General features: G+C 72.2%; 37 protein-coding genes and 1 tRNA gene (2 of these 38 only partly in view). 15 read left to right on the plus strand and 23 right to left on the minus strand.

What is annotated here, in order from left to right:
- On the plus strand, positions 1 to 852 hold the 3' portion of the coding sequence (locus tag AB0B50_RS31870; RefSeq protein WP_362339260.1) for an APC family permease. Its footprint begins 594 nt before the window's first position; 852 of the gene's 1446 nt are visible here — the last part of the coding sequence; its start codon lies beyond the left edge, outside the window; its stop codon occupies positions 850 to 852.
- A gap of 176 nt (positions 853 to 1028) precedes the next feature.
- Here the strand turns inward: AB0B50_RS31870 and AB0B50_RS31875 are convergent, their stop codons facing one another.
- Positions 1029 to 2252: a pyridoxal-phosphate dependent enzyme gene (locus tag AB0B50_RS31875; RefSeq protein WP_362339261.1), complete on the minus strand. Its 1224-nt coding sequence runs from the start codon at positions 2250 to 2252 to the stop codon at positions 1029 to 1031.
- A gap of 15 nt (positions 2253 to 2267) precedes the next feature.
- A complete protein-coding gene (locus AB0B50_RS31880; RefSeq protein WP_362339262.1) occupies positions 2268 to 2723 on the minus strand; it encodes a GNAT family N-acetyltransferase in 456 nt (151 codons plus the stop codon).
- A 110-nt stretch (positions 2724 to 2833) separates the two neighbouring features.
- Here AB0B50_RS31880 and AB0B50_RS31885 point away from each other — a divergent pair, with 110 nt between their 5' ends.
- The 3 genes from AB0B50_RS31885 to AB0B50_RS31895 all read left to right on the plus strand — a co-directional run bounded on the left by AB0B50_RS31885 (position 2834) and on the right by AB0B50_RS31895 (position 8142).
- Complete coding sequence (locus AB0B50_RS31885; protein WP_362339263.1) at positions 2834 to 5491, plus strand: alpha/beta fold hydrolase; 2658 nt, start codon at positions 2834 to 2836, stop codon at positions 5489 to 5491.
- Positions 5488 to 6351: an ABC transporter permease gene (locus AB0B50_RS31890; protein WP_362339264.1), complete on the plus strand. Its 864-nt coding sequence runs from the start codon at positions 5488 to 5490 to the stop codon at positions 6349 to 6351. Before AB0B50_RS31885 ends, AB0B50_RS31890 begins: the two co-directional genes overlap by 4 nt.
- 150 nt (positions 6352 to 6501) lie before the next feature.
- Positions 6502 to 8142, plus strand: a complete 1641-nt coding sequence (locus AB0B50_RS31895; RefSeq protein WP_362339265.1) for a von Willebrand factor type A domain-containing protein — start codon at positions 6502 to 6504, stop codon at positions 8140 to 8142.
- Positions 8143 to 8180: 38 nt separating this feature from the next.
- Here the strand turns inward: AB0B50_RS31895 and AB0B50_RS31900 are convergent, their stop codons facing one another.
- The 3 genes from AB0B50_RS31900 to AB0B50_RS31910 form a co-directional block, all read right to left on the minus strand.
- A complete protein-coding gene (locus AB0B50_RS31900) occupies positions 8181 to 9887 on the minus strand; it encodes a hypothetical protein (protein WP_362339266.1) in 1707 nt (568 codons plus the stop codon).
- Positions 9888 to 10032: 145 nt separating this feature from the next.
- Complete coding sequence (locus AB0B50_RS31905; protein ID WP_362339267.1) at positions 10033 to 11274, minus strand: acyl-CoA dehydrogenase family protein; 1242 nt, start codon at positions 11272 to 11274, stop codon at positions 10033 to 10035.
- Between the two features lie 10 nt (positions 11275 to 11284).
- Positions 11285 to 11797, minus strand: coding sequence for an SCP2 sterol-binding domain-containing protein (locus AB0B50_RS31910; RefSeq protein WP_362339268.1), 513 nt, complete (start codon positions 11795 to 11797; stop codon positions 11285 to 11287).
- Positions 11798 to 11866: 69 nt separating this feature from the next.
- Between AB0B50_RS31910 and AB0B50_RS31915 the strand changes: the two genes are divergently transcribed.
- The 3 genes from AB0B50_RS31915 (at position 11867) to AB0B50_RS31925 (ending at position 16343) form a co-directional block, all read left to right on the plus strand.
- Positions 11867 to 12508, plus strand: coding sequence for a TetR/AcrR family transcriptional regulator (locus AB0B50_RS31915; protein ID WP_362339269.1), 642 nt, complete (start codon positions 11867 to 11869; stop codon positions 12506 to 12508).
- Positions 12509 to 12634: 126 nt separating this feature from the next.
- Positions 12635 to 14557 carry a long-chain fatty acid--CoA ligase gene (locus AB0B50_RS31920; RefSeq protein ID WP_362339270.1) on the plus strand — a complete coding sequence of 641 codons (1923 nt, stop codon included), beginning with the start codon at positions 12635 to 12637 and terminating at the stop codon, positions 14555 to 14557.
- Entirely contained in the window at positions 14550 to 16343 is a 1794-nt protein-coding gene (locus AB0B50_RS31925) for a GMC family oxidoreductase (RefSeq protein WP_362339271.1), read from the plus strand. The genes AB0B50_RS31920 and AB0B50_RS31925 overlap by 8 nt, the downstream gene beginning before the upstream one ends.
- 18 nt (positions 16344 to 16361) lie before the next feature.
- On the opposite strand, the gene AB0B50_RS31930 is transcribed toward AB0B50_RS31925, so the two are convergent.
- The 6 genes from AB0B50_RS31930 to AB0B50_RS31955 form a co-directional block, all read right to left on the minus strand.
- Entirely contained in the window at positions 16362 to 19466 is a 3105-nt protein-coding gene (locus AB0B50_RS31930; RefSeq protein WP_362339272.1) for an HsdR family type I site-specific deoxyribonuclease, read from the minus strand.
- Complete coding sequence (locus tag AB0B50_RS31935) at positions 19463 to 20656, minus strand: restriction endonuclease subunit S (RefSeq protein WP_362339273.1); 1194 nt, start codon at positions 20654 to 20656, stop codon at positions 19463 to 19465. The genes AB0B50_RS31930 and AB0B50_RS31935 overlap by 4 nt, the downstream gene beginning before the upstream one ends.
- Entirely contained in the window at positions 20656 to 23097 is a 2442-nt protein-coding gene (locus tag AB0B50_RS31940) for a class I SAM-dependent DNA methyltransferase (RefSeq protein WP_362339274.1), read from the minus strand. The genes AB0B50_RS31935 and AB0B50_RS31940 overlap by 1 nt, the downstream gene beginning before the upstream one ends.
- Positions 23098 to 23221: 124 nt before the next feature.
- Positions 23222 to 25663: a tetratricopeptide repeat protein gene (locus AB0B50_RS31945; protein ID WP_362339275.1), complete on the minus strand. Its 2442-nt coding sequence runs from the start codon at positions 25661 to 25663 to the stop codon at positions 23222 to 23224.
- Between the two features lie 150 nt (positions 25664 to 25813).
- Positions 25814 to 27631, minus strand: coding sequence for a hypothetical protein (locus tag AB0B50_RS31950; protein ID WP_362339276.1), 1818 nt, complete (start codon positions 27629 to 27631; stop codon positions 25814 to 25816).
- Between the two features lie 262 nt (positions 27632 to 27893).
- Positions 27894 to 27966 (minus strand) — tRNA-Arg (locus AB0B50_RS31955).
- Between the two features lie 308 nt (positions 27967 to 28274).
- Here AB0B50_RS31955 and AB0B50_RS31960 point away from each other — a divergent pair.
- From AB0B50_RS31960 to AB0B50_RS31990, 7 genes are all read left to right on the plus strand, one after another.
- Complete coding sequence (locus AB0B50_RS31960) at positions 28275 to 29957, plus strand: dynamin family protein (RefSeq protein ID WP_362339277.1); 1683 nt, start codon at positions 28275 to 28277, stop codon at positions 29955 to 29957.
- Between the two features lie 5 nt (positions 29958 to 29962).
- A complete protein-coding gene (locus tag AB0B50_RS31965; RefSeq protein WP_362339278.1) occupies positions 29963 to 31792 on the plus strand; it encodes a GTPase in 1830 nt (609 codons plus the stop codon).
- Between the two features lie 150 nt (positions 31793 to 31942).
- Positions 31943 to 32362, plus strand: coding sequence for a single-stranded DNA-binding protein (locus AB0B50_RS31970; protein WP_362339279.1), 420 nt, complete (start codon positions 31943 to 31945; stop codon positions 32360 to 32362).
- A 325-nt stretch (positions 32363 to 32687) separates the two neighbouring features.
- Positions 32688 to 34085: a Cys-Gln thioester bond-forming surface protein gene (locus AB0B50_RS31975; RefSeq protein WP_362339280.1), complete on the plus strand. Its 1398-nt coding sequence runs from the start codon at positions 32688 to 32690 to the stop codon at positions 34083 to 34085.
- Between the two features lie 326 nt (positions 34086 to 34411).
- On the plus strand, positions 34412 to 36076 hold the full coding sequence (gene ettA / locus AB0B50_RS31980) for an energy-dependent translational throttle protein EttA (RefSeq protein ID WP_362339281.1): 1665 nt from the start codon (positions 34412 to 34414) through the stop codon (positions 36074 to 36076).
- A 7-nt stretch (positions 36077 to 36083) separates the two neighbouring features.
- Positions 36084 to 36518, plus strand: a complete 435-nt coding sequence (locus AB0B50_RS31985) for a thioesterase family protein (protein ID WP_362339282.1) — start codon at positions 36084 to 36086, stop codon at positions 36516 to 36518.
- A complete protein-coding gene (locus tag AB0B50_RS31990; RefSeq protein ID WP_362339283.1) occupies positions 36515 to 37204 on the plus strand; it encodes a hypothetical protein in 690 nt (229 codons plus the stop codon). Before AB0B50_RS31985 ends, AB0B50_RS31990 begins: the two co-directional genes overlap by 4 nt.
- A gap of 113 nt (positions 37205 to 37317) precedes the next feature.
- Here the strand turns inward: AB0B50_RS31990 and AB0B50_RS31995 are convergent, their stop codons facing one another.
- The 4 genes from AB0B50_RS31995 to AB0B50_RS32010 form a co-directional block, all read right to left on the minus strand.
- Complete coding sequence (locus tag AB0B50_RS31995) at positions 37318 to 38301, minus strand: ABC transporter ATP-binding protein (RefSeq protein ID WP_362339284.1); 984 nt, start codon at positions 38299 to 38301, stop codon at positions 37318 to 37320.
- Complete coding sequence (locus AB0B50_RS32000) at positions 38298 to 41153, minus strand: ABC transporter permease (protein WP_362339285.1); 2856 nt, start codon at positions 41151 to 41153, stop codon at positions 38298 to 38300. Before AB0B50_RS32000 ends, AB0B50_RS31995 begins: the two co-directional genes overlap by 4 nt.
- A gap of 1 nt (position 41154) precedes the next feature.
- Positions 41155 to 44043, minus strand: coding sequence for an FtsX-like permease family protein (locus AB0B50_RS32005; protein ID WP_362339286.1), 2889 nt, complete (start codon positions 44041 to 44043; stop codon positions 41155 to 41157).
- Positions 44044 to 44164: 121 nt separating this feature from the next.
- The gene (locus AB0B50_RS32010; RefSeq protein ID WP_362339287.1) at positions 44165 to 44578 is read right to left on the minus strand and encodes a globin; all 414 of its coding nucleotides are present in this window, start codon (positions 44576 to 44578) and stop codon (positions 44165 to 44167) included.
- Positions 44579 to 44776: 198 nt separating this feature from the next.
- Between AB0B50_RS32010 and AB0B50_RS32015 the strand changes: the two genes are divergently transcribed.
- Positions 44777 to 45736, plus strand: coding sequence for a methyltransferase domain-containing protein (locus AB0B50_RS32015; RefSeq protein WP_362339288.1), 960 nt, complete (start codon positions 44777 to 44779; stop codon positions 45734 to 45736).
- Between the two features lie 28 nt (positions 45737 to 45764).
- Here the strand turns inward: AB0B50_RS32015 and AB0B50_RS32020 are convergent, their stop codons facing one another.
- From AB0B50_RS32020 to AB0B50_RS32055, 8 genes are all read right to left on the minus strand, one after another.
- The gene (locus AB0B50_RS32020) at positions 45765 to 47120 is read right to left on the minus strand and encodes an FHA domain-containing protein (protein WP_362339289.1); all 1356 of its coding nucleotides are present in this window, start codon (positions 47118 to 47120) and stop codon (positions 45765 to 45767) included.
- 112 nt (positions 47121 to 47232) lie between these two features.
- Complete coding sequence (locus tag AB0B50_RS32025) at positions 47233 to 48591, minus strand: VWA domain-containing protein (protein WP_362339290.1); 1359 nt, start codon at positions 48589 to 48591, stop codon at positions 47233 to 47235.
- 159 nt (positions 48592 to 48750) lie between these two features.
- The gene (locus AB0B50_RS32030; protein ID WP_362339291.1) at positions 48751 to 50154 is read right to left on the minus strand and encodes a protein phosphatase 2C domain-containing protein; all 1404 of its coding nucleotides are present in this window, start codon (positions 50152 to 50154) and stop codon (positions 48751 to 48753) included.
- A gap of 2 nt (positions 50155 to 50156) precedes the next feature.
- A complete protein-coding gene (locus tag AB0B50_RS32035; protein ID WP_362339292.1) occupies positions 50157 to 52862 on the minus strand; it encodes a tetratricopeptide repeat protein in 2706 nt (901 codons plus the stop codon).
- Positions 52859 to 54178, minus strand: coding sequence for a hypothetical protein (locus tag AB0B50_RS32040; RefSeq protein WP_362339293.1), 1320 nt, complete (start codon positions 54176 to 54178; stop codon positions 52859 to 52861). Before AB0B50_RS32040 ends, AB0B50_RS32035 begins: the two co-directional genes overlap by 4 nt.
- Before the next feature lie 88 nt (positions 54179 to 54266).
- Positions 54267 to 55268 (minus strand): glutamate ABC transporter substrate-binding protein, encoded by a 1002-nt coding sequence (locus tag AB0B50_RS32045; RefSeq protein ID WP_362339294.1) that lies wholly within the window; start codon positions 55266 to 55268, stop codon positions 54267 to 54269.
- A gap of 32 nt (positions 55269 to 55300) precedes the next feature.
- The gene (locus AB0B50_RS32050) at positions 55301 to 56719 is read right to left on the minus strand and encodes a hypothetical protein (RefSeq protein ID WP_362339295.1); all 1419 of its coding nucleotides are present in this window, start codon (positions 56717 to 56719) and stop codon (positions 55301 to 55303) included.
- 336 nt (positions 56720 to 57055) lie between these two features.
- Positions 57056 to 57671, minus strand: the 3' portion of a protein-coding gene (locus AB0B50_RS32055) for a BadF/BadG/BcrA/BcrD ATPase family protein (RefSeq protein ID WP_362339296.1). Its footprint extends 380 nt past the window's final position; 616 of the gene's 996 nt are visible here — the last part of the coding sequence; the start codon falls outside the window, past its right edge — the gene reads right to left on this strand; it ends in the stop codon at positions 57056 to 57058.

The following is a 57671-nucleotide window of genomic DNA, read 5'->3' on the forward strand; positions in this document are numbered from 1 at the left end:
GCGGGCAGCCTGGTGGACCTGACGGTGGCGTCGGGGTCCGGCTCGGGGGCCGGTGGCTCCGGCGGGGTCGACACCGTCACGGCCATGCTGATCGTCTCCGGTCTCGCCATCGCCCTCTTCGTCACGCAGGGCTTCTCCACGGCGGTCTACCTCTCCGAGGAGATGGAGAACCCGCGCCGCAACGTCGCGCGCACCGTCCTCGCCACCCTCGGCATCTCCTCCGTGATCATCCTGGTGCCGGTGGTCGCCATCACCATGGGCGCCGAGAGCCTGACGGCGCTGACCGAAGGCGACATCAGCGCGATGGTGACGGCCTGGTCCAGCTCGGCGGTCGGTACGTTCGTCAGCCTCTGCGTGGCCCTCGCGATCATCAACGCGGGCATCGTCATGGTCATCCAGAACTCCCGCGTCCTGTTCGCCTCCGCGCGGGACAGGGCGTGGCCCTCGCCGGTGAACAAGGCGCTGTCGAAGCTGGGCGCCTCCGGGGCGCCGTGGGTGGCGACGCTGCTGGTGGGCGTGCCGGGTGCGCTGCTGTGCTTCGTCAACCTGGACACGCTGTACGGGGTGACCGGGGTCTCCGTGACCGGCATGTACCTGCTGGTGGCCGTGGCCGCGCTGATGGCGCGGCGGGGGTCGCACGGGACGGGCACGGCCTGGCGGATGCCGCTGTGGCCTGCGGTGCCGGTGGTTCTGATCGCGGTGCTCGCGTACGTGCTGAGTCAGCAGGAGCTTTCGTACCTCGGGTGGACCGGGGGGATCGTGGCGGTGGCGACGCTGTACTGGGCGCTGTACCTGCGGCCGCGGCGGGATACGCGGTGGTTGGTGACGGTGCCGGAGGAGGGGCGGGGCTGAGGTTGTCCTGGGCTGAGGCCCAAGCGGTCTCTCTTCCCCAAGCCCGGCCCTTCCCGAAACCGGAGCTCCGCCCCGGGCCCCGCTCCTCGAACGCCGGAGGGGCTGATACTGCTCAGCCCGGGCCGAGATCATTCAGCCCGTCCGGCGCGTGAGGAAGGAACCGCCGGAGGCAGACCTCAGCCCCCGCCCGCCTCCACCCTCCGCTCCACCTCCGCCCAGTCCTCCGGATCCAGCCCCGCCGACCCCGAACTCGCCAGCAGGTCACGGTCCTTGAAACCGCTCGACGTGGAGACGCAGACCACCGGCCCCGAGCCGAGATCGAGCCCGGCGGCCTCCTGCTGCCGATACCCCGCAAGCCCCGCCGCGGCCGACACCTCCGCCCACATCCCACCCCGCGCCAACTCCGCCCGCGCCGCGGCCATCTCCCCGTCGGAGACCAGCAGGGCCCCACCCCCGCTCTCCCGCACGGCGACAACCCCGCGATACCCCCCGACCGATGAGCTGATCGCGTACGCCGCCGTCTCGCCGACAGGAACCCGCGTCGCGGGCACCCCGCCCCGCACCGCCGCCGCCAACGGCCCCCCGACCGCCGGCTCACAGCCGAAGACCCGCGGCACCCGATCGGTGACGCCGAGCGCGACCAGCTCCGCGAAGCCCTTCCAGACGCCGAAGAGCAGCTCTCCGTACCCCGTGGGCACGAACACCGCCGCCGGAACGCCGAGTTCCGCGTAGATCTCGTACGCGACGGTCTTGTAGCCCTCGGGCCCGAACCCGTGCCCGGTGTGCGTGGGCGTCACATTGCTGACGGGGTGGTAGCCGAACCGCTCCACGATCCGCCGCAGCAGCGGCCACCGCGCGTCCACCGGCACGGGCAGCACCACGGCCCCGTACGCCCGCAGGAACGCGTCGACCGCGGGCGGCGTGTCCGTCGAGGTCAGCACGGCGCACCGCAGCCCGGCCCGCGCCGCGTACGCCGCCGCGGACGCCCCGTGGTTGCCGGACGAGGCGACGACGATGCCCTCCGCGCCCGCGCCGACCGCCGCGCTCACCGTGACGCGGTTGATGCGGTCCTTGTGGCTCCACGTCGGGTTGCGGGACTCGTCCTTGATCCAGAGGCCGTCGCCGAACCGGACGAGGGGCGTGCCGCCCTCGCCGAGGCCCGGCGCGTGCAGCGGGGGCAGGAGCGGGGCCCACCGCTCGTGGCCCCGCGGCCGCCCCGGCGCGGTGGTGAAGAGGTCCGCGGGGACCTTGTCGTAGGCGTAGTCGACCTCGACCGGGTACGACACGGTCTCCGTACTGGTGACGGGGCAGCCGGCGGTGAGCGGCGGCCACAGGGGGAAGCGGACGGACGGGTCGCCGAGCGAGCGCTGGCCGGTGGCGAGGGAATCCCGGGATGTCATGGGTGAAGACTCTATTCACCCATGACCGGACGCGCTCCCGGAAGCGCCTTGCCCGAAGCTCCAGTTGATCGAAGCGAACTCCCCCTCGTCCTTCCCGCCCGCACTGCGATACGTCGCCGACGCCGCCTCGTTGTCCGTGTCGACGCCGACCCACATGCCGTAGCAGCCCCGTTCCCGCGCGAGCGCGGCCAGCGCGTGGACCAGGGCGCGGCCCGTGCCGCGGCGCCGATGGCCCTCCGCGACCCCGAGCTCGTACAGGAACATCTCCGCGCCCTTGTCGGGGTGGATCGTCTCGACGCCGCTGACGAAGCCGACGGGAGTGCCGTCGCCGTGTGGGTCGTCGTACGCGAGGAACAGGTGGTGACCGGGGGTCTCCAGGAAGCGCAGCGCCGCATCGGGGCGGACCGGGCCGTCGAAGAGGTGCTCGGCGGCGGTCAGCTCGGCCACGGTCGTCGCGGGTCTGATTTCCATGCCTACCACGATCGCGGTACGTGGAGCGCGGCGTCTACTCCCGGGGGAGGCAACGGGGTTCAGCCCGGCGGCTGCCCCGGTTGTCAGTCGGCGCCCGTACCTTTGACGGCATGGATCTACGACTGCCGGGGGCCAGGTCCCTCGTGCCGCGCGGGCCGCGCAGGCTGCTCGCCGCCGCGGCCGCCGTCGCGGTGCTCGCCGGTGTCGGCACGTGGACGGCGGTGGCCTCGGACGAAGGACCGGCCGTGCACCGCTCGGACCGCTTCGTCGCCACCGGCGGCGTGAAGATCGACACCTCGTACTTCACCGCGGGCGACACCTCCACCAAGCGCCCCGCCGTCCTCATCGGGCACGGCTTCGGCGGCAGCAAGAGCGATGTGCGCGAGCAGGCCGAGGATCTGGCGAGGGACGGGTATGCCGTCCTGACCTGGTCCGCGCGCGGCTTCGGGAAGTCCACGGGCAAGATCGGCCTCAACGACCCCGACACCGAGATCGCCGACGTCTCCAAGCTGATCGACTGGCTGGCCACCCGCCCCGAGGTGCGCCTCGACGCGGACGGCGACCCGCGCGTGGGCATCACCGGAGCGTCGTACGGGGGAGCGGCGTCCCTGCTCTCCGCCGGGTACGACGAGCGGGTGGACGCGATCGCCCCCCAGGTCACGTACTGGAACCTCGCGGACTCGCTGTTCCCCGACGGCGTCTTCAAGAAGCTCTGGACCGGGATCTTCGTCAACACCAGCGGCGGCTGCGACCAGTTCGAGAAGCGGCTGTGCGAGACGTACGAGCGCGTGGCGGTGGCCGGCAAGCCCGACGCGGCGGCGCGCAAGACGCTCGCCGAGCGCAGCCCCTCCGCCGTCGCCGACCGCATCAAGGTGCCCACCCTCATCACCCAGGGCCAGACCGACTCGCTCTTCCCGCTCGGCCAGGCCGACGCCATGGCCAAGGCGATCCGCGCCAACCACGCCCCCGTGTCCGTCGACTGGATCGCGGGCGGGCACGACGGCGGCGAGCGCGAGCAGGATCGCGTGGAGCGACGGGTCGGGGCATGGTTCGACCGCTACCTCAAGGATGAGAAGGGCGTCGACACGGGCCCGGCGTTCCGCGTCACGCGCACCGGAGGCATCGACTCCACCGACGGCGCCGCGCAGCTGCGGGGCGCGAGCGACGACCGCTATCCGGGTCTGGACAGCGGTCGGCGCGAGGTGCGGCTCGCCGGGCGCGAGCAGACCTTCGACAACCCCGCGGGCGCGAGCCCGCCCGCGATCTCCTCGCTCCCCGGCATCGGCGGCGGCTCGCTCTCCCGGCTGTCCTCGCTCGGCGTCGGTGTGTCCCTGGACTTCCCCGGGCAGTACGCACGCTTCGAGTCGAAGCCCCTCGACGGCGACCTGCGGATCACCGGCACACCGAAGGTGCGGGCCCATGTGAAGTCCTCCGGCGAGGACACCGTGCTCTTCGCCAAGGTGTACGACGTCGGTCCTGACGGCACCCAGCAGGTCCTGCCCTCCCAACTGGTCGCCCCGGTGCGGATCGAGGGAACCAAGGGCGGCAAGGACGTCGAGCTGACCCTGCCCGCCGTGGACTACGAAGTGCAGAAGGGCCACCGCCTCCGCCTCGTCCTCGCCTCGACCGACCTCGGGTACGCCTCACCGGCCGAGCCCGCCACGTACACCGTCTCCCTCAAGGGCGGCCTCACGGTGCCGACGGCGCCCGGCGTGGAGACCGCCGCCGCCCCGCTGCCCTCGTGGGTGTGGTGGCTGCCGGTCGCGGGTGCCGTGATCGCGCTGGGCCTGCTGGTCACCGCGCGCCGCAGGACGACCGCGCCCGCGCCCGACCCGGAGCTCGCCGAAGTGCCGCTCCAGATCACCGACTTGAGCAAGCGGTACGCAAGGTCCAGCGAACGGTACGCGGTCCGTGACGTCTCCTTCCGCGTCGAGAAGGGCCAGGTCCTCGGCCTCCTGGGGCCGAACGGCGCGGGCAAGACGACGACCCTGCGCATGCTCATGGGCCTGATCAGGCCCGACGCGGGCGAGATCCGCGTCTTCGGGCAGGCGATCAGGCCGGGGGCGCCCGTCCTCTCGCGGGTCGGCGCGTTCGTCGAGGGCGCCGGGTTCCTGCCCCACCTCTCGGGCCGCGAGAACCTGGAGCTGTATTGGAAGGCCACGGGCCGACCGGCCGAAGACGCCCATCTGGAGGAGGCGTTGGAGATCGCCGGCCTCGGCGACGCCCTGGCCCGCGCGGTACGCACCTACTCGCAGGGCATGCGGCAGCGCCTCGCCATCGCCCAGGCCATGCTCGGCCTGCCGGACCTGCTGATCCTGGACGAGCCGACGAACGGCCTCGACCCGCCGCAGATCCGCGAGATGCGCGAGGTCATGATCCGGTACGCGCGCGGCGGACGCACGGTCATCGTCTCCAGCCACCTCCTCGCCGAGGTCGAGCAGTCCTGCACGCACCTGGTCGTCATGGACCGTGGCCGGCTCGTCCAGGCGGGCCCGGTCGCCGAGATCGTCGGCTCCGGGGACACGCTCCTGGTGGGCCTCGCGTCCGACGTCCCGGACCCGCTGGTCGACAAGGTCGCGGCGCTGCCCGGGGTGGCCTCCGCCGTGCGCGTGGACGGCGGTCTCCTGGTGGTGCTCGACGGCACCGAGGGCGCGAGCGCCGCCCGGCTGCTTCCCGAACTGGTGCGCCTGGAAGTGCCCGTGGAGTCCATGGGCCCGCACCGCCGCCTCGAAGACGCGTTCCTGACCCTGATCGGAGGCAGCGCATGAGCGCCCCCACCCTGGAGCGCCCGACCGCGCCCGGCTACCGCGCGGGCCGCACCCTGCCGCTGCGGGTCGAGGCGGTCCGCCAGCTGAAGCGGCGCCGCACGCTGGTGATGGGCGGCATCATGGCGCTGCTGCCCGTCGTGCTCGTCATCGCGTTCGCCGTCGCGGGATCGCCGGGCGAGCGCAACGACGCGGTGACACTGATGGACACCGCCACCGCGTCCGGCACGAACTTCGCGGCGACGTGCCTGTTCGTGTCGGCGGGCTTCCTGCTCGTCATCCCCGTCGCGCTGTTCTGCGGGGACACCGTCGCCTCCGAGGCGAGCTGGTCGTCGCTGCGCTATCTGCTTGCCGCGCCCGTGCCGCGGGCCCGGCTGCTCTGGTCCAAGCTCGCCGTCGCGCTCGGCCTCAGCGCCGCGGCCATGCTGCTGCTTCCTCTGGTCGGCCTCGCGATCGGCACGCTGGCGTACGGCTGGGGGCCGCTGGAGATCCCCACCGGCGGCACACTCCCGGCGGGCACGGCAGCCCAGCGGCTCCTGATCGTCGTCGCGTACGTCTTCGTCTCCCAACTGGTCACCGCGGGCCTCGCGTTCTGGCTGTCGACGAAGACCGACGCCCCGCTCGGCGCGGTCGGCGGCGCGGTCGGCCTCACCATCGTGGGGAACGTCCTGGACGCGGTGACGGCGCTCGGCGGCTGGCGCGACTTCCTGCCCGCGCACTGGCAGTTCGCCTGGGCCGACGCCATCCAGCCGCGCCCCGAGTGGGGCGGCATGATCCAGGGCTGCGCGATCTCGGTGACGTACGCACTGGTGCTGTTCGCGCTGGCCTTCCGGGGGTTCGCGCGCAAGGACGTGGTGTCGTGACTTTGGGGGCGTGGTCCGTGAACCCGAGGGGCATGGCCCCGTGAAGCCGCCGCCGTAGCCGCATCGAGACGGATCCGCAACGTCCTGTGACGATCGTTCGAGGCGTCCCCCACGTCACAGTCAGGAAAGCCGACGACTCAAGGGGGAGAGATGCGGACCCGGAAGATACGGCACGGGCTGCTCGCCGTGGCCATGGCGGGCAGCCTGCTGCTCACCGGCTGCAGCGGCGGAGGCACCAGCGACAACAGCGCCACCGCCGACGACAAGAGCCGGGAGAACGGCAGCGCGCCGCTGCCCGCGCCCGACGCACCCGGGACCGGCGAAGCCGCGACCCCCGGCGACCAACAGGACGGCAAGGAGCGGGAGTACGCACCCGACTACCTCTCCACCTTCGCCCTGGACGTCGACACCGCGAGCTACGGCTTCGCGCGCCGCACCCTCGCCGAGGGGCGGCTGCCCGACCCGTCGACGGTCCGCCCCGAGGAGTTCGTCAACAGCTTCCGCCAGGACTATCCGCGCCCCGACGGCGACGGCTTCTCGGTGAGCGTCGACGGCGCCCGCACCGGCGACCGCGACTGGTCCCTGCTGCGCGTCGGCCTCGCCACCGGCGGCGACAGGGACGGTGCCGAACGCCCGCCCGCCGCCCTGACCTTCGTCATCGACGTCTCCGGGTCGATGGCCGAGCCGGGCCGCCTCGACCTCGTCAAGAAGTCCCTCGGCATCATGACCGACGAGCTGCGCCCCGACGACTCGATCGCGCTCGTCACCTTCAGCGACACCGCCGAGACGGTCCTGCCGATGACCCGACTCGGCGACCGCGACGGCGGAGACGGCCGCTCCCGCGCGCACGAGGCCGTCGACCGCCTCGAACCCACCCAGTCCACCAACCTCGAAGCGGGCGTCACCACCGGCTACGACACCGCGGTGCGCGGCAAGAAGGAAGGCGCGACCAACCGTGTCGTGCTGCTCTCCGACGCCCTCGCGAACACCGGCGAGACCGACGCCGACGCCATCCTTGAGCGCATCTCCGACGCCCGCAGCGAGCACGGCATCACCCTCTTCGGGGTCGGCGTCGGCAGCGACTACGGCGACGCCCTGATGGAGCGGCTCGCCGACAAGGGCGACGGCCACACCACGTACGTGTCGAACGACGACGACGCCCGCAAGGTCTTCTGCGAGCAGCTCCCGGCCAACATCGAGCTGCGCGCCCGCGACGCGAAGGCGCAGGTCGCCTTCGACCCGGAGACCGTCGAGCAGTTCCGCCTCATCGGCTACGAGAACCGCGACGTCGCCGACGACGACTTCCGCGACGACTCGGTGGACGGCGGCGAGGTCGGCCCGGGCCACACGGTGACGGCGCTGTACGCGGTGCGGGCCAAGCCGGGCGCCACGGGCCACCTGGCCACGGCGAGCGTGCGCTGGCTCGACCCGGACAGCCGGGCCCCGCACGAGGAATCGGGCCGGATCGAGGCGGCCGACCTGGAAGGCGACCTGTGGAAGGCGGACGGCGGGCTCCAAGTCGCCGCCGTGGCCGCCTACTTCGCGGACAGTCTGCGCTCCGGGACCGGCGGCGGCCACGTCGGTGCCGAGGGCCACACTCCGCTGCCCGCCACCCCGCCCCTGGCCGAACTCGCCTCCCGAGCGCGCGTGTTGGGCCTGGGGGAGAAGTCGGTGAGCGACCTGTCGCTCGCCATCGACCGGGCGGCACGGCTCATGGGAGGGGAGCCCACCCCGAAGTCGCCGGAGTCGCCCCGGGGCGAGATCAGGCCCGGAGATTCCCTGGCGGGCTAGGGCGCTCTGCGGTGGGCTAGGCGCTCTGCCGGACGGCCTCACCGCCCCCGCCCGCACAACTCCCTCTCCGCGCGCACCGGATCGTTGGGGAAGCGGAACGACGTGCGCTCCACGGCGCCCGTCAGATTCCGCCAGAACCGCCCCGCAGTCATCGGCGCCCGTGTGGCCTCCCGCAGCTCGGCGAGGGGCCCGCAGCGCAGGGCCCGGCGGGCGGCGTCGACACGGGCGGGGTCGAGGCCCTCCGGCAGCTCGGCGGCGCCGCGCTCGGCGACGATCCACTCGTCGGGCAGTCGTTTGTCGTGCCCCACACGGCCGTTGATGCCCTCCGAGTGGGCCGCGAGAGGGTAGGCGAGCCCGATGGGGTCGAGGGCGGCGCCGGACAGCGGGACGACGGAGCCGCTGAAGCCGAGCGTGTTGTAGACGCCCGTCACTCCCGGCGTGCTGCCCGCCACCGGCGTCCTGGCCAGGAGCAACGTGGGCGCGCCGACCCGTGCCCTGTCCCGCACGAGCACGGCGTACGCCCTGTTCCCCGGCTGGCCCGCGAAGTCGTGGTGCAGGGGATGCGGTGCGGCGTTCTGGCGTACGTACACGCCGCGTTCGTCGGCGATCCCCGCAGGGCCGATCCGCCCCTCGTACGGCACCCGCAGCACGCTCGCGCACGCCACGGCCCACACGGCGACGCCCGCCGCGACGATGCTCCACGCGCGCGTGACGGGCACCAGGAAGACGGGCAGCAGCATCAGCAGCAGCCCCGGCAGGAACATCCGCCCGTGCATGAAGTCGCCGCCCACCTTGATGACGTAGACCCAGCACAGCGTCCCCGCGACGACCGGGGCGAGCGCAGGAACCGGCACCCGGACGCGTCCCGACGCCAGCACGCCGGCAAGGACGAGCAGCAGCGGCAGCCACACCGCGTACGGCCCGACGAAGTCCCAGAGGTACCCGGCCCCGCGCCCCCACAGGCTCCGCGAGGCCTCCTTGGTGACGCCGGGCAGCGGCATCAGATGGCCGTAGTACCCCATGCGGAAGATCTCGTACGAGACGGGCAGCGCGCCCGCGGCACCGGCCCCCGCGAGTGCCCCGCGCCACGAGGGCCGCACCGTCACCCACTGCGCGGCCAGGAAGACCACCGAGACCAGCGCCAAGTCGGGCCGCACCAGGGGACCGAGCCCGAGGACCGCGCACGTCGCGAGCGACCGCGGCCGTGCGACGAGCGCGAGCCAGGCCCCCGCGAGCCAGCAGGTGGCGAGCCCCGTCTCCAGCCCCGAGGTGGCGAAGTCCCAGACGGGCGGCAGCGCGAGCAGCACCAACGCCCCGCAGGGGACGAGGAATCGGGGCTCGTCGCCGCGCAGCCGCAGCACCCCGAGCCCGGCGAGCGCGAAGCCCGCGACGGTGAGCAGCAGCCCGCCGTACATCGCCGCGGTCGCGATGTCGGCCCCCGTCGCCCCGCCCGCCACGAGCAGCCACTGCCACAGGGTGCCGGTGGACGACTCGGCCCGCTCCCCGGGGTTGAAGACGGGCCCGTTGCCCGCGAGGACCTGGCGCACCGTACGCACGTAGATGTGCCCGTCGTCGGACATCCACCGCCGCTGGAACCCCGCGAGGCCGATGACGAGCGCGGGCAGCAGACAGAGCCCGAGGCGGGCGCGGCCCCGCCATCGCCCGAGCGCTCCCGGCGACGGCCCGGCGGCGGATCGGGCGCCGGGGACGGAGGTACGCGCGTCGCTCTGCACAGAAGTCGTCATGAGCGCTACATCGGCGCAGGTCAACAAGTGCTTGAGTAAGGCGACCGCGGGGGCAGGGCCGCGGGGCGCCCCGCGGGGAACGACGTAAACCCCGGGGCGCCCCGCAGGGGATGACGTGAATCCCGGGGCGCCCCGCCGGAGGCGATCAGCGGATCTGTCGGCCGGAGATGGCCCGCGCGATCACCAGCCGCTGTATCTCGCTGGTGCCCTCAAAGATCGTGTAGATCTTCGCGTCCCGGTACATCCGCTCGACCGGATGCTCCCTGCTGTACCCCGCGCCTCCCAGCACCTGCACGGCCTTCTCACTGGCGGCCACCGCGAGTTCCCCGGCCCGCAGCTTGGACATCGAGCCCTGCCCCGCGTCGAAGACCTTGTCGTTGCGCGCCATCCACGCGGCCTGCCAGATCAGCAGCCTGACGGCCTCGATCTCGGTCCGCAGATCGGCGAGGGCGAACGCGATGGCCTGGTTCTCGATGATCGGCCGGCCGAAGGCGACGCGCTCGCCGGCGTAGTCGAGGGCGTACTCGTAGGCGGCGCGGGCGATGCCGAGCGCCTGCGCGCCCACGGTGGGCCTGCTGACCTCGAAGGTGGCCATGGCGGCCTGGCCCCGAGCTCCGGCGGTGCCCGTGGTGCCCGTGGTGCCCGTGGTGCCCTCCCGGGCCCGCGCGAGGCGCGCGTCGAGGCGCTCCTTGCCGCCCAGCAGACAGCTCCCCGGCACGCGTACGTCGTCCAGGAAGACATCCGCGGTGTGCGAGGCCCGCAGCCCCAACTTCCGTATCTTCTTGCCCCCTTCGAGCCCGCGCGTGCCCGGCGGCACGACGAACGCCGCCTGCCCGCGCGCGCCCAGCGAGGGGTCCACCGACGCCACCACGACGTGCACGTTCGCGATGCCGCCGTTGGTGATCCACGCCTTCTGCCCGGTGAGCACCCACTCGTCACGTGCCTGGTCGTACGTGGCGCGGGTCCGCAGGGCGGAGACGTCCGAGCCCGCCTCGGGCTCGGAGACGCAGAACGCCGCGACCTTCGGGTCGTCCTCGTCCCCGAAGCACTGCGGCACCCACTCCGCCAACTGGTCCGGCGTGCCCGCGGAGAAGATCCCGGCGACGGCGAGCGACGTGCCGAACAGGGCCATGCCGATGCCCGCGTCGCCCCAGAACAGCTCTTCGTTGGCGATCTGCAGGGAGAGCCCCGAGGGGTCGCCGAACAGGTCGGCCAGCGACTCGAAGCCGTAGAGCCCGATCTTCGCCGCCTCCTGGATGACGGGCCACGGGGTCTCCTCGCGCTCGTCCCACTCGGCGGCGGCGGGCCGCACGACGCCGGCCGCGAAGCCGTGCACCCAGTCGCGCAGGTCCCGCTGTTCCTCGGTCAGTTCGAGGGAGAAGGCCATGGCGCGCTCCTCAGACCTTGGGGATGTCGAAGTACCGCGTGAGCCCGGACGCGAGGGCCACATCGCCCGCGATCTTCACCTTGCGCATCATGAACATGGTGACGGGGGAGGCGTTTCCGGAGACCAGCTTGAGGAACTCGGCGTCGCCCATGATGAGCGTGACGCGCGGCTCGGCGTTCGAGCGGCCCTCGCGGACGGTGCAGGTGCCGTCGGCGATGTCCGTCTCGTACACCGCCTCGTCGTTGTCGCCGCTGCCCGTGACCTTCCAGCGGATGAGCGCCTTCAGGGATCCCGCGGTCTCGGGCTTGAACTGCCGCTCCATGCGTCCGAAGACCTCCTGCAGGACGCGGGTGCGCAGCTCGCCGTCGCGGGCGATGTCGGCGATCTCCTTGCTGGAGAGCCCCTTCACGATCCGCGCGAACTCCTCGGGCGTGACGCTCGCGAAGTCGAGCGCCGCGATCTTCTCGGCACCCTTCGCGGTGCCTTTCTCGGCGCTTCCGATGCCATCGACCTCGTCAGCCATGGCAATCTCCTTACTCTTAAGTAAACTTACTAAGAAGTAAGGTAGAGCGAGCCGAGGAGGCTGACAAGAGTGACCGGCAGGCGACGCGTCCCACGGCCCGAGCGCGAGCGGCAGATCGTCGACGTTGCGGTCCACGTCTTCGCCAAGCGTGGCTATCACGGGGCCTCGGTGGACGAGATCGCCGAACTCGCCGGAATCTCCAAGCCGATGGTGTATCTGTACCTCGACTCCAAGGAGGGCCTCTTCCTGGCCTGTCTGCGCCGCGAGGCGGACCGCCTGGTCGGCGCGTTCCGGAGTGCGGCGGCGGCGAGTGAGGCATCCCCGGAACGGCGCCTGTACGCAGGCCTGTTGGCGTTCTTCTCCTTCGTCGCCGAGCATCGTGACAGCTGGGTGGTGCTGCACCGCCAGGCCTCCGAGCTGAGCGAGGCGATAGCGGCCGCCGTCGCGGAGGCGCGCCGCGCGGTGATGGCGGAAGTGGCGGGTCTGGTCTGGGCGGGCATCACGGAGAGTGGCCCGCACACCCAACTCTCCGATGAGGACGCCGACTTCGTGTCCCACGCCCTGGTGGGCGCGGCGGACTCGCTGACGGACTGGATGGCGCGGCATCCGGGTCAGTCACCGGAAGGAGTGACGCTGCGGCTCATGAACATGGTGTGGGTGGGCATGGGCCGGGTCCTGGAGGGGGAGGTCTGGGTCCCGGCGTCCGGCTGAAGCGGGACTTCCCGCCCGGTCCTGTCCGTCCCATTGAATTTTCCTTACGTGTGAGTAAGTTGACCCCGGAGTAAGTACAGCTGGCGAGCAAGTGCGGATGGGTCGACCGGAAGCCGGGGAACCGTCATGGGCGTACGCAAGGATCTGAAAAGGGCACAGCGCCGCAGCGACCTGGCGGAGCGCGGCAAGGCCGAACTCATCAGGGACGAGCACGGCACCGTGCGCGAGGCCCGCGCCGCGCCGCTCGCGCCGCGGGCCACCGCGGGCAGCACCGCCGACATCCCCTTCGCCAACGCGGCCGAGGCGCCCGACGCCGTGGTCCTGCGCCGCAAGCAGGGCGGCCGGTGGCACCCCGTCACCGCCGCCGACTTCGCGCGCGAAGTCACCGAGACCGCGCAGGGGTTGATCGCGGACGGCCTCGAACCGGGCGGCCGCGTCGCGCTGATGTCCCGCACCCGCTACGAATGGGCGGTCCTGGACTTCGCGATCTGGGCGGCGGGCGGGCAGACCGTGCCCATCTACGCCACGTCGTCGGCGGAGCAGATCGAGTGGATCGTCCGGGACTCGGGCGCCCGCTTCCTCGTCGCGGAGACCCCCGAGAACGCGGCGACCGCAGAGGAGGCCGTCCGCGCCCTCGACGCCCCGCCGCGCATCCGGCACATCGACGGCGGTGCCATGGCCGAACTGGCCGCTCTGGGGCGTGAGGTGTCGGACGAGGAGGTCACCAAGCGCCGCTCCGCGCTCACCCCGGACTCCATCGCCACCCTCTGCTACACCTCGGGCACCACGGGCCGCCCCAAGGGGTGCGTCCTCACGCACGGCAATCTGCACGCGGAGGCGGCGAACACCGTCGACCTGCTCCACCCCATCTTCAAGGAGATCACCGGCCAGGTCGCCTCGACGCTGCTCTTCCTGCCGCTCGCCCACATCCTGGGCCGCACCATCCAGGTCGCCTGCATGCTGGCCCGCATCGAGCTCGGCCACTGCCCCAGCATCAAACCCGACGAACTCCGCCCGGAACTAAGGGCGTTCAGGCCGACCTTCGTGGTCGGAGTTCCGTACCTCTTCGAGAAGATCCACGACACGGGCCGGGCTACCGCCGAGAAGATCGGGCGCGGCGCGTCCTTCGACCGCGCGGAGCGGATCGCGGTGCGCTTCGGCGAGGCGTACCTGAACAAGTTCCTGGACAAGAACGCCCCGGGCCCCTCCCTCGGCCTCTACCTGGGCTGGGCGCTGTACGAGCTCCTCGTCTACCGCCGCATCCGCAAGGAGGTCGGCGGCCGGCTGCGCTACGCCATCAGCGGTGGCTCACCCCTGGACCGCAACCTCAACCTCTTCTTCTACGCCGCCGGAATCATCATCTACGAGGGCTACGGCCTCACCGAGACCACGGCGGCCGCCACCATCACCCCGCCGCTGAGGCCCCGCCCCGGCACCGTCGGCCTGCCCGTGCCCGGCACGGCCGTGCGCATCGCCGACGACGGGGAGGTGCTGATCAAGGGCGGCATCGTCTTCGGCTCGTACTGGAACAACCCGGCCGCGACGGACGCGGTGCTGACCGACGACTGGTTCGCCACCGGCGACCTGGGCGCGCTCGACGCGGACGGCTACCTCACCATCACCGGCCGCAAGAAGGACATCATCGTCACCTCCGGCGGCAAGAACGTCTCGCCCGCGATCCTGGAGGACCGGCTGCGCAGCCGCGCACCGGTCGGCCAGTGCATCGTCGTGGGCGACAACCGTTCCTACGTCGCCGCGCTCATCACCCTGGAGCCCGAGGCCGTCGAGCACTGGCTCGCCGTGCGGGGGCGCCCCAAGGACACGCCGCTCGCGGAGCTCGCCCGCGACCCGAAGATGATCGCGGAGGTCCAGAAGGCCGTGGACTACGCCAACACGGCGGTCTCCAGGGCCGAGTCGATCCGCAGGTTCGCCATCGTCGGGGGCGAGTTCACGGAGGACAACGGCCTGCTCACCCCGTCCCTGAAGATCAAACGGCATGCGGTGGCCGCGGCCTACGCGGCGGAGATCGAGGCGCTCTACGGTGAGTGAAGGGACGTACGACTTCGACGTCCTGGTCGTCGGCTCCGGGTTCGGCGGTTCCGTGGCCGCACTCCGCCTGACCGAGAAGGGCTACCGCGTCGGCGTCCTCGAGGCGGGCCGCCGCTTCACGCGCGACACGCTGCCGCGCGACTCCTGGCACCTGCGCGACTACCTCTGGGCCCCGGCCCTCGGCCTCTACGGCATCCAGCGCATCCACCTCCTGCGCAACGTCATGGTGCTCGCGGGCGCAGGCGTCGGCGGCGGCTCGCTGAACTACGCGAACACCCTCTACGTCCCCCCGCCCGCCTTCTTCGAGGACAAGCAGTGGGCGGACATCACCGACTGGCAGGACGAGCTCGCCCCCTACTACGACCAGGCGCGGCGCATGCTCGGCGTACGCCCCAACCCGACCACGACCGAGGCGGACGAACATCTGCGGGCCGCGGCCGAGGAGATGGGCGTGGGGGAGACCTTCCGGCTGACACCGGTCGGGGTGTTCTTCGGAGACGGGCAGGACGCGGAAGGCAGTGGCGGGGCCGGTGGCGCCACCGGCACCGCTGGGTCAACGGGCGGGGGCCGCAAGGAAGTTCCCGATCCCTACTTCGGCGGGGCGGGCCCGGCGCGCACGCCCTGCACGGAGTGCGGCTCCTGCATGACGGGCTGCCGGGTCGGCGCGAAGAACACGCTCATGGAGAACTATCTGCACCTGGCCGAGCGGGCGGGCGCGCGGATCCACGCGATGACGACGGTGGTGTCGGTACGGGAGACGGACATGACCGGCGAGGGCGGAGAGGGCGGCTTCGACGTCGTCACCGTCCCCACCGACCGTCGCCGCAGAGGCCCCCGCACCACCCTGCGCGCTCGCCACGTCGTCCTCGCCGCGGGCACCTACGGCACCCAGACCCTCCTGCACCGCATGAAGGACACCGGCCTGCTGCCCCGCCTCTCCGACCGGCTCGGCCGCCTCACGCGCACCAACTCCGAGGCCCTGGTGGGCGCGGTGACCTTCCCGCGCCGCTACCGCAGGAAGCGGGGCGAACGGCGCGGTGCCGGGCGCCCGTTGGACTTCACGCACGGCGTCGCCATCACCTCCTCCATCCATCCGAACCCCACCACCCACATCGAGAACGTGCGGTACGGCAAGGGCTCCAACCTGATGGCGCTGATCTGCGTCCCGCAGTACCGCAGGAACCTCCCCAAGCCGCTGGCCGCCGCGCTGGCCTTCCTCTCCCACCCGCTCCTGGTCGCCCGCGTCGCCTCGACGCACCGCTGGTCGGAGCGGACCATCATCGGCCTCGTCATGCAGACCCACGACAACTCCCTGACCACGCGCATCGGCCGGCGCGGACTGCTCACCGCGGAGCAGGGGCACGGCGCCCCCAACCCCGTGCACATAGAAGAGGGCTGGCAGGCCGCGAAGCTCGTCGCCGACCGCATCGGCGGCTACCCGGGCACCAACCTCGGCGAGCTGATGAACAAGCCCCTGACCGCGCACTTCCTGGGCGGCTGCCCGATCGGCGCGTCCGCGGCCGAGGGAGTCGTCGACCCCTACCACCGGCTGTACGGACACCCGGGCATCTCGGTGGTCGACGGCTCGGCGGTCTCGGCGAACCTCGGGGTCAACCCCTCACTGACGATCACGGCCCAGGCCGAACGGGCCATGGCGCACTGGCCGAACAAGGGCGAGCGGGACACCCGCCCACCCCAAACCGCCGCCTACGCGCGCGTGCCCGCCGTCGCCCCGCACAGCCCGGCGGTGCCGAAGGGGGCGTACGGGGAGCTGCGGCTGCCGTGAGGCAGGGACGGCCGACCGCTAGCGGTACTCGGGGCGGGCCTTCACCAGGTCGAGGAGCGCGTCGAGCCGGTCGAACCCGTCGGGCAGGGCACGCCTGAGGGCGATGCGGACCTTCCGCTCCTTGAGCGGGTTGTCGATCCAGGAGTCCTGCTTGGAGCCGAGCACCGCCGTGTCGGCGTCGGCGGCCAGACGGTCGTCAGGGCGGAAGAAGTCGACGAGCGCCTTCCGCGCGCCGTTGTCCGCCCAGTCGGGGTAGGCGGTGTCGGACTCCCCGCTGCCGAGCCGGGTGGCGGTGTCGAGGAGCGCGGCGAGGTACTGCTCGTACGCGACGGCTCCCTCGCGCCGCTTCTCCATGGCCGCGTCGAGGAGCGCGGACATCCGGTCGTAGTACTTCGGGTTCGTGGGGCGCTCGTCGGCGATCTTCCTGCGCATGGTGTTGGTGAGCGTCTCGGTCACGGCCTCGGGGCTGTTCCTGATGCCCGCGGGCAGCTTGTCGAGCGCGGCCGCCCCCTGGGAGACGAGGAGCCGGATGAGCCCCACGCCCTCGAAGTCGGCCACGACCCGGGACGCGCCGGCCTGGACGTAGGTGTCCAGGAGGAACCGCATGTCGGCCTCGTACCGCTTGAAGTCGGTCCTCTCGCCCGCGCCGAGCTTCACCTCGTCCCGCACGGAGGCATAGTGGCGGACCTCCTTGCGGATGGCCTCGGCCCGGTCGGCGGAGTACTTCGCCGCCGCCATGTCGTTCGCCAGGTCGCCGTAGGCCCGCGTGAGGGAGGCCACCGCCTTGTAGAGCTCGACGCGCCCGGGTTCGTTGGCCTTGAGCTGCTCGGCCTTCAGCTCCGGGTCTGCCAGGTCGGCGGCGCAGAAGTGCTGCAGGTACTGCAGGGTGTTGCGGGGCGGCGCGACCGGTGCGCAGATCTTGCGGATCGCGTGCAGCGCCGAGTCGAGCCGCTTGCGGGACTCGTCGACGCGGTTGGCCAACAGGCCCTGGACGTCCTTTCGTTCGTACCCGTCGAGCGCCTTCGACGTGTAGTCGGTGATGGCGCTCTCCAGCGAGTCGAACAGGTCCTGGTAGTCGACGACGCAGCCGTACTCCTTGTCGTCGCCGTCGAGCCTGTTGACCCGGCATATCGCCTGGAACAGCCCGTGGTCCCGGATCGTCCTGTCGATGTAGAGGTAGGTGGCGCTCGGGGCGTCGAAGCCGGTCAGGAGCTTGTCGACCACGATGAGCAGGCGCATCCGGCCGGGCTCCTCGACGAACCGCCGCTTGACCTCCTGCTCGAACTGCTCGACCTTCGTCACCGCGACGTCCTCGGGCTCCCCGAAGTGGTCGGCCAGCATGCGGCGGTAGATGTCGTACTGCCGCCGTTTCTCGGTCCTGCCCGCTCCGGAGTCCTCCTTGGAGATGTCTCCCGGGGTCGGGACGTAGCTGGTGACGATCGCGCACTTGCCGTGCAGATCGGTGTCGCGGAACAACTCGAAGAACGTGCAGGCCTGGTAGATGTTCCCGGCGACGAGCATGGCGTTGCCGCGCCCGTCCGACAGGCGGGGCTTCGTGGCCATGTCGACGAGGATGTCCTGCACGATCTGCTGCGCCCGTGGCCGCGAGGTGACGACCTTGCGCATCGAGGCCCAGCGCTTCTTGAGCTCCGCCTTCGCCCGGTCGGTCATGCCGTGCGTCTTGGCCTCGAACCACGTGTCCACCTGCGCCGGTGACGTCAGGTGCTGGTCGATGTCGCGCGCTTCGTAGCGCAGGTCGAGCACGACGCCGTCCTGGACGGCCTCGTCGAACTTGTACTCGTGGATGAAGGACCCGAAGGTCTCGGTGCTGTTGTCCTTGTCCGCCTTGAGCAGCGGCGTCCCGGTGAAGCCGATGAACACGGCGTCCGGCAGCAGCTCCTTCATGGCGTCGTGCAGGGCGCCGGACTGCGTACGGTGGGCCTCGTCGACGAAGACGAACAGGTTGCCCTTGGCCCTGAAGTCCTTCGGGAGCGCGGAGTTGAGCTCCTTGATGAAGGCGCTCGTCGCCCCGTCGTCGTCCGCCGACGGGTCGTCCGCCGACGTGCGGAACTTGTGCACCAGGGAGCAGATGAGCCACTCCGTGGACCTGTTCAGGGTGTCCACGAGGTCCGCGCCGCTGCGGGTGCGGTGGATGTGTTCGTCGACGCCCTTGAAGACCTTCTCGATCTGCTCGTCCAGCTCGGTGCGGTCGGTGATCAGCAGGACCCTGGGGTCCTTCTGGTTCTCCCGGATCCACTTGGCCAGCCACACCATCGTGAGCGACTTCCCCGACCCCTGGGTGTGCCAGATGATGCCGCCCTCGCGCCGGGCGATGCGCTCCTGCGCCGCTTTGACGCCGAAGTACTGGTTGTGGCGGCACACCTTGCGCACACCGGAGTCGAAGACCGTGAAGTCGTGGATGAGCTCAAGGAGCCGCTCCTTGGCGCACATCTGCAACAGTGCCCGGTCCAGCGGCTCCTGGACCGGTGACTTCTCCTTCCACTCCAGCCAGTACTTCTCGGGGGTGCCGTAGGCGCCGTAACGAAGGCCCTCCGCGTCGTTGCCCGCCAGGACGAGCTGGACGGTGGCGAAGAAGGAGCGGATGAAGTCCGGCTTCTGGTTGCCGATGGTCTGCCGGATGCCTTCGCTGACGGCGACCCGGGAGCGCTTGAGCTCCAGGGTCACCAGGGCGAGGCCGTTGACGTAGAGGACGACGTCGGGCCGCTTCGTGCGCCGTCCGACGACCGTCACCTCCTCGACCACCACGAAGTCATTGGCCTGGACGTCGGTCCAGTCGATCGGCCAGACCGTCTCGTACTGCTCGCCGGCGCCGCGTTTGACGTTCACGCCGTAGCGCAGCAGGCCGAAGACGGCGCGGTTCGCCTCGGGCAGGTCGCGCCCGCCGCCGAGCGCGGCGGCCTTCGTCAGCTGCTCGATGGCCTTGGTGACGAGGGCGGAGTCGTAGCCGCGGGCGAGCAGGTTGCGCTCCAGGAGGTCGACCTCGATGTTGGCGTTGCCCTCGCGCTCCTCCCAGTTGCCGAGGTAGCGGTAGCCGAGCTGTTCCGTGAACAGCCGGACGACCCGGTCCTGCGCCTTGCGCTCGACCTGCCCGACGTCGCTCATGCCGAGTCCTCCCCCTGGACGTCTCCTTGGACGTCTCCCCGGACGTCCTCCTGAACGGGCAGCCGTGTCCGCCCCGTGAGCAGCTCCTGCGCCATGCCCTGCCTGACGGCCCTGGCCTTGGCCACGCGCACCCTCAGCGCCTCGATCTCGTCGTCCGCGTCGACGAGCACGCGCGCGACGGCCGCCTGCTCGTCCTCGCCGGGGACCTGGATCTCCTGCTTGCTGTACTCCGAGATCCAGTACCGCTTGTGGTCGCCGAGCGGGAAGTCGATCAACTGCATCCGCCCGTGGACGAAGCGCAGATCGACCCCCTCCCTGGGCTTGAGGATCTTCATGGCCGAGGACTTCGCCTTGAAGTCGAAGTCGACGTACTTGGACGCCGTCGTGAAGTCGTCGAAGATCACGACCGGATGGGCCCGGTAGACGCCGTGGGTCTCGTTGGTGAAACCGAGGACGAAGGTCTTGCCCGCGGTGAGCACAGGAACGCGCCCGGCGTCGAGCTGCTTGGACGTCCGCACCAGATAGGGGCCGGGCTGCTCGTAGGTCAGCAGGTCGCTCAGGCGGTGGGTCGTCCACGGCTCCGTGAAGCCGGGCAGGCGCCTCCTGCCGGTGAGCAGCTCCTGCATGACCCCCTCCTTGATCGCCAGCTTCTTGGCGATCAGCTCTTCGAGGGCGGCGGCAAGGCGGTCGGTCTCCTGCAACGCCGCCGCGATGCGCCGCTGCTCGTCCAGGGACGGCAGGGGGATCTCGAAGGCCGAGAAGTCGGACTTGTTGACCAGCGGTACGGCCTGCTCGCCCGCCCTCTCCCGGACGAGCGCCGACAGGGTGGTCGCCGCGTAGTAGAGGTACTCCGGGTCGACCCTGTCGTTCGGGACGATGGCGTTGATCTGCTGGTTCGTCGCCAGCTCGGCGGCGGCGAGCCCGACCTTCCCGATCGTGGAGCCGATGCACACGAAGAGCGTGGATCCGGCGGGAACGCGACGGGAGCGCGCGAAGCCGCGCGCGGACAGCATCTTGGCGGTCCTCGCCACGTACTTGGTCCGGCCGAGGTCCGCGGGGCCCGCGAACATCCGGTGGCGGCCGTAGTTGGACCGGTCCTGGGTCGGGGGCGTGCTCCCCGTCACGATCGCGCCGACGTGGTCGAGCCGGACGAGCCGCCACTCGTCGTCGGCGGGCGTCTGCCGGGCCATCAACCGACCCCCATGGCGGCGAGGTTCGCGGCGACCCGCGCCTCGATCCGCTCAAGTTCACTCTGCAGGGCCCCGACCGTGGTGGCGTACCGCCCGCCGAGTTCCTGGATGCGCGCCACCAGGGCGAGGGTGAGCGCCTCGACCTCCAGGGTCACGCGCGTGGTGACGGCGGCCTGCCACTTGTCGTCGAGGACGAGGGTCTTCACGTCGTCCTCGGTGAGCTCGCCGTACTTCTCCAGGGTCGCCAGGTCGAGCGCGGCCTCCGCCTCCCTGGCCGCCTTCTTCGCCTTGGCCTCCGCGGTGTACAGCTTGATCAGATGCGTCAGGGCCCCGATCTCGTCCTCGGCGTCCGCGCCCTCCTGCCGCGCGTCCTTCAGCCGGGACGACGCGAGCCCCTTGTTGATCTTGCCGTCCTCCATGGCCTCCGCCAGGAGCCCGTCGTCGACGGCGTGTTCCTCCACGTACTCCTCGACGAGGCGTCCCGCGTCCTGAGCCGCCGTCACGAGCGCGTCGACCTCGGCCTGTTCCTTGGCGAACCAGCGCGCGACGATCAGCGGCGGCGGGACGAGGTCCATCTTGTACTTCACGGTGCCGCGCCCCGAGCGCACGGTGAGGTCGGGAGTCTCGGAGAGCTTGCGGTCCTTGTCCGCCAGGACCTTGCGCGGCCGGGAGGCGCCGAGCCAGCCATCGTTCATGATCATGAAGATGTCGTCGTGCAGGACGTCGTCCCAGTACGTCATCAGCTGTTCGTAGACGTCGTACTCGTCGAGCAGGGGTACGGGCCTGAAGCGGGCCAGCAGGTCGTCGCTGAGGGCGGCGATCAGATCGCCCGGCTGGGTGTCGGCGTCGACGGACGCGAGCCGGTCGCGGTGCGCGCGGAACCACTCGGCGGTGAGGGCGCGGGCCCGGTCGGTGAACTCCTGGAACTCGGGCGAGTCGAGGATCGCCTGCTGGATCCCGTCCACGTCGATGGTCAGGTCGCTGTAGCGGGGGCGGTTCGTCCGGAACAACTGGCCGCGCAGATGCGGGAAGGCGTCCCAGTAGCCGTCGAGCGCGTCGAGGTCGCGGTCGGGGATGCCGCCGTGCAGATGGGCGTGGAGGTCCTGGACGTCCTCGGGCGCGGAGGAGTCGATGTAGCGCGGGATGTTGAGGTTGTGGCCGTTCTTCGGGTCGGCGATCTCGGCGAAGGGGACCATGCGCGCGTAGCGCTCGACGGGCGTCTGCCGGGTGAAGACGTCCACGATCTTGTGGATGTCCTGGCTGCGCAGGCGGTTCTTGGGGCCGTCCTTCACGAAGCCCTTGGAGGCGTCGACCATGAAGACGCCCGTGCGGGCGGCGGCGCCCTCCTTGTCGAGCACGATGACGCAGGCGGGGATGCCGGTCCCGTAGAAGAGGTTCGGGGGGAGGCCGATGATGCCCTTGATGAACCGCCGCTCCAGCAGGTACCGGCGGATGTCGGCCTCCGCCTTGCCGCGGAAGAGCACGCCGTGGGGCAGGATGACCGCGGCCTTGCCCGTGTCCTTGAGGGACTTGAGGATGTGCAGCAGGAAGGCGTAGTCGCCCTTCCCCTTGGGGGGCCTGCCGTGCTCGAAGCGCCCGTACTCCTCCTCCAGGCCGTTGCTCCAGGACTTGAGGGAGAACGGCGGGTTGGCCACGGCGAAGTCGAAGGTCTTCAGTTCACGGCCGACGGTGAACTGCGGGCTCGTGAGGGTGTCGCCCTTGGCGATGTCCTGCACGGCCTCCGCGTGGCCGTGCAGGATCATGTTCATCTTGGACAGCGCCCAGGTGGCGTTGTCCTTCTCCTGGCCGTAGATCGTGATGCCGCGCGGTGCCTCGGCGGCGACCTTCAGGAGCAGCGACCCCGAGCCGCAGGTCGGGTCGTAGACCGTCTGGTCCTGGCGGGTGTCCTTGTCGATGCCGACCACCTTGGCCAGGACGCGGGAGACCTCGGCAGGCGTGTAGAACTGCCCCTTGCTCCGGCCCGACTCCGTGGCGAAGTGGCGCATCAGGTATTCGTAGGCGTCGCCGAGCAGATCGTCGCCCTCGGCGCGGGAGCCGCGGAAGTCCAGGTCGTCGAAGATGGCCACCAGCTTGGAGAGCCGGTCCTGGATCTCCTTGCCCTTGCCGAGCTTCTCCTCGTCGGCGAAGTCGGCCAGGTCGATGACGTTGCGCAGGTCGTTGGCCTCGGCGAGCGCACGGATGACGGCGTTGAAGCGGGGGCCGATGTCCTTGCTGCCCTTGGCGTCCAGCATGTCGTCGAAGGAGCCGCCGGGCGGCACGTCGATGAGGCTGTCGGGGTCGGCCTTGGCCTTGTCGGAGACGTACTTCACGAAGAGCAGCGTGAGGATGTAGTCCTTGTACTGGCTGCCGTCCATGCCGCCGCGCAGCTCGTCACAGCTCTTCCAGAGCGAGCTGTAGAGATCGGATTTCTTGAGAGCCAAGGCAATCTTCCCGAGGGGTTCCGATGCCCGCCCCGGGCGGTACCGGCCCGGCGCGGACGGGCCGCGATCTGACCTCGGCCACGCGGCAAGCCTAGTCGCCGACGGCGCGCTGCCCGACCGACGCTCAGACCCCGCCCCGGCCTTGTGCGGCGCACAACCGCTCGCGCAGTTCCTCGGCGAGCGGGCTGCCCATCTCCTCGTGGATGTCCAGGGCCCTGGCGAGGTCGTCCCGGAGCCGGGACCGGTCGGCGCCGGGGCGTTCGGCGATGGCTGCCAGGTCGAGCAGGGCCTCGGCCTCGTAGGCGTACGCCTCGCACTCCCGCAGTGTCCGCGCGGCTTCCCGCAGGGCCGGTACGGCTTCGTCGATCCGGCCGAGGCGGTCCAGGGCCCGGCCGAGCGCGGCGGTGGCTCGGGCCGCCATGCGGTGGTCGGGGGTGGTCAGGGACAGCAGGTCCTCGCGGGCCCGCCGAAGGGTGGCGAGCGCCTGGGCGGGGTCGCCGTTCGCGTCCTGGGCGCGCCCGAGGAAGAAGGCGGCGATGGCGGCTCCGCGCGGTTCGTCGGCCCGCGCGTTCAGCTCCATGGAGCGCTGGTACGCCGCGATCGCGCGGGCCGGGTCGAACCGGTCCCAGTAGCGGCCGAAGAACTCCAGCGCGGAGGCGAGCAGCACCACGTCGCCGGACACCTCGGCGCAGGCCAGCGCCGCCGTCAACTCCTGCTCCGCCCGGTCGTGTTCGCCGAGGTCCATGAGCGGGCGGGAGAGCAGGGTCCGCAGTCGCGCCTCGGCCGCCGGGGCCATGGCGGCCTGTGCGTACCGGGCGCCGAGCTCCAGGGACTCCCGCCAGTCGCCGAGGTGCCGGTGGTGCAGGAACAACACGGTGAAGCACTCCGCGAGTTGCCACCCCGGTGTGTGCAGCCCGTGTGCGCCGGCGGCACGCAGCACCGCCATGATGTCGGCTCGTTCGGCCTCCAGCCAGTCCAGCGGCCTGGGGCCGTTGGACGCCGCGAACGGGTCCGTCCGCCCGGCCAGGAGGCTGCCCACATCCGTGACGCGTGTCCGGTCGGCGCGCACCGAGCGGTCGGCGAATGCCGTGAGGGCCAGATAGTGCGTCAGTACGCGCTGTACGACCATGGACTCGGCGTCCGGGGGCTCCTCGGCGGCGGCGCGGTCACGGGCGTGGACGCGTACGAGGCCGTGGAACCGGTAGCGGCGGTCCTCCAGCGCCTCCAGCAGACTCATGTCCTCCAGGACGTCGAGGAGCAGTTGGGCGGCCGCCAGGTCGGAGCCGAGCGCGGCCGCGGCCGTCGCCGTGTCGAAGCGTCGGCCGGGGATCAGGCCGAGCAGCCGGTAGTCGTGTGCCAGCTCCGGCGTCAGCTGCCGATAGGCGGCGTCGAAGACGGCGGACACCGGGGACTCGCCTCCCACGCTCAGGACGGACAGTCGGCGCCTCTCGTCGTCCAGTTCGGCGGCGAGTGCGGCGAAGGTGAGGCGGCGGTCGTTCACCAGGCGCGCCGCGGCGACATGGAGGGCGATCGGGAGCCCGGAACACAGCGCGGCCACGCGGCGTGCCGCGTCCGGATCGGCGGCGACCCGCTCCTCGCCGCAGCGGTCGGCGAGCAGGAGCAGAGCGGCCTCCGGAGCGAGGGGCTCCAGAGCCAGCGGCAGGGCGCCGTCGAGAGCGAGCTCGCCGAGCCGCGCGGTGCTCGTGGCGAGTACGGTGCTGCCGGGCCCTTGCGGGATCAGGGCCCGTACCTGCGCGGGTGAGGTCACGTCGTCCAGGACGAGGAGCACCCGCAGTTCGGATGTCCGGCTGCGGAAGAGCGCCGTCCGTTCGGCCAGGGACGGCGGCAGGAGCGTGTCGTCGACGCCGAGGGACCGAAGACAGTGGCCGACGGCTTCCGTCATGTCCCCGCCGACGCCCTCGTGGTCCCGCAGCGCCGCAAAGTCGACGTAGAGCTGTCCGCCGGGGAAGCGCTCGCGCGTCGTGTGCGCCCAGTGGCGGGCCAGGGCGGACTTGCCGACTCCGGGGGGACCGGCGAGCACCCGGACATCGATGTGCGAGGCGGTGGCGGTGCCGCCCGTCGCAGAGCGCTCCAGATCGGCGAGTTCAGTGACCCGGTTGATGAAGCGGGTGCGCAGGGCGGGCACTTGCGAGGGCGGCCCGTCGGGCCGCGGGGCAGCGGACACGGTGTAGGAGATGCCGGTCGGGGCGGCCGTGGTCCGGGCCCCTGCCGTGGCGGGTTCCTCCTCGCCCTCCTGGTTCAACTCACGCAGGAGCTCGACCAGTTCACGGGCGGTCTCGGACTCCTCCCGCAGGGAGTGGCGCAGCCTGCGCCGCAGCTGGTCGGCGGCGTCCCCCAGGGAGTGCTCGTCCTCCGACCGGAGCGCCGCCGCCAACTGCTCCACGGCGGACTGGAGCTGCTGGTCCCCTGTGGTGGCGGTGTCCTGTCGCCCCCTGAAGAGGCGGGTGACGAGAGTCCGTGTGCGCGTCCACGCCTCGGTGACCGCGAGCCCGGCCAGCGTGCTCGTCGCCCCCGACGCGGCGATCGCCGCCACCTCGATTGCCACTGGTCCCCCTTCGCATACCGGCTGAGCCGCCGCACCGGCTTCCCCCTGGGTCTCGATGGACACCGTAGTGCGATCAAGAAGGGCTGTGTAGTGCGGCACTTGGGTGTCACGGCGGGGCAGGGGACTCGGCGGTACGGACGGGCGGGCAGATCAGGGTGACCAGGACGGCAGACGGACGTCCATGTGCGCGTCACCGGTGCGCACCGTCACCAGCCCGCCGTCGGGCAGGTGATCGGCCCGGAGACAGCTGTAGACGACTGCGGCGACCAGCCCCGGGTCGGTACGTCCCGCATCGTCGGTACCGGCGGGCCGCGGGTCGGTGTCTTCGGTACCGGCGGGCCGCGAGTGGGTGCCTCCGGTGCTTTCGGCACCGGCGGGTCCCGGGTCGGTACGTCCCGCATCGACCGTCACCAAGCCGGTCCGGCCGTCGCGGAGGGCCACCAGGCAGTCCCCGGAGGACAGCGGGACCGTGGCCAGCAGACCTCCGGGCCACCGGGCGAGCGCGTCGCGCGCCCAGCGCCGGGCAGCGGAGGCAGCCGGCGCGGGAGCGGAGCCGAGCAGGACCGAGGCGCTCTCGGTCAGGCGTCGGTCGCGCTCGTCGTCCGGCCGCACGGACAGATGCGAGAAGTGCCCTGCCTTCTCGTCCCGGACGTCGGCGACGGCGGCGGGAACGCGGCGGACGGTCACAACGGTCCGCCCCGTGGCCCCGATGTCGATGCCTGTTGCGACGACCCAGGAGGCGACGGCCGAGGCGGGGTTGCCCGGCGCCGTCAGAACGAGGGGAGGCGGCGACGCGGCCGGTGGCGGCTCCAGCCGGAGCAGACCGTACAGCGCGGTACGCAGCCGGGCGAGCGAGGTTCCGGGCTCGTCGAAGGCGCGGGCGGCCACCGGCGAGTACTGCTCGGGTTCGCCCGCGTGGGCTCGCAGTACGTCCTCGATCTGCCGCAGGGGACCGTCCTCGGGATCGAACCGGGGCGCGAGTCTCGCCAGGTCGGCGCCGGCGGTGCCGGGCACGGCGTCCTTTCCGTACGCGGCCAAGGCGAGAGGCTTGCCCAGGGCGGCACCGTAGAGCGTGACCGAGCCGTGGTCCCCGATGACCATGTCGGCGGCCACGAGCGAGGGACGCCAGTCGTGCACCGGCGGGATCAGCAGCAGCCCGGCGTCGAGGGCCTCGGCCTGCAGAGCGCGGAGGTACCAGGCGCCGTGGGCCGCCCAGACGTTGGGGTGCAGCACCAGCGCCACGCGGTACTCGTCCCAGGGCAGGTCCGAGAGGAGGCGCGCGGGCAGGCCGGGGCTGCGGCCGATGAGGGAGGTCGGCCCCCACGTCGAACTCACCAGCACCAGACGCTGACCGTCCGCGACACCGAGCGCCCGCCGGTAGTCACCGCGGCGGTCCCCGCTGACGAGCAGCTCGTCGAGGCAGGGATCGCCGATGACCAGGGTCCGCCCGGCGCTCTTGGGGTGGGCGGCGAGCAGTTGGCGCTCCTGTTCCGGGTGTGACACGGCCGTCCAGGCCCGGCCCGCTTCGAGGAGCGCGTCGGGTGCGACCCCCGACAGGCGGCTGCGAGGAGAGCGCGAGTCCGGCACGTACTTCTGGAAGCCGATGCCGTGCGGGAGTACGAGGACCGGGCAGGTCCCCTCCGGGACGTCGATGTTCTCGCTCGCGCTGAGGATCAGATCAGGGGCGATGTGGGGCAGCTGATCCCACGGCATGACGCGGCAGCCCGAGTCGTGGAGCAGGTCGAGCGAGCCGTCACCGAAAGCGGAGGTCGGGTCGTGGGCGAAGACCACGGTCACGCGGGGGTCGCCGCGAAGCACCGACGGCAGCGTCTCCAGGGCCCGGATCGTCGACGTGAGCGTGCGGGTGGCGACGACGAGCTTCCGCTCGCCGGGGAATGTGCTCCAGCGGTGGGAGTCGTGCCCGACAGGAACGCGCAGGAACGGAATGTCAGCGGAACGCCCGGCCACCCCGAACCCCCTTGCGCTCAGCGCAGGTTGCGCGGTTCGCGGTTCGCGGTTCGCGGTTCGCGGTTCGCGGTTCGCGGTTCGCGGTTCGCGGTTCGCGGCTAGTTTGGCTAGCGAATCTCAAGCCCTTTTACAACCTCTCTGGTCTGCATCGGGGCGCACGAGGGGCCGCCTCCCGGCGGTGAACCGGGTCATTGTAGAGCGGGCGGGAAACCAGCAAAAAGCCCTCCCTGAAGGGAGGGCTGAACCCTGCACGGACAAAAAGCGCCCCCGGCAGGACTCGAACCTGCGGCCAAGCGCTTAGAAGGCGCCTGCTCTATCCACTGAGCTACGGGGGCCGGGTGTGGCCGGTGGCATGGAGCCCGGATGTGGGGGAGATCCGTGACCTTGCCGGGGACAAGGATAGGGCTCCCGGGTCCCTGTCCCTGGTGCTTCGCCTACGTGCCGTGATGTGGAGGTTCGGTGAAGCGGTCCTGATAATCGCAGGCAGGTGCGAATCTCGCATCGCTTTTGGCGTCTCACGCCCCGGGTGTTGTGCACTCGTTATGCCTGCGCCCCAGTCGCCCCTTCCATCCCCTGTGTCTGATCGGCGCGCAGAGGCCCCCATATGCTTCAGAAAGCCGCCAAAATTGGGCATTCTTCGCATGTGGTGACCTTGGACGTACGGCCTCAGTTGCTTGACGCACTCTCCGCCCTGCGCGAGCGTGTCGCCGCCGCACGCTTTCCGCTCCCCCTGCCAGGGGCGCCACGCGCGCGTGCCAACCGGGACGAGTTGCTGGCACAGCTCGACGACTATTTGGTGCCCCGGCTCAAGGCGCCCGAAGCGCCCCTGCTCGCCGTCGTCGGCGGATCCACCGGGGCAGGCAAGTCCACGCTCGTGAACTCCCTGGTGGGGCGTCAGGTCAGCGAGGCGGGGGTGCTGCGGCCCACCACACGCACACCGGTGCTCGTCTGCCACCCCGACGACCACCACTGGTTCGCGGGCATGCGCGTGCTGCCCGACCTCACGCGCGTGTGGATGCCCCACCAGGACGACGGAGCGGCCGGCGTCGGGGACGGCGAGACGGACGGCGACGATGACGTTCCGGCGATCGGAGGTGGCGTCGGGGACGCCATCGGGGAGGGCATCGACGACGAGCGCGCCCTGCGGATCGAGACCGCGCAGACCCTGCCGCGCGGCCTCGCCCTCCTCGACGCGCCCGACGTCGACTCGCTCGTCGCCGAGAACCGGGTCCTGGCCGCCGAGCTGATCTCCGCGGCCGACGTATGGGTCATGGTCACCACCGCGTCCCGGTACGCCGACGCCGTGCCCTGGCACCTGCTGCGCACCGCCAAGGAGCACGACGCCACCCTCGTCACCGTCCTCGACCGCGTCCCCCACCAGGTGGTGACCGAGGTGTCACGGCAGTACGGGGCGCTGCTCGCCAAGGCGGGCCTCGGCGACGTGCCGCGCTTCACGGTGCCCGAACTTCCCGAGTCCGCGGGCGGTGGCGGGCTGCTCCCCGCCACCGCCGTCGCGCCGCTGCGCGCCTGGCTCACCCACCGCGTCCAGGAACCCACGGCCCGCGCCCACGCCGTCGCCCGCACCGCCCACGGCGTCATCGGCTCCCTCAACTCCCGCATGCCGGAGCTCGCGGGCGCCGTCGCCGCCCAGTACGCCGCCGCGCTGCGGCTCACCTCCGCCGTCGACGAGGCGTACGAGAACGAGCACGCGCGCGTGCGGGGACGTCTGCAGGCGGGCGGGGTGCTCGCCGGGGGAGCCCTGAAGCGCTGGCGCAGCTATCCGCTGGACTGCGGTCCCGGCGAGCTGCTCGACGCCATCGTCGAGAGCTTGGAGGCGCTGCTGCTGTGCGCCGTCACCGCCGCCGACGAGCGCATCGACGAGGCCTGGCGCCGCGAACCGGCGGCAGGCGCGCCCGGCCTCGCCGACCGCGACCCGGAGGTGGAGAGCGCAGAACACCGCATCGGGATGGCCGTACGCCGCTGGCGCCGCGTCCTGGAGGAGTACGCCGAGGACGAGGTGCGCGGCCTGGAGCGCGTCGACAAGAACGCCCTCCCCGACCCCGAGGTCGTCGCGGCCCTGCTCGCCACGGCCCTGCTCGGCGGGCGCAGGGCCCGCGCCGCGGGGGAGATCCTCGCCGAGCGCATCGGCGCCCAGGGCGCGGTCCGGCTGCGCGACCGCGGCGGGCGCCTGCTCACCGACTACCTGGAGAAGGTCCTCGCCACCGAGCGGGAGCGCAGGCTCGCCCCCCTGGATGCCCTCGACGTCCACCCCGAACCCCAGGCCGAGCTGATCGCCGCCCTGTCCGTACTGCAGAAGGAGAGGTGACCGCGGTGACCGCCGTCACTGATCACGCCGATCACGCCAACCACAGCGACCCGGCCGATCGCGAGCACGACGAGCACCCCGACAGCGGCTCCGAGAGGGCCTGGGACGACGGCCTCATCGCGCGCCGCGTCGCGAACGGACCCCGGGGTCGGGGTACGGAGACGGAGGCGGAGACGGACACGAGTACCGGCACGCGCGCGTACGTGCCCTCCGGGACGTCCCCTTCGTACGAAGGCCCCCTGCGCGCCCGCCTCGACGCGCTGCGCGAGCTCGTCGGGCTCTCCCGCACCCGTCTCGACAGCGGCACGCTCGCCGAGGCGGGCCGTGTCCTCGACGAGGCCGCCGCCCGGCGCAGGCTCTCCGAGCGGCACACCGTCGTCGCCATCGCGGGCGCCACGGGCAGCGGCAAGTCGACGCTCTTCAACTCGCTGGCCGGCGTGATGATCTCGGAGACCGGCGTGCGCAGGCCGACCACCGCCGCGCCCATCGGGTGCAGCTGGACGGACGGCGCCGCGGGGCTCCTCGACCGGCTCGGCATCCCGGGAAGGCTGCGCAGGCGCCCGCTCCAGGGTCCCGGCGCCGACGAACTCCAGGGGCTCGTCCTGGTCGATCTGCCCGACCACGACTCGGCGGTCGGCGAGCACCGCGAGCAGGTCGACAGGATCCTGGCGCTGGTGGACGCGGTCATCTGGGTCGTCGACCCGGAGAAGTACGCCGACGCGATGCTCCACGAGCGCTATCTGCGGCCCATGGCCGGGCACGCGGAGGTCACCTTCGTGGTGCTCAACCAGATCGACCGTCTCCCCGGGGACGCCGCCGACCAGGTCCTCGACGACCTGCGGCGCCTCCTCGACGAGGACGGCATCGCGCTCGGCGAGCACGGTGAGCCCGGCGCCACGGTGCTCTCGCTCTCCGCGCTGACCGGTGAGGGCATCGGCGAACTGCGCGAGGCGCTCGGCCAGTTCACGCAGGAGCGCGGAGCCGCGGCCCGCCGGATCTCCGCGGACCTGGACGCCGCCGCGGAACGACTGCGTCCGGTGTACGTCGCGGGGGCGCAGCAGGGCCGTGGCCGCGGGCGGATCGGGCTCAGCGAGGAGGCGCGCGAGGAGTTCTCCGACCGGCTCGCCGACGCCGTGGGCGCGACCGCCGCGGGCGACGCCGCCGAGCGGGCCTGGCGCAGGAACGCGGGCAAGGCGTGTGGCGATCCGTGGTTCAGGCTGTGGCGGTGGTACGAGGCGCAGCGCTCACCGCAGGGTCCCGTGGGGCCTCTCGCGCAGGCGCCGGTGGACGAGGAGGCGACGGCGCGCCAACGCGTGGAGCACGCCGTGCGCACGGTGGCCGACGAGGCGGCGACGGGCCTTCCCGCGCCCTGGGGGCAGGCCGTGCGGGAGGCCGCGGTGCGCGGCGCCGAAGGGCTGCCCGAGGCGCTCGACGAGCTGGCGGTCACGGCGGGGGTGCCGGCCGGGCGGCCGCCGCGGCCCGGCTGGTGGCCGGTCGCGGTCCTCGCGCAGGCGGCGATGACGATGCTTCAAGTGGTGGGCGGGCTCTGGCTGGTGGGGCAGATCGTCGGGATCGCGCAGCCGAACCTGGGCGTGCCGGTGCTGCTGATGCTGATGGGCATCGTGGGCGGTCCGTGCGTGGAGTGGGCGAGCCGGATGGCGTCGCGGGGGCCCGCGCGCCGGTACGGGCACGAGGCGGAACGACGGCTGCGGGAGGCGGCCGCCGGGTGCGGGCGGGCGCGGGTCCTGGATCCGGTGGCGGCGGAGCTGCTGCGGTATCGGGAGGTCAGAGAGCAGTACGTGCGGGTCACGGGGGCACGTGCGGCGCTGCGATGAGGGGTGGCCCCCCTCTCGGGTGACGGGGTTTTCCACAACCCGGGAGTTGCGCACAGGGCTCAGCGGGGTCGGCGCGACGGGTGCAGTCTGAGATCGCAGCCGCGGAGGGCGCGGAGGCGGAGACAGACGAGGCGCGGGAGGGGTTCGGAGATGAACGAGACGATGGTGACGGTGGTGGGGAACGTCGCGACGACGCCGGTGTACCGGGAGTTGCCGTCGGGACCGGTCGCACGGTTCCGGCTCGCGGTGACGGCGCGGTACTTCGACGCGGTGAAGAACACCTGGAACGACGGCCACACCAACTTCTTCACGGTGTGGGCGAGGCGCTCCCTCGGCAGCAATGTGCAGGGATCGCTCTCGGTGGGCGAACCGGTCATCGTGCAGGGGAAGTTGAAGGTGCGCGACGAGGAGCGGGGCGGGCAGCACTGGACGTCGGCGGACATCGACGCACAGGTGATCGGCCACGATCTGTCGCGGGGGACGGCGGCGTTCCGGCGCGTACTCAAGGCTGATTCGTCGCTCACGGGCCCGGAGGCCGCGCGGGAGGCGGAGCCGGAACCGGTGGGGTGACGCCCCGTCAGCAGGTGCCGCCACCCGGCCCGACCGATGTGCGGCATATCGACGCCGGACGGCGCGTGAATCACGTTGATTTGTCGATATGCCCAGCTCGGAGCAGGTGTTGGGGATAACGATTCCGAGTCGGATCGGTTATCGCATGGCATGACCGGGGATCGTGGTGTGCCGCTTCCTTAGGATGCCGGACGTAGCTCACGGGGCAGTTGGCAGGTGATGCCATGCACGTGGCAGGTGATCCTGCCCCTTTCAATCTGCTGGCGGGACCACCCCCCTCGTTGTGAACGGGTCCCGCCCGGAGGGGAATTCAGTGTTTTCTGCGTTGTCCATACGTAGCCGAGGCGTCGTCCGTCTCGCCGCCGTGACGGTGGCGTCGGGACTGGCGGTGGCGGGCGCGATAGCCACCGCGGGCGCGGCCGCGGCGGAAGAGGTGCCGCAGCACCGGGGCGGAGCGACCGCGACGCTGGGCGGGTTGCAGACCTACGACCAGGCCGTGATCCGTGACAACGGCAGCTCCCAGCAGGTGCCCGCCGGACTCTTCGAGATGTCCGTGGAAGGCGGCGGCACCCTCAAGACGTACTGCATCGACGTCCACAACCCCACGCAGAAGGACGCCAAGTACCAGGAGACCCCCTGGAGCGGCACCTCGCTGAACGCCAATCGTGACGCGGGCAGAATCCGCTGGATCCTGCAGCACTCCTACCCGCAGGTGAACGACCTCGCGGAGCTGGCGAAGAAGGCGGGCGCGCGGTCCCTGACCGAGCAGACCGCCGCGGCCGGCACCCAGGTGGCGATCTGGCGGTACTCCGACGACGTCGAGGTCGAGGCCGTCGACCCGCAGGCCGAGAAGCTCGCCGACTATCTGTACAAGAGCGCCCGCAACACCCCCGAGCCCAAGGCGTCCCTGACGCTCGAACCGCCCGCCGTGTCCGGGCGCGCGGGGGAGCGGATCGGCCCGGTCACCGTGCGGACCGACGCGGACTCGGTGACGGTGACCCCGCCCGTGGACTCCAGGGCGAGCGGCGTGAAGATCGTCGATAAGAAGGGCAGGCCCGCGAAGTCCGCGGGCAACGGCAGCCGGCTCTACTTCGACGTACCGAAGGACGCCCCCGACGGCTCGGCCGCGCTCTCCGTCCAGGCGTCGACCACCGTGCCCGTCGGGCGGGCCTTCACCTCGGAGACCAGGAGCCAGACGCAGATCCTCGCGGGCTCCAGCGAGTCGACGGTGTCGGCGACGGCGACGGCGAACTGGGCGGACAAGGGAGCGATTCCCGCCCTGTCGGCGGAGAAGAGCTGCGCCAAGGACGGCGTGGACATCACCGCGAGCAACAAGGGCGACAAGCCGTTCACGTTCCGGCTGATGGACTTCGAGCACACCATCGGCGCGGGCGCGTCACAGACCGTGACGATCCCGCTCCAGGAGGACCAGCCCTACGACTTCACGATCAAGGGACCGAACGGCTTCGAGAAGCGCTTCAAGGGCGTCCTCGACTGCCGCACCGAGGGCAGCGGCCTCGACACCCAGGCCCACCCGGCCACCCAGCCGAGCCCCGCGACGGCGGGCGGCACCTCGGGCGGCGCGGACCTGGCCGAAACGGGCAGCTCCAGCAACACCCCACTGATCGCCGGCATAGCGGTGGCCTTCGTCGCACTCGGCGGGGCGACGGTCTTCTTCCTCCGCAGGAAGACCGAGCCGTCGGAACGGTCCACCGAGGAGTAGCCCCGGAGCGAAGGGACAGCGGGCGGTAGTCATGGGGTGGCTACCGCCCGAGGAGCCTCGACCCGGGCACGGAGCTGCCCGGCCTGGGGGCCTCCGTCACGGGTGACGAGCGGAGAAGTCGTCCGTGATCGTCCGCCGGGCCGTCCCCGGGGCGTGCGAGGTGGCTCGGCGATGGCCGGCAACGACAGCCGGTGACACGTCGACTACGTATCCGGTCGAGGAACGTCCAGGTCGCGGGCCCCGGACCATACTGGTTTCCTCCGGGGGCTGGCCGTACGGCAAGATGGGGTGTATCTGCCCACTCACTGATTGCCGGACGGTTTCTCTTGGCTGAGTACATCTACACCATGCGCAAGACGCGCAAGGCGCACGGCGACAAGGTGATCCTCGACGATGTCACCTTGAGCTTCCTTCCTGGCGCGAAGATCGGTGTCGTGGGCCCCAACGGCGCCGGTAAGTCCACGGTGCTCAAGATCATGGCGGGGATCGAGCAGCCGTCGAACGGCGATGCCTTCCTGTCGCCCGGGTACACCGTCGGCATGCTCCTTCAGGAGCCGCCGCTCGACGAGTCCAAGACCGTCCTGGAGAACGTGCAGGACGGGGCCAAGGAGGTCATGGGCAAGCTCAAGCGCTTCAACGAAGTCGCCGAGCTGATGGCCACCGACTACTCCGACGAGCTCATGGAGGAGATGGGCAAGCTCCAGGAGGACCTGGACCACGCCAACGCGTGGGACCTGGACGCCCAGCTCGAGCAGGCCATGGACGCGCTCGGCTGCCCGCCCGGCGACTGGCCCGTCACCAACCTCTCCGGTGGTGAGAAGCGCCGCGTCGCGCTCTGCAAGCTGCTGCTCGAGGCGCCCGACCTGCTGCTCCTCGACGAGCCCACCAACCACCTGGACGCCGAGTCCGTGCAGTGGCTGGAGCAGCACCTCGCGAAGTACCCCGGCACCGTCGTCGCCGTGACCCACGACCGGTACTTCCTCGACAACGTCGCGGGCTGGATCCTGGAGCTCGACCGCGGCCGCGCCATCGGCTACGAGGGCAACTACTCCACGTACCTCGAGACCAAGCAGACCCGTCTCAAGGTCGAGGGACAGAAGGACGCCAAGCGGGCGAAGCGGCTCAAGGAAGAACTTGAGTGGGTTCGGTCGAACGCCAAGGGGCGGCAGGCCAAGTCCAAGGCGCGTCTTGCTCGTTACGAGGAGATGGCCGCCGAGGCGGACAAGATGCGGAAGCTGGACTTCGAGGAGATCCAGATCCCGCCGGGCCCGCGCCTGGGCAACATCGTCGTCGAGGTCGAGAACCTGTCGAAGGCCTTCGGTGAGAAGGTCTTGATCGATGACCTGAGCTTCACGCTGCCTCGGAACGGCATTGTCGGTGTCATCGGTCCCAACGGCGCCGGTAAGACCACCCTGTTCAAGATGATCCAGGGGCTCGAGACGCCGGACTCCGGCAGCATCAAGGTCGGCGACACCGTCAAGATCTCCTACGTCGACCAGAGCCGCGCCAACATCGATCCGAAGAAGACCCTCTGGGCGGTCGTCTCGGACGAGCTCGACTACATCAACGTCGGGCAGGTCGAGATGCCGAGCCGCGCGTATGTGTCCGCCTTCGGGTTCAAGGGGCCGGACCAGCAGAAGCCGGCCGGAGTCCTCTCCGGTGGTGAGCGCAACCGTCTGAACCTCGCGCTCACCCTCAAGCAGGGCGGCAACCTGCTGCTCCTCGACGAGCCGACCAACGACCTGGATGTGGAGACGCTGTCTTCGCTCGAGAACGCTCTGCTCGAGTTCCCGGGTGCGGCCGTGGTCGTCTCCCACGACCGCTGGTTCCTGGACCGAGTGGCCACGCACATCCTCGCGTACGAGGGCGACTCCAAGTGGTTCTGGTTCGAGGGCAACTTCGAGGCGTACGAGAAGAACAAGATCGAGCGCCTCGGCCCGGACGCGGCCCGTCCGCACCGTGCCACCTACAAGAAGCTCACCCGGGGCTGACACCCATATGAGTCGGCATATCTACAGCTGCCCCATGCGGTGGTCGGACATGGACGCCTTCGGGCACGTCAACAACGCCGTCTTCCTGCGGTACTTGGAAGAGGCGCGGATCGACTTCATGTTCCGCATCGCGCCGGGTGACGGAAGCCCCTCGTTCTCGGGCGGGTCCGTCGTGGCCCGTCACGAGATCGACTACGTACGGCCGTTGGTGCACCGGCACGAGCCGGTCACCATCGAGTCGTGGGTGACGAAGATAGGCGCGGCCTCGCTCACGATCTCGTACGAGGTCAAGGACCCCGAGCAGGTCTACGTACGGGCCTCCACGGTCGTCGTGCCCTTCAACCTGGAGGCGCAGCGGCCTCGGCGGATCACCGCCGAGGAGCGGGCCGTCCTGGAGGAGTACCTGGACGACGCCGACGGTGCGGGGGCGCTTGCCGCATGACCGCGCGGCTGCACTTCGCCGATGCCGGGGAGGCGACGGACCTCGCCGCCTTCCTGGCACGGCTGATCCACTACGACAAGGCAGCCGCCGTGCGGCTGCAGGCCGCCGGGGACACGCTCGCCGTGTTCGGGCGGCCGCCGTCGTTCGAGGTGTTGGCCGTGCGGACGGCGCGGCTCGCCAAGCCGTTCGAGCACGGGCTCGACACCACGCTCGACGTCACCGTCTCCGCCGGTGAGTTCCTGGAGTCGGTGGGGGAGTCGGTGGAGGCCGTGGAGACGCGGGGGGTTGCCGCGGTGCCGCAGGCCGTTACCGGGCCGCCCTGGGCCGGAGTGCTGCCGCCGCGGGGTGGGTGGCGGGTCGTCGAGCCGGGGCTGCCGGGAATGGACGCGGTTCGGGAACTCGTGGCTGCTGCCGTTGCCGAATTCAAGGCGCGGGTCGAGGAGTTGGCGCCGGAGTCGAGAGTTCGGGCCGAGCTCGATCGGGTGGGGCGGGAGATCTGGTCCCGGTCCATCGGGGGTACGGGGGTGCCTGTGCGGGCCGTGCATGCGGCGCAGTCTCTGGGGTTCTTGCGGGGGGACGGTCTGACCTTGCTGTCCTCGGGGGCGTGGCTTCGGGTGCGTACGGCTTATGGGTCTGTTGCGGTGCGGCGGGCCGGGGTGGGCGGGCTCACGGTCACGCCCGCTTGATCGGTGCCCGGAAGCTTCGGGTTGTGCCCGCCCTTCCGCAAGCTCTCGGCTTCGTTCGAGCGGGGGAGACCCCGCTCGCCCTGCGGAACGCAGGCCCACAACGGGACAGCGGGCTAGTTTGATTCGTCCGGCCATACCGCTATGTGGTCCTGCACCAGTTCCAGCGCCACCCTGTCCCTCATGTTCAGGGACTCCGTGTACTCCGTGGGGAGTTGGAGGCGGCCCGCTCGGTCGAGCATCGCGTATTCGCGGGAGATCAGGGACTCCTGGCCCGTCGACGCGTCGACCTCCGTGTGGCGCAGGACCTCCGTCGAGGTGCGCCCGTCGCGGATGGCGACCGTGCGCCGGACCTCGGAGGCGACCGCCTGGTCGTGGGTGACGATGACGATCGTGGTGCCGAGCTCCTCGTTCGCGGTGCGGAACGCCGCGAAGATCTGTTCCCCGGTGTGTGAGTCCAGCTCGCCCGTGGGCTCGTCGGCGAGCAGGACCGAGGGGTCGTTGGCGAGGGCCACCGCGATGGCGACGCGCTGCTGCTGGCCGCCGGACATCTGGTGCGGGCGGCGGTCGCGGCAGTCCGAGACCTCCAGCAACTCCAGGAGCTTCAGGGCGCGTTCGGACTTCTGGGTGCGTTTGCGCGTGCGGCTGCCGTTCAATTGCATCGGTAGCGCGACATTTTGAGCTGCCGTCAGGTACGGGAGCAGGTTCCGTGCCGTCTGTTGCCATACGAAGCCGACCACGTCCCTGCGGTAGCGCAGCCGTTCCTTCGCGCTCATCGCGAGGAGGCTGTGGCCCGCCACGCGTGCCGCGCCCGCCGTCGGCTCGTCCAGGCCCGCGAGGATGTTCATCAGCGTCGACTTGCCGCTGCCTGACGCGCCGACCAGTGCCATCAACTCGCCCTCGCGGACCAGGAGATCGAGGCCCTGGAGCGCCTGCACCTCGATGCCGTCCGCCGCGAAGACGCGGACCAGGCGGTCGCAGGTGATCAGCGCGTCATGGCCGTACGCGGGGCGGTCGCGGTGGGCCGTCGCCCGTGCCTCCAGGTCGGCGAGGGACGGGGGCGGCGCGGTGGCTTCGGTGTTCGTGCCGGTGCTTGTCATCGGTTGTCTCCCGTTCTCAGGTCGGCGGCGGGCGTGCGGCGCGTGGTCCACCAGGACTGCGTGAACGCCACCGCGGCGGTCAGCGCGACGACGCCCGCGGCGGGCAGCAGCAGGGACCACGGATCGGCGCGCAGCGTGATCGCGCCCAGATCGGTGAGGCCGCCGCGCGCGGCCAGGGCGATGCGGCGCAGATCGAGGCCGTCCGCGAGCAGCCCGACCGACGCCCAGCCCACCAGGGCGCCGCCGCCCGCCGCGAGCAGTGCCTGCGGCAGGGACTCCAGGGCGAGCAGCAGTCGGCCCTGGCGCGCGCTCAGGCCCATGGTGCGAAGGCGGGCGAGGAGCGCGGCACGCTGGGGTGCGGACTGCAGGAGGGAGAGCAGGACCGCGAGCGCGGCGTATCCGGCGCCTGCGGCGACGGCGGCCGTGTAGACGCGCTCGGCGCCGGACTGCAGGGGCGAGTCGATGAGCGCGGCCCTCTGTGCGGACCGCAGGCGGATGTCGAGAGAGGGCGGGACCTTTCCCGCCTTTCCTGCCTTTCCTGCCTTTCTCGCTTTTCCTTCCTTTCCGCCTGCCGCCTCCTCGATTCCCGCGCGCGTGACCCCGCCCCCCGTCACCAGCAGCGATGTGTCCTTCGCCGTCGGCAGCGCGCCCCGGTCGATCAGCAGGAAGGCGCCCTGCGTGGGGAATGCGGGCGTCGTGCTCCGGGTCGCGGCGACCTTCGCCGTGAAGCTGCCCGAGGGGGTACGGAAGGTGTGCGCGGCCTTGCCGAGGCGGCGGGCGACGTCAGGCGTGGCGATGGCGGGGACGACCTCCTTCGCCCTGTTCCCCTCCGCCGCCGACAAGGCCCCCGCATCCAGCACCCCCAGCCCCGTCGCCTCGCTCAGGCGCGCGTACGTATCCGGATCGACGGCGATCAGCGGAATCGTCGTGCCGTCCGGCAGCGAGAGGTTCCAGTCGATGTGGACCGCCGCCACCTCGCGCACCCCGGAGGCCCGGCGCACCTCGTCGGCCAGGGACGCGGGCAACGCGCCGCCGTCCCGCGTCACGAGGGCGTCCGCGCCCACCGCGAGGAGCGCCGTGCGGTCACGGGCTTCCTGCACGCCGGCCAGGACCGAACCTCCGAACGCCGCCGTCGTCAGTGCCAGCAACAGGCCGAGCAGCGGCAGCACTTGAGCGGCCGAGGCGCGGCCCGCGCTCGCCATCGAGAGGAACCCGAGGGCACCCCGTCGCCGCGCGAAAGGCCGCGCGAACAGCCGCAGGGGCAGCGGATACAGGCGTACGAGGAGGAGCGTCGCGATGCCTCCGACGAGCGCGGGAGCGGCGCTGACCAGCCAGTCCACCGAGCCGCCGGAGGCGGAGCCGGAGCCACCCGCGCCCACGCCCGACGAACCCCCGCCGTCCGTGCCCCGCCTGCGCAGCGACACCACCGCGCCCACCGCGAGGACGACGAGGACCATTTCGGCCACCGTCCGCCGCCGCGAGGGCCGCGCCGTCACGAGGTCGCCGCGGCCCTGGTGAGCGCGGGGCCTGCGGTGCGTGAACACCGCCCGCACCGGTAGGGCCGCGCACGCCAGGACGCACACCGCGGCCGCCGCCACCCCCGAGGGCCACGCGCGCGCGTGCGGCACGGCGAGGACCGCGACCAGCAGGCCGACGCCCGCCGCGGGCACCGCGACCACCGAGCTCTCGGCGAGCAGCCGCCCCGCGATGCCGCGCACGGAGCCGCCGCGCGAGCGAAGCAGCGCCAGCTCGTCGTGGCGCCGCGCGGCGCTCAGTGCGCAGGTCATCAGGAGGACGACGGCCGCGACCCCGCCCACGCCGTACGCGGCGACGGCGACGACCGGCGCGACGGCGTCCCGCAGCCCGGCGTGCTCGGTCAGGACCTTGTCGAGGTCGGTGGAGGCCAGGGTGTTCCGGTCGGTGAAGGAGCGCAACTCGCTGAGCAGCGGCCCCTTTTCGAGCGAGGCGATCCTGCTCTTGAGCGCCGGCAGATCGCGGGCGGTGAGCTCGCCGGGGTCGGGTGCGATGTGCCAGTACCGCTGCGGGGCGCGGTCGATCGCGGGCAGGACCGGGGCCGCGTCGGGCGCGATGAGCAGCGCGGCGTGCCAGCGCTTGAGCTGTGGGGCCGGGCCCGGCGCGAGGATCTTGTCGGGGGTGCGCAGGACGGAGTCCGTCGACCAGTAGGCGCCCTTGGGCCGCAGGGGGTCGAGGACGCCGGTGACGCGGACGGTGAGGGCGTCGCCGGTTTCGGGGTTCGTGAGGTGGACGTCCTTGCCGACCTCGATCCGCATCACGCGCGCGGTGTCCGCGGTGACGGCGGCCTCGACGCGGCGGCTGTCCGACGTGACGCCCTTGCCGCGGGGCAGCCGCCCCTCCCGCACGCGCGCGTGGTCGTCGACGCCGGCCTGGGCGGCGAGCGTGAACTCCGGGTCGATGGGGTCGAGTCGGGGCAGCCAGTCATCCGTGCCGATCGGGGACTTGACGGTCTGCGCGCCGTGCGTCGACTGCCCTGCGTCGATGCGGATCGGCGCGGGCAGGACGGCGAGGATCTTCCCGTACTGCTCGCGCAGGGGGGCGGGGCGCAGCGCGGCGTCGCGTTCGCGCTGCTCCTTGTCCAATCCCCCGGCGGGTGCGGACAGTTGGATGCCGCTGCGGGCGGGGCCCGCTTCGGTGACGGCGGTGCGCACGCCCTCGTTCTCGTACGCGTCGACGGCGCGCGGGAAGAGGGCGGCGAGGAAGGCGGTCACGGCGACGAGCAGGGCGAGCGCCCCCGCGGTGAGCGGAGCGGCGCGCAGTCGGGTGCGGACCCAGGGGGCAACGGGGGCAACGGGGGCAACAGGGCTCCGGCGCATGTCAGTTGCCCCCTTCGTGGCGCAGCGTGACCTTCGGGTCGCCGCGGCGCAGCGAGAGGGCCGTGATGATCAGGAGCGGGACGGCGGCCACGCCGGTGAGCAGGGCCGCCATGTGCGCGACCGGCAGCCGCACCAGGACCGTGGGCACCGGCTGTGTCGCCCCGCCGGTGAGGACGATCAGGGGGACCACGGCTCGGGTCAGGACCGCGCCGAGCCCGAGGCCGACCAGCAGGGCGAGGCCGAGCAGGAAGCCCTGTTCCGCCGCGATGAGCCGGGCCAGTTGGCGGCGCGGGGCGCCGAGCGCGCGCAGCACCGCGAACTCGGCGGAGCGTTCGCGCAGCGACCCCGCCGCGCTCACCGCGAAGCCGACGGCGGCCAGCGCGGCGGCGGCCGCCGCGACGGCGAGCAGCGCCGACTGCGGGCCCGCGCCGAGCGGGTCGTCGCGCAGCTCACGGGCGATCTCATCGCGTACGAGGACCTGTTCGGGGTCGATGTCGGGGCGGGCGCGCAGCGCGGCGGCCGTCTCGGCGGCGGCACCGGGTCGCGAGGTGAGCCACCATTCCGAAGGGGGCAGCGGCTCCTCGTCGGCCGCGGCGAGGCGGGCGTTCACGGCGGCCAGGTCCAGCAGGACGGAACCGCCGTAACCGCCATCGGAGGAGCCGGAAGAGCCGGAAGAGCCGGAGGAGCCGGAGGAGCCGGAGGAGAGCGACGCGCCCCCGGCCGATCCTTCGGCAGGTCCGCCCGACGCGTCGTCGGAGGGCCCGGTCGTCGGCAGCTCCCGCACCGCCTTCACGACGCGCACCTCCAGCGTCCCGCTGCCGGTCGGCACGTCGACGCTCGCGCCCACCTTCGCCCCGGCGGCCCGCAGGAACGCGTCCGTCACGACGGCTCGAAGCGGCGAACTCCCTTCCCGCGAGGCCTTGTTCGGCGCCATGGCCTTCGCGATCTCCGCGCGGTCCCCGCTGTCCTCGCGGGTCAGCATCCCGGGCGCGGCGCGCGCCGTGTCCAGGGCGAGCACGGTCGCCTGCCGGTTGTCGGAGAGGTCCATGGGGAAGCGGGCGGCGGGCGCGGCCTCGCGCACCCCGGGCAGCGCCGCGAAGACCTTGCCCTGCGCGGACTCCGGCACGCGGCTGCCGAGTACCCGGACATCGGCGCCCGCCCGGAAGTCCGCCTGGTCCTCCTGCGAACGGTCCCAGGACGCGCCCTGCCCGATGGCCAGCATGCCCATCGCCACGGCAAGGACGAGCAGCAGCACGGGGCCCGCGCCGCTGATGGGGTATCCCCTGCTCGAACGGAGTGGAGAGCTTGGGGAAGGCCGCCGACTGAGATGCCAGCCCGCGAGTGCCCCCGGCAGACCGCGTCCCTTCGCCGCGCGTCGCTCCGCGACCTTGGCCACGGGCGGCAGCAGCCGCAGCGTCACCACGGTCCCGGCGAGCAGCGCGAGAGCGGGCGCGGCCACCAGCAGCAGGTCGATGCCGAGCTTGCCGGAGCGGTCGTCGCTGAGCGCGCCCGAGCCCGAAGTCCGGCTGTCCAGCTGCCAGTACGCGACGGCGGCGATCACAAGGAGGCCCACGTCCGCGCCCGCCCGCAGCGGCGTGGGCAGGGCGCGTGCCCGTACGGAGCGGCGGACGCCCGCCGTGGCCGAGAGCACGGGCGCGACCACCGCCAGCGCGCAGCTCAGCGCGGTGACCGCGGCGGCCGACCACACGGCGCCGCCCGCCGTCACCTGGAGTTGGAGCCCCGTCCGCGCGAGGGGCCCCTGCCCGGCGAGCAGCCCCGTCAACGGGCCCGCGAGCAGCGGCGCGAGGACAGCGGCGGGCAGTGCGAGCAGCAGCGCCTCCACGGCGGCGAGCCAGGCGATCCGGCCCCGTGCGCCGCCGCGCGCCAGGAGCAGCTCGGTCTCGCCGCCGCGCTCGGCGGAGAGCAGCCGGGCGACCAGGAGCAGGGCGTACGCGGAGAGCATGATCAGCTGCAGGGCGACGATCAGCAGGGTGGAGCGGGACACGAGGAGCGCGCGCTCGGCCCGGTCGAGGACGTCGGGCAGCGCGGTCGTCGCGCTCGGACTGCCGCCCAGGTCGGGGTTCTCGACGAGCGCGTCGGGGCCCTTCGCGGCCGCGGCGCGCAGCGCGTCCACGCGGTCCGTGGTGACGGTGCGGAAGTCGGCGGTGGCCAGCCACTGCGTGCCGTCCGCCGTGACCCGCTTTCCGGCGAGGACGGACCGGTCGACGAGGAGTGGCCCGTACGTCATGAAGACGCCCATGCGCATACCGCGCCCGCCCAGCTCGTCCAGGCGCCAGTACGGGTCTGCGGGGTCGGCGGGGCGGTAGACGCCGGTCACGCGGACGGTGACCTTCGGGCCCGAGAGGCGGTCGGTGAGGGGGAGCGGGGGCGATCCGGGGCCGAGTCCCAGCTTGGCCGCGGCGGTCTCGGGCAGCGCGACCTCGATGGCACCGCGGGCGCTTCCGGCGGCGCCCGCCGCCGTGCCGCCGCTCGGCCAACTGCCCTTGGTGAGGCGGATCCTGGAGCGGTCGAGGGAGGCGAAGCGGGTGAGGTCGGGCTGTTCGCCCCGGTGTGCGCCCGGTAATGCGTACGTCCCCGAGCGGACCAGGGAGTTCAGCCGCACCGGCAGCCCGTCGAAGGTGCGCCGGGCGCCTTCGCGCACGGCGCGCTCCGCGGACTCGCCCTCGCCGGGCGGGACTTGGCTGCGTACGACGAGGGCGGCCGGGTCGGCGGACCGGGTGCGCAGGGTGTGCCGCAGCGATGCATCGCCGATCGCGCCGGAGAACGCGGTGAGCGTGGCGAGGACCGCCGTGGTGAGCAGGACGGCGAGGAGCGCGGCGGCGAGCAGCAGCCGATGGGCGCGCACGCGCAGTAGAACGAACCCCGTCACTCCGTGGACCCCCGTGCCTGTGCCTGTCCGCCCCCCGGCAGTCTGTTCGGATGCTTTCAGAGGGCAGGCGGTTGCGGAAGGGGTGAACTTGTCAGGGAACGGGCACGGAGGGCGACGGGCGTCAGCCTTCGGAGTTCACCATCGACGCCGCCGCGTACGTCAGGTAGTTCCACAGCGTCCGCTCGTGCTCCTCGGAGAGGCCGAGCTGGTCGACCGCCGTGCGCATGTGCTTCAGCCAGGCGTCGTGCGCGGCCCTGTCGACCGTGAACGGCGCGTGCCGCATGCGCAGGCGCGGGTGGCCGCGGTTGTCGCTGTAGGTGCGCGGACCGCCCCAGTACTGCATCAGGAAGAGCGCGAGGCGCTCCTCTGCGGGGCCCAGGTCCTCCTCCGGGTACATGGGCCGGAGCAGCGGGTCCTCCGCGACCCCCTGATAGAAGAGGTGCACCAGGCGCCGGAAGGTCTCCTCGCCGCCGACCTGTTCGTAGAAGGTCTGCTCCTGAAGCGTGCCGTGTGGGATCTCTTTCACACGTTCCATGGTCTCAGACGGGGCGGCCGAGTACGGAAGGCTTAGGACTCCCGAGGATCTCGCAGGTGATCCGCCCGGTGGATCTTCCGGCGGATCTTCCGGCGGATCTTCCGGCGGATCTTCCGGTGGATCCACCGGTGGATCTTCCCGGCGGATGACCCCGTTCCGCCACTCGCATCGGCGGCGACGGCGCAGCACAGTGGACACATGGAACCCGACCCTGCACTCGTCGCCGAGGCCCGTGCCGCCCTCGTGCGAGAGATCGAGGCGAGCGGTGCCCGGCAGGGCGACCCCGCCTGGCGGGCGGCGTTCGAGGCCGTGCCGCGGCACCTGTTCGTGCCGTACTACTACGTGGGCGTCGGCGGCGGGTACGAGCGGCTGTGGGGCGAGGACCCCGACCCCGCACGCCGCACCCGGTGGCTGCGCGGGGCCTACACGGACGCGCCGCTGGCCACCCGCGTGCGCGACGGGGAGCTCCTGTCGTCCAGCAGCCAGCCGTCCCTGATGGCGAAGATGCTCGACGAACTGGACGTACGGGAGACGGACCGCGTCCTGGAGATCGGCGCGGGCACCGGATACAACGCGGCGCTGCTCGCCCACCGGCTCGGCGACGACCACGTCACGACCGTCGACCTGGACCCGGAGATCACGGAGTCCGCGCGGCGGCACCTGGCGGCCGCCGGATACCGCCCCGCCGTGGTGACCGGCGACGGAGCGGCCGGCTGCGCCGAGCGTGCGCCCTACGACCGGATCATCGCCACCTGCACCCTGAAGTCGGTGCCACGGGCCTGGCTCGCCCAGTGCAGCCCGGGAGCCCGGATCCTCGCGCCGCTGGCCACCGGCCTGATCGCGCTGACCGTGCGGGACGCCGAGCACGCCGAGGGGCGCTTCCTGCACACGCCCGCCTATTTCGTGCCGCTGCGCGGCGGCAGCGCCAGGAGCCCGCTGGAGCAGCACGTCGGAGGGCTGCCGAGGAAGGTCCTACAGAGCGAGCTCTTCCGCTTCCTTCTGGAGCTGACGGCGGGCAGCCTCGATCCGCACGAAGCGCTCGCGCTGTGGCAGCGCGAGGGGCGGCCGGTGCGCGAGCGCTTCGGGGTCACCGTGAGCGGGCGGTACGAGTGGGCCTGGCTGGACGACCCCGAAGGGCCGTACGTCTGGCCGCTGTGACCGCCCGCGTCGCCCGCGTCGACGGGGTTCAGTCGCGGCGGATCGTGATCGTCGTCCAGGCGCCCACGTGTACCTGGTCGCCGTCCTGGAGCGGGACGGGGACGAACGGCTGGATGGGTTCCTCGCCGCCGTTGACCGTGGTGCCGTTGGTGGAGTTCTGGTCGACGACCGCCCAGCTGCCGTCCGGCTGCTGGACCAGGACAGCGTGCTGGTGCGAGACGCCCGGGTCCTCCGGCGGCACCGACAGGTCGATGTCCGGGGTGTCGCCCGTGGAGTGGCGCCGGCGGCCGATGCTGATCTGGTTGCCGGTGAGTGGGCGCTGCTGCTCGGGCGAGTACGCGGGCAGGTTCAGGCCCGACGCCTCGGGGCCGCTGCGCTGCATCATCGCCATGAAGTACTCGCGGTCGGGACCGATCGTCGCCGTCCACGTGCCGGGACCCTGCGGGGCCTGGGGCTGCGGCGGTCCCTGCTGGAAGGGGTCCTGCGGCGCGGGCGGTCCCTGCTGGAACTGGTCCTGTGACGGGGGCGGTCCCTGCTGGAACTGGTCCTGCGACGGAGGCGGTCCCTGCGGGAACGGGTCCTGCTGGGCCGGGGCCGAGGGCGGCGAGATCACCCAGTCGTCACCGCCACCGCCGAAGGACGGGCCACCGGGGCCGGGCGGCGGCGGGGGCGGACCCTGCGGGCCACCCGTCTCCTGCGGGAACGCGGGCGGCGCGGGCGGACCCGGCTGCTGGAACGCCTGCGGGGGGCCGGGCGGGACCTGGCCGGGGCCGGGCTGACCGGAACCCTGCGGGCCGGGCTGACCGGGACCCTGCTGGCCGGGCTGGCCAGGACCGTGCTGACCCGGACCCTGCGGCCCGCCGTTGCCGAACGGCGGGATCGGCTCGGCCGGGCGGTTCATCTGCGAGGGGCGCGAGCCCTGGTACTCGTACGGATCCTGGCCGGGACCGCCAGGACGTCCCGGAGCGCCACCGGGCGGCGGCTGCTGCTGGAACTGCTGGCCGGGGTGCGGCGGAGGCGCCCCGGGGCCGCCGCGCGTGCCCGCGATCGGCGGGTTCGGCGCGGCCGGGGTGTACGAGGTCGCGGTGTTCGTGAGGAAGTTCCAGCGGCACTCCTCGCAGAACGGCGCGTTCGCCTCGCGGGGCGTGCGGCACTGCGGGCAGAGCTCGCCCTCGGGCGACGGGTCCGGCACGGCGGCCAGATGCGGGCGGCCCGGTGCGGGCTGCGGGAAGCCCGGGTCCTGGCCGGGCGGGGGCGGGGGATAGCCGTACCCGGCCGCGGGGGGCGGCGGGGGCGGCGGCGGTACGGCACCGGCCATGCGGTGACCGCAGACCTCGCACCAGTCGTCGGAACCCGACTGGTGTCCGTTCGGGCAGGTCGGCATGTCGGCGCTTCCCCCTCTCCTTCACCGGCCCGAGGGCCGTGTCATGGCTGTACGTCGTCGCGGGGACCGTGGCGCGGACGCGCCCCGTCACCGCTTCTTCACGAGTGCTTCTTCACGATTGCTTCTTCACGCGAACAGTCTTCGTCGACCGCGTCTCGAGTGTCATCTCGTCGGCCTCGGCGACCTTCGCCTTCAATCGAACAGTACCTGCCGCGGCATCCACGACGTCCACCACCTTCGAAAGCAGTTTCGCCGTATCCGCGTTGCCCGAGGCGCTCGCGAGCTGAACGGCACGGCCCAGCTTGGCCGTTGCGCCGTCGACATCTCCCGATTTGCGGGCGTCCAGACCCTGCTGGATGACTTGTGCCAGTTCCGCCTGGCCCGTGTAGTGCGCGACCTGCGGATTGATCGAGGTGGAGGCCGCCATGTCGTCCGTCCACACGGCCCGCACCAGGCCCTGCGACAGGGTCTGCGCGCTGCCGTCGCTCTGCGGCACGACGAGCGAGACACGGGCCGCGAGCATCTCCTGGCCCAGTTCGGCGCCCGGCACGTGCACACAGATGTGGTAATCCCGTGACTCGTCGCCCCAGGACCCCGTGGGGTAGTCCCCGGCGCGCGGTCCCGCCTCCGTGCGGCGGTCGGTCAACTCCTCGACCGTGGGCGCCACTTGCTTCACGAACTTGATCTCCACGCCCATCGGCGTCCACAGTCGCAGGCTGACGTCGGCGACCTCCTTGCCCATCGCCGCCTCCATCATCTGCGTGAAGTCGGCGGCGAGCCCGGCCGGGTCGGCGACGATGTCGGCGGTGCCGAGCAGCGCGGAGGCGATCCCTGTGACCTCCTTCACCTCCCAGTCCGTGCCGACGCCGCGGGCGTCGCAGGTGAAGCGGCCCGCGCAGGAGTCGAGGGCGGCCCTGAGGTCCTCGGGCGACTCGTGTTCGTTGCGGCCGTCGGTGAGCAGGATGCCGTGACGCACCGAGGACGCCGGGACCTCGGCGGAGGCCAGGAGGCGGTCGGCCAGGCGCAGCCAGGTGCCGATCGCCGTGCCGCCGCCCGCGCTGAGCTTGCGCAGCGCCTGCTTGGCCTGCTCGCGGGTGCGGGCGTCGGCCACCGCGAGGCGGCCGTTGCCCGGATAGACCTCCTTGGCGACGTGCGTGCCGCCGATCACCGCGAAGTGCACCCCGTCGCGCACGGCGTCGATCGCGGCGGCCGTGGCGTCACGGGCGCCCCGCATCTTCGTCGGCGGGTAGTCCATGGAGCCGGAGCAGTCGACCATGATCGCCACGGCGGCGTCCGGGCTCTGGCCCGCGGAGTACAGATGTGGGGCGCCGACCGCGGAACCGATCGTTCCGCCGCCGGTCGACGTGACCGTGGCGATGGCGTTGACCTCGCGGCCGCCCTCCGGCAGGAACTCGTTCTGATAGACGTCGACCGAGAACTGCGGCACGTTCGACTTCGAGAAGTTGGCCATGGATGCTGCTCCCCCTCAGATCCTCAGACAGTCGTCCCCCGCTTCCCCCAAGTCGGCGGGGTGACGCGTGTGTTGGCGCGTCCGTCCACATCCGCACGGGTGCCGTCCGCGTCCGTGTGGATGCTGGGTGCGTCCGCGCGGACGCCGGGTGCGTCCGCTCTAGGCCGATCCTGCCCCTTGCGGCACGAACGGGAACGGGACGACCGCCACTGTTACGTTGTCGTGGCCCCCGCCGTCCAGCGCGTGGCCGACCAGGACCTGGGCGCTGTGCAGCGGCCGGTCCGCGGCGTCGGCGGGCACGGCGTCGGCCATCTCCTCGACGGCTTCCGCGTAGTTCCACAGGCCGTCCGTGCACACCACCACTACACCCGCGCGGTCCGGCTTGAAGGAAGCGGTGTGCGGCTCCAGTTCGTACGCGTCGGCGCCGAGCCAGCCCGTGATGGCGTGCGCGCGCTCGTCGGCGTACGCCTCGGCCTCGTTCATCAGACCCGCGGCGACCATCTGCGCGGCCCACGAGTCGTCCTCGGTGAGGCGGACGGTGGGGCCGCTGCGGTCGTCGGGCACCCAGTAGGCACGGCTGTCGCCGACCCAGCCGACCACGAGCAGGCCGCCGGCGACGACCGTGCCGACCAGGGTGCACGCGGGGGCGTTCTGGTGCGGGCTGTGCTCGCGGGCCGAAGCGGGCTCCGCGGCAAGGGCGTTGACCGCGTCGGCGGCCGAGAGGATCGCGTCGTGCATGGCCTGCTGCGGGTGCGTGCCGCGCGGCAGGGAGCCCTGGAGGGATTCGTTGGCGGCGCGGGAGGCGGCGAGCGAGGCCTCGTCGGGGCGGGTCGCGGAGGAGACGCCGTCGCAGACGATCGCGACGACGGCGGGGGAGCCGTCGGGCAGCGCGGCCGCGGAGATCGCGAACGCGTCCTCGTTGCGGTGGTGGCGCAGCCCGCGGTCGCTGACCGCGGCGACCGCGTCGAGCTCCTGCTCCATGTGGTCGCGCTCGCGCGGCTGGGCGTGCCCGCAGTTCTCGCAGTACCCGTCGGGGTCGACCCGGCCTGAGCGGCAGGCCACGCAGAGCTTCGTGCCCGCGGGGGGCGTGGGGTCGGGTGCGGTCGTACGAGGGTCCGCGGTGGCGGCAGGAGCGGCGGCGGCCGGGGTCGGGGCGGGCAGGGGGTACTCGTCCGGCTCGGTGGGGCCGGCGGGACCAGCGGCCGGGGAGTCCGGGGCGCCCGCGGGGTTCTCCGGAACGGGGTTCTCCGGAACGGGGTTCTCCGGAACGGGGCTTTCCGGAAGCTCGGAGCCCGCCGAGTCCGTGCCCTTCAGGTCCGTCGGGAGATGGGTGGGCACCGGGATGTCGGAGCTGTCGACGTCCGGGGCGACGGGCCACTCGGCGGACCGCCCGACCGGCTGCCCGGCCGCGGCGGCTGAGCCGTTGGGAGAGACCTCGGGGGAGGCGTCGGGCCGCGCCGGCACCGCCGACAGGTCGAACCCGCACGCACCGCAAAACAGGTCACCCGACTCCAGCGGCTCCTCACAGCTGGGGCAGGCAGACAGCTGGGGCATCTGCGACATACTCACACCCACGTCCGGGGGCGGAAACGGTTGGCCCGCTCCACCAGTTGGATCCTCTCCTCGCCACCCTGAGCGAGCCGGGCCAGTGTCCGGTACGAACGCTCCAGACCGAACCGGAGACCGCGCTCGTCCAGGTCGCTGCCGAGCAGTACGGTCCGCGTACCGGTGGTGGCCGGTGGTGCGGAAGCGTGACCAGAGTGCCTACCGGAGAGTACCCAGTCGAGCGCCGTCCCCAGAACCTCGGTCGACAGGTGCTCCTTGCGCACCGCGTCGAGCCCGAACCCCGCGAGGGCCTCGATCTGCCCCGCGGCGGCCGTCAGGTCGTCCAGGAACGCCGAGCCGGGCGAGGCCGCCGTGTCCGACGTCATACGCTGCCGGAGCCGCGCCCGCACCGATGCGACCCGGGCCGCGGTGTAGTGGATGGAGGACTCCGGCACCGACTCCAGGGTGCGCACGGCGCCGGTCCTGTCGCCGGAGGCGAGCTGCACGCGGGCGAGCCCGAACGCGGCGCTCACATGGCTCGGGTCGGTGGTCCACACCAGGCGGTAGTACTCGGCGGCGTTGTCCAGCTGGCCGAGGACCTCCGCGCACACGCCGAGCGCCAGCTTCGGCGCGGGCTCGCCGGGGAAGGCGTCGTACACCGCGTCGAAGGACAGCGCCGCGTTCTCGAAGTCGCCGGTCGCCAGGGCCGCGACACCGCGGTACCAGACCACGCGCCAGTCGTCCGGGTGCTGGAGCTCCAGGTCGGCCAGGGCCTCGGCGGCGGGCGCCAGTTCGCCCATGGCGAGCCGGGCGCGCAGGCCGCGCAGCTGCAGCTCCAGGGAGTCGGTGGGCGCCGTCCCGAGCGCGGAGATCAGCTCGGCGGGCGCGGACGCCATGAGACCGGCGAGGAAGCCCGCGTTCGGGTCGCCGGGATCCACCAGGGGGACGGGTAGCGCGAGGGCCGTGGAGGCGGCGTCGATCCCCCGGACGATCCCTCCGGCGACGGCGGGACCTCCGGGGGCAGCGGGACCTCCGGCGACGGCGGGACCTCCGGTGACCACGGACCCTCCGGTGACCACGGACCCTCCGGTGACCACGGACCCTCCGAGGTCAGGGGCAGCTGCGGCCGTGCCGCCTTCGGCACCCGCGGCGATCGCGGCCGTGGGGCGGGCGGGGCGCGGCAGGACCCTGCCGTTCCCGGAGCCGTCCGCGTCGGCGCGCGCCCCCAGGAGGGACACCTCCCCGGCCAGCTCCGCGAACAACTCCGTGTCCGGGACCTTCACTTCGGGCCCGAACAGGGTGGAGAGCGCGGGCCGCGGCCGCCCCGTCTGCAGCGCCACGACCTCCCGCAGGACGCCCGTGAGCTGCTCGGCCATCTCCTGCGCGGACGCGAAGCGGCGGGCCGGGTCCGGGTCGGTGGCGCGCACCAGGAGCCGGTAGAAGGACTCGTACTTCCGGAAGACCTCGATGTTGTCGGGGTCGGGCAGGGAGTCCACGAATACGTTCGTGTAGCCCTGGAAGTCGAAGGTCAGGACGGCGAGCGTGCGCGCGACCGTGTAGAGGTCGGAGGCCACCGAGGGCCCCAACTCGGCGACTTCGGGGGCCTGATAGCCGACCGTTCCGTAGATCGCGGATTCGTCGTCGTCCATCCTGCGGACCGCGCCCATGTCGATGACCTTGAGCTGGCCCTCGGTCTGGATGGCATTGTCGACCTTGAAGTCGCAGTACAGGAGGTTGCGGCTGTGCAGGTGCCCGAGTGCTTCCAGGGCCTCGATGCCGTACGCACAGGCCTGCTCGACCGGCAGTGGATCGCGCCGTCCCTCGGCCGTGCGGCGGCCGTTGGCGATCTCCTTCAGGGACTTGCCGCCGACGTACTCCATGACGATGTAGCCGTCCATGGAGCCGGTGCGCTGGTCGAGGTGCTCGACGAAGTTGTAGATCCGGACGATGTTGGAGTGCTCGATCTCGGCGAGGAAGCGGCGCTCGGAGATCGCCGCGGCCATCGCGTCCTGGTCGCCCGTGTCGAGCAGGCCCTTGAGGACCACCCAGCGGTCGGACACCGCGCGGTCGATGGCGAGATAGACCCAGCCGAGCCCGCCGTGCGCCAGACAGCCCACGACCTCGTACTGGCCGTGGACGATGTCGCCCGGGTTCAGCTTCGGCACGAAGGAGTAGGGGTGGCCGCACTTGGTGCAGAACCCCTCGGTGCGGCCCGGCCGTTCACCGCGCGCACGTCCCACCGGAGCCCCGCAGTCCGAGCGCGAGCAGAACCGCTTCCGCTCGGGCACCTCGGGGTTCTTCTGCACCGCGCCGCGCGGGTCGGGGCGCGGCACGTCGGGCACCTCGACCAGGCCGACGCCCAGGCGCCCGCGCCCCGACGAGCCCGCGGCGGAGCCCGAGCTGCGCACCGACACCGAGCGGGACGTCGAACTGCCGGACAGGGAACGGGACAGCCGTCCCGACACCGACCTGCGCGAGGACTGCGAGCGGGACGAACGGGACGAGCGGGACGAACGGGAGGACGCGCGCGAGGAGGAGCGGGAGCTGGAACTGCCGGACCCCCGCGACCCCTTGCCGCCACCGGTGATGCCGGTGGGCGAGGAGCCCACCATGCCGTTCGGCGCGACGACCGGGGCGAGGCCGCAGGTGTCGCAGTACAGCTCGCCGCCGCCGACGTCCTCGTACGACCCCGTGCATCCGGGCCGCTGACACTGTCGCTGGCTCACGTCTCCCCCCTCCGGTCGGTGGGCCCGCCCTGCTGCGGGACCCTCGGCGCGAGCACCTCGGCGGCGGCCTGCTGATAGCGGAGGACCGCCTGTTCGGCCACCCGCAGATCGCAGGGCGCGCTCCACAGCATGCGGCGCGCCGCGTCGTACCGCTCGATCAGGAGCGGGTCCTCGGCGTGGCCGTGCCGTGCGACCTTCGCCTTGTACGCGTCCAGGCGGCCGCGCAGCTCCGCGCGGACCGCGAGCGGCGCCGTGACGGCGGTCAACGACTCGCGGGCGCGCAGCAGTTCGTCCTCGGCCTTCTGCTCCAGGGACTCCAGGAGCGGCGAGAGGCGGTGCCACTGGGCGTTCCTGCGGTAGTCCGAGGCCATCGCCAACTGCTCCTGGAGCGCGGTCGGCGGACCGCTGACCGCGGGCACCTCGGACGCGGCGATCTTGGCGAGGACCTCGCCGCGGGCGGTCCTGGCCTCCGCGAGGGTGCGGTCCGCGCGCGAGAGCACGTCGCGCAGCCTGCCGAGGCGGGCCTCGGCGTCCTGGCGGACGGTGAGCACCGCCTCGATCTCGCGGCGCACCTCCTCCAGGGCGCGGGCCTCGCGGTCGTAACGGTCGGTGGCCGGGCGGCCGCCTCCCGGTGCCGAACTGCCCTCCGCGCGCTGCCAGAAGGCGATCGGGTCGGAGACCACCTGCTCGCGCAGGGTGGTCAGGGTGCGCGTGATGCGCTCCAGGTCGTCGCCCGAGGGATGCTCTCCGGGGCGTACGCCGACGGAGTGCGCGAGCTGGCGGGTGCGGGCCAGTTCGGCGGCGAGCAGGTCGATGCGGGCGGGCAGCGCCGACCACACCGCGTCGGCGGCGACGACCATGTCCAGGGAGTCCGCGTACAGGTCGTTCATGCGGGTCACCAGCTCTTCGAGCGTGAAGCGCTCGGTGAGTCTGGCGGGTCCGGTGATCGAGGAGGCGGCGCCGGCCGCTGAGCCGCCCGCGACGGTCACGGACTCGCCGCGCAGCAGCTCCGTGAGCTCGACGAGGTCGTCACGGCTGGGCCAGCGCCTGCGTTCGCGCAGCTCGTGGGCGGTGCGCAGGGCGCCCGCGTAGGCGTCGAAGTAGGCCCAGAGCAGCGTGATCCGGCTCTCCGTGGCGATCCAGCGGTCCTGGGTGACGCCGGTGAGCCTGGCGCCTTCCAGGAGGCGGCGTCCGGCGTGGTCCTGCAGGGCGAGGAGCGAGGTCTCGATCGCCTCGTGCTCGGCGTCGAGCCGCGCCAGCGCACGGTCCACCTCGTCCCGGTCCATCACCGGACCGGGGGGTCCCGCGACGCTCATCGATCACCTCTCCGCTCTGCGTTGCCGTTCTGTGTTCCCGTGACTCTTCAGTGGTATCAGGTCAGTTGTTCGCTCCGTCTCGGTCGCGTCAGTCGCGGTACTCGGCCTTCGGCGGGCCCGACACCTCGCCGAGGCCGCCCTTGAGCCACTTGTCGTAGGACTTCTGCCAGCCGTCGTTCTCGCGGTAGTCGGCGAGGACCTTGTTGACCCGGCGGACCAGGTCGTCCGAGCCCTTCTTCATCGCCACGCCGTAGTGCTCGGTGGTGAACGGCTCCTCGCCCTTGAGCTCGACCGTCGGGTCCTGCGCGGCCTGGCCCGCGGCGAGCGCGCTGTCGGTCACAACGGCGTCCACCTCGCCGAGCTGGAGCCGCACCAGGCAGTCGAGTTGGTTGGGCACCGTGGTCGAGATGTCGGCGCCGTAGTTCTTCTTCTCCAGCTCCTCCAGCGCGATGGAGCCCACCGCGGAGCAGACCTTCTTGCCCTTGAGCGAGGAGTTGTAGCCGGTGATGTCCTCGGACTTCTTCGGGGCGAGCACCTGCTGGCCCGTCTCGAAGTACCCCGTGGAGAAGTCGACGTCCTCCAGGCGGTCGCAGTTGATCGTCATGGTGCGTACGACCATGTCGACCTGGCCGCTCTTGATCGCGGGAATGCGCTGGTTGGTGGGGATGGCGCGGAAGACGATGGCGTCGCGGTCGCCGAAGATCTCCTCGGCGATCTCGCGCGCGAGGTCGATGTCGAAGCCCTCGAGCTCGCCCCCCTTCTTGCTGTTCGGGTCGCGGTAGCCCCAGCGGTAGCTGTTCTGGTCGACGCCGACGATCAGCTTCTTGACCTTGCGGCTCTTCATCTGCTCGATCGTCGGGCCGTCCTTGGGCGAGGGACGCAGGCTCTGGTCGTTGCAGTCGTCGGCCTCGGCCCGCGCCGCCTGCGTGGCCGTCGTGACGCCCTGGCCGCCGCGGTCCGCGCCCCTCGTCCCGGTGTCGCCCCGGTCCGGGAGCGCAAGGACGAGCGTCCCCGTCAGGGCACAGGCGAGCCCCATCGCACCGACCCCGCCCCAGCCGCGCAGCCTGGCCGTGCCACGTCGTGTACGCATCGTCTGCGCGCCCCCTCCCGTCGTGGACCCCATCACCGGTACTCCGAAAGCCTGCGGCCGATGCCGAGCACGGCGCCCGCCGCGCCGAGGACCGCGAGGACGGCCGCGCCGACCGGGAGGCCGCTCATGGCGCCCCTGCCGTCCTTGGCGGCCTGCTTGAACTCACCCTGTTCGTGCGCCAGGGCGCGGTCCAGGGCCGCGTCCACGTTGTCGAAGCACTCGCCGGTCGGCTTCTTGCCCTTGGTGCCGATGACCTTGTCGAGCGCGCCCTGGTAGTCACCGGAGTCGTCGCTGGTGCGGGCCACCTTGTGGCGGTCCTTCCACACGCCCACGTTCTCCGCGGCCTCGATGACCGGGTTCTCGCCGGGCGTCTCCCTGGCGAGTTCGGCCGCCTTGCCGAGCAGGCCGCTGTCCTTGTCGCCCAGCTGCTTCATCTGCGCGCGGTAGGCGACGTCGAACTTGTCCTCGGGCTCGCCCTTCACCTCGGTGGTCTCCGCGCCGCGGCTGACCAGCGTGAGGTTCTCGTTGCCCCGGGCCTTCAGGGAGCTGATCCGGGCGTCGTTGAGGACGTTCAGGGACCGCACGCCGTTGTCGTACGAGTCGTCGAGGCCCGAGCGCGCGAAGGTGTGGCCGACGACGAGCCAGAGCAGTACGACGCCGGCCGTCGCGGTGGCGGCGAGCATGCCGGGGTTGAACACCCGGTTCGTGCGGCGGTAGTTGCGGCGCTGTGCCCAGACGAGGGCGGCCAGCGCGAGGACGCCGAGGGCGATGGCGAACCACGGGTACGGCTTCGCGTTGGCGTAGTCGGAGCTCAGGCGTTCGTTCTCCGCCTTGTAGAGCTTCTCGGCGGCCGGGAGCATCTGCGTCTGCATCTTGTCGTTCGCGTACCGCAGATAGGCGCCGCCGAGCGGCAGGCCCTGGCGGTTGTTGGCGCGGGCGCGCTCGATCAGGCCGGTGTACTCGGGCAGGAGCTTGTTCAGCTTGCCGACGGCGGCGGCCGACGAGGAGTCCGCCCCCGCGCTCGACGCGGCGGTGGCGAGCTTCTCGGAGGCGCGCTCGATGTCGCGCTCGTACCGGGCACGGACGGTGGCGGGCTCCTGGCCGCCCGCGAGGAAGCCGCTGGACGCCGCGGTGTTGGCGTCGGCCAGCGAGCGGTAGATGGCCGCGGCGTCGGCGCTCAGCGGCTGGCTGCGGTGCAGCACGTCGTCCGCGGCGGCCGAGCGGTCCGTCATCTGCCAGGTGGTGACCGCGCCGAACGCGACGACGAGCAGGGCGAGGACGGCCCCGATGATGCGCAGCCTGCCCGGTTCCGTGGTCGCGGCGGAGCGCAACCGGTCGACGCCCTCGGACCAGGCGGTGCGGCGCGCGGGGGTGGCGGCGGTGAGCCGCGCGGGCGGGGTGCTCGGCACGGGAGGAGCGCCGCCCTGCGCCTGCGGCGGCACGGAAGGCATGGTCGGCAGGGGTTTCCCTGCCGGGGCCGGGGCGTGACCGGGCGGACCCGGCGGCACCGCGCTGCCGTTCGGCGGATCTGTCACCTTGACCTCGACCTCCCCCTCGGGTCTACCGGACGGTTCTTCCGCCCGGCGCGCGCGGCGCGGGAAGAAGTGCACGGCCGCAAGTATTGCCGCAGGGACTGACATCCGCACAGGCCTTGACTCGATCTTGTTCGGATCCCTGCCCATGTACACGAGATTGAGGGGGGTTCGGTTCCCGCCCGCGCGCACGGCTCGGACGGGAACCGGTCAATGCCCGTGCGCGCCGTCCGTGCGGTGCGTGGGCGGGATTCCTCAACGCCCTTGCGTGCCGCCTTCGTAGTGCTCCCGCACGCGCGCGTGCACCTCGGTCGGCGCTCCGACCCGGTCGAGTCCGAGCAGCGCCGCGCCGAGCACCGGACGGGCGCTGACCACCCGGGGCGCCGCCTTGGGCGCCCGGTTCGCGAGCAACGCCCGGATGCGGTCGTCGAGTTGGGGATGGCGGGCCGCGAGGACGCTGCCGCCCAGCAGGACGGGCGCCTCCTCGTCGAGCAGGCCGAGGCGGCCGAGGGCGACGGTCGCCATGGCGACGACCTCGTCGGCCATCCGGTCCACCAGGGAGCGCGCCACGGCGTCGCCCGCCGCCGCCGTGGCGAAGAGCACCGGCGTCAACTCGTGCCGCCGGACCGGGGCGATGCGGCCCAGGTGCAGCGCCTCGATCAGCGCGTACATGGACGCCAGGCCGAAGTGCGCGGGCAGCGCCTCGCGCAGCGCGGTCGGCTCGCCGCGGCCGTCCTCGGCGCGCGCCGCGAACCAGAGCGCCTCCTCGGCGAGGCCGCCGCCCCCGCCCCAGTCGCCGGAGATCCGGCCGATGGCGGGGAAGCGGGCGGTGCGCCCGTCGGGCAGCATGCCGACGCAGTTGATGCCCGCG

Source organism: Streptomyces sp. NPDC041068, from assembly GCF_040647455.1.
In the GTDB taxonomy this organism is placed as follows: Bacteria; Actinomycetota; Actinomycetes; order Streptomycetales; family Streptomycetaceae; genus Streptomyces.

Coding starts and splice junctions, on each gene's coding strand:
- AB0B50_RS31875 (WP_362339261.1), bottom strand. CDS start 2,252: ATGACATCCCGGGATTCCCTCGCCACCGGCCAGCGCTCGCTCGGCGAC.
- AB0B50_RS31880 (WP_362339262.1), bottom strand. CDS start 2,723: ATGGAAATCAGACCCGCGACGACCGTGGCCGAGCTGACCGCCGCCGAG.
- AB0B50_RS31885 (WP_362339263.1), top strand. CDS start 2,834: ATGGATCTACGACTGCCGGGGGCCAGGTCCCTCGTGCCGCGCGGGCCG.
- AB0B50_RS31890 (WP_362339264.1), top strand. CDS start 5,488: ATGAGCGCCCCCACCCTGGAGCGCCCGACCGCGCCCGGCTACCGCGCG.
- AB0B50_RS31895 (WP_362339265.1), top strand. CDS start 6,502: ATGCGGACCCGGAAGATACGGCACGGGCTGCTCGCCGTGGCCATGGCG.
- AB0B50_RS31900 (WP_362339266.1), bottom strand. CDS start 9,887: ATGACGACTTCTGTGCAGAGCGACGCGCGTACCTCCGTCCCCGGCGCC.
- AB0B50_RS31905 (WP_362339267.1), bottom strand. CDS start 11,274: ATGGCCTTCTCCCTCGAACTGACCGAGGAACAGCGGGACCTGCGCGAC.
- AB0B50_RS31910 (WP_362339268.1), bottom strand. CDS start 11,797: ATGGCTGACGAGGTCGATGGCATCGGAAGCGCCGAGAAAGGCACCGCG.
- AB0B50_RS31920 (WP_362339270.1), top strand. CDS start 12,635: ATGGGCGTACGCAAGGATCTGAAAAGGGCACAGCGCCGCAGCGACCTG.
- AB0B50_RS31930 (WP_362339272.1), bottom strand. CDS start 19,466: ATGAGCGACGTCGGGCAGGTCGAGCGCAAGGCGCAGGACCGGGTCGTC.
- AB0B50_RS31935 (WP_362339273.1), bottom strand. CDS start 20,656: ATGGCCCGGCAGACGCCCGCCGACGACGAGTGGCGGCTCGTCCGGCTC.
- AB0B50_RS31970 (WP_362339279.1), top strand. CDS start 31,943: ATGAACGAGACGATGGTGACGGTGGTGGGGAACGTCGCGACGACGCCG.
- AB0B50_RS31985 (WP_362339282.1), top strand. CDS start 36,084: ATGAGTCGGCATATCTACAGCTGCCCCATGCGGTGGTCGGACATGGAC.
- AB0B50_RS31990 (WP_362339283.1), top strand. CDS start 36,515: ATGACCGCGCGGCTGCACTTCGCCGATGCCGGGGAGGCGACGGACCTC.
- AB0B50_RS31995 (WP_362339284.1), bottom strand. CDS start 38,301: ATGACAAGCACCGGCACGAACACCGAAGCCACCGCGCCGCCCCCGTCC.
- AB0B50_RS32000 (WP_362339285.1), bottom strand. CDS start 41,153: ATGCGCCGGAGCCCTGTTGCCCCCGTTGCCCCCGTTGCCCCCTGGGTC.
- AB0B50_RS32010 (WP_362339287.1), bottom strand. CDS start 44,578: ATGGAACGTGTGAAAGAGATCCCACACGGCACGCTTCAGGAGCAGACC.
- AB0B50_RS32015 (WP_362339288.1), top strand. CDS start 44,777: ATGGAACCCGACCCTGCACTCGTCGCCGAGGCCCGTGCCGCCCTCGTG.
- AB0B50_RS32020 (WP_362339289.1), bottom strand. CDS start 47,120: ATGCCGACCTGCCCGAACGGACACCAGTCGGGTTCCGACGACTGGTGC.
- AB0B50_RS32025 (WP_362339290.1), bottom strand. CDS start 48,591: ATGGCCAACTTCTCGAAGTCGAACGTGCCGCAGTTCTCGGTCGACGTC.
- AB0B50_RS32030 (WP_362339291.1), bottom strand. CDS start 50,154: ATGTCGCAGATGCCCCAGCTGTCTGCCTGCCCCAGCTGTGAGGAGCCG.
- AB0B50_RS32040 (WP_362339293.1), bottom strand. CDS start 54,178: ATGAGCGTCGCGGGACCCCCCGGTCCGGTGATGGACCGGGACGAGGTG.
- AB0B50_RS32045 (WP_362339294.1), bottom strand. CDS start 55,268: ATGCGTACACGACGTGGCACGGCCAGGCTGCGCGGCTGGGGCGGGGTC.
- AB0B50_RS32050 (WP_362339295.1), bottom strand. CDS start 56,719: ATGCCTTCCGTGCCGCCGCAGGCGCAGGGCGGCGCTCCTCCCGTGCCG.